46 protein-coding genes, 2 rRNA genes, 1 pseudogene and 2 other annotated features (1 of these 51 running past the window's edge) are annotated in these 57,671 nt (G+C 53.9%); of the genes and pseudogenes, 2 read left to right on the forward strand and 47 right to left on the reverse strand.

Going from position 1 to position 57,671, the window contains the following annotated elements:
- Nucleotides 1-117: 117 nt before the first annotated feature.
- The 38 genes from MKX51_RS23830 to MKX51_RS24015 all read right to left on the reverse strand — a co-directional run bounded on the left by MKX51_RS23830 (nucleotide 118) and on the right by MKX51_RS24015 (nucleotide 43,597).
- Nucleotides 118-3,044, reverse strand: a 23S ribosomal RNA gene (locus MKX51_RS23830).
- 248 nt (nucleotides 3,045-3,292) lie between these two features.
- A 16S ribosomal RNA gene (locus MKX51_RS23835) occupies nucleotides 3,293-4,853 on the reverse strand.
- Together the 16S and 23S rRNA genes form the textbook arrangement of a ribosomal RNA operon.
- A 467-nt stretch (nucleotides 4,854-5,320) precedes the next feature.
- Entirely contained in the window at nucleotides 5,321-6,877 is a 1,557-nt protein-coding gene (locus tag MKX51_RS23840; protein ID WP_340994101.1) for a LysM peptidoglycan-binding domain-containing protein, read from the reverse strand.
- A gap of 214 nt (nucleotides 6,878-7,091) precedes the next feature.
- Nucleotides 7,092-7,973 (reverse strand): branched-chain-amino-acid transaminase, encoded by an 882-nt coding sequence (ilvE, locus tag MKX51_RS23845; protein WP_340994102.1) that lies wholly within the window; start codon nucleotides 7,971-7,973, stop codon nucleotides 7,092-7,094.
- Nucleotides 7,974-7,977: 4 nt separating this feature from the next.
- Nucleotides 7,978-8,865: a prephenate dehydratase gene (gene pheA / locus MKX51_RS23850; protein ID WP_340994103.1), complete on the reverse strand. Its 888-nt coding sequence runs from the start codon at nucleotides 8,863-8,865 to the stop codon at nucleotides 7,978-7,980.
- Nucleotides 8,862-9,842 carry a homoserine kinase gene (gene thrB, locus MKX51_RS23855; RefSeq protein WP_340994104.1) on the reverse strand — a complete coding sequence of 327 codons (981 nt, stop codon included), beginning with the start codon at nucleotides 9,840-9,842 and terminating at the stop codon, nucleotides 8,862-8,864. The genes pheA and thrB overlap by 4 nt, the downstream gene beginning before the upstream one ends.
- Nucleotides 9,843-9,906: 64 nt before the next feature.
- Entirely contained in the window at nucleotides 9,907-11,193 is a 1,287-nt protein-coding gene (locus tag MKX51_RS23860) for a homoserine dehydrogenase (protein ID WP_340994105.1), read from the reverse strand.
- A gap of 8 nt (nucleotides 11,194-11,201) precedes the next feature.
- Nucleotides 11,202-11,639 (reverse strand): ACT domain-containing protein, encoded by a 438-nt coding sequence (locus MKX51_RS23865; protein ID WP_036698990.1) that lies wholly within the window; start codon nucleotides 11,637-11,639, stop codon nucleotides 11,202-11,204.
- Nucleotides 11,640-11,786: 147 nt separating this feature from the next.
- Nucleotides 11,787-12,542 (reverse strand): hypothetical protein, encoded by a 756-nt coding sequence (locus MKX51_RS23870; RefSeq protein ID WP_340994106.1) that lies wholly within the window; start codon nucleotides 12,540-12,542, stop codon nucleotides 11,787-11,789.
- 15 nt (nucleotides 12,543-12,557) lie between these two features.
- The gene (locus MKX51_RS23875; RefSeq protein WP_340994107.1) at nucleotides 12,558-13,304 is read right to left on the reverse strand and encodes a hypothetical protein; all 747 of its coding nucleotides are present in this window, start codon (nucleotides 13,302-13,304) and stop codon (nucleotides 12,558-12,560) included.
- A 5-nt stretch (nucleotides 13,305-13,309) separates the two neighbouring features.
- Nucleotides 13,310-14,488: an SPFH domain-containing protein gene (locus MKX51_RS23880; protein ID WP_340994108.1), complete on the reverse strand. Its 1,179-nt coding sequence runs from the start codon at nucleotides 14,486-14,488 to the stop codon at nucleotides 13,310-13,312.
- Between the two features lie 214 nt (nucleotides 14,489-14,702).
- Nucleotides 14,703-16,010 carry a GTPase ObgE gene (gene obgE, locus MKX51_RS23885; protein WP_340994109.1) on the reverse strand — a complete coding sequence of 436 codons (1,308 nt, stop codon included), beginning with the start codon at nucleotides 16,008-16,010 and terminating at the stop codon, nucleotides 14,703-14,705.
- Between the two features lie 15 nt (nucleotides 16,011-16,025).
- Nucleotides 16,026-16,766, reverse strand: a complete 741-nt coding sequence (locus tag MKX51_RS23890; RefSeq protein WP_076079456.1) for a Spo0B domain-containing protein — start codon at nucleotides 16,764-16,766, stop codon at nucleotides 16,026-16,028.
- A 238-nt stretch (nucleotides 16,767-17,004) separates the two neighbouring features.
- Complete coding sequence (gene rpmA / locus MKX51_RS23895) at nucleotides 17,005-17,316, reverse strand: 50S ribosomal protein L27 (RefSeq protein ID WP_020429282.1); 312 nt, start codon at nucleotides 17,314-17,316, stop codon at nucleotides 17,005-17,007.
- Between the two features lie 17 nt (nucleotides 17,317-17,333).
- Nucleotides 17,334-17,669, reverse strand: coding sequence for a ribosomal-processing cysteine protease Prp (locus tag MKX51_RS23900; RefSeq protein WP_340938673.1), 336 nt, complete (start codon nucleotides 17,667-17,669; stop codon nucleotides 17,334-17,336).
- Nucleotides 17,670-17,681: 12 nt separating this feature from the next.
- Nucleotides 17,682-17,993, reverse strand: a complete 312-nt coding sequence (gene rplU, locus MKX51_RS23905) for a 50S ribosomal protein L21 (protein WP_036698983.1) — start codon at nucleotides 17,991-17,993, stop codon at nucleotides 17,682-17,684.
- 14 nt (nucleotides 17,994-18,007) lie between these two features.
- Nucleotides 18,008-18,093, reverse strand: a sequence feature (ribosomal protein L21 leader region).
- A 101-nt stretch (nucleotides 18,094-18,194) separates the two neighbouring features.
- Nucleotides 18,195-19,436 carry an Rne/Rng family ribonuclease gene (locus MKX51_RS23910; protein ID WP_340994110.1) on the reverse strand — a complete coding sequence of 414 codons (1,242 nt, stop codon included), beginning with the start codon at nucleotides 19,434-19,436 and terminating at the stop codon, nucleotides 18,195-18,197.
- Between the two features lie 34 nt (nucleotides 19,437-19,470).
- Complete coding sequence (locus MKX51_RS23915; protein ID WP_340994111.1) at nucleotides 19,471-20,313, reverse strand: M50 family metallopeptidase; 843 nt, start codon at nucleotides 20,311-20,313, stop codon at nucleotides 19,471-19,473.
- Complete coding sequence (locus MKX51_RS23920) at nucleotides 20,306-21,172, reverse strand: M23 family metallopeptidase (protein WP_340938669.1); 867 nt, start codon at nucleotides 21,170-21,172, stop codon at nucleotides 20,306-20,308. Before MKX51_RS23920 ends, MKX51_RS23915 begins: the two co-directional genes overlap by 8 nt.
- Before the next feature lie 166 nt (nucleotides 21,173-21,338).
- Nucleotides 21,339-22,133: a septum site-determining protein MinD gene (minD, locus tag MKX51_RS23925; RefSeq protein ID WP_076079452.1), complete on the reverse strand. Its 795-nt coding sequence runs from the start codon at nucleotides 22,131-22,133 to the stop codon at nucleotides 21,339-21,341.
- 5 nt (nucleotides 22,134-22,138) lie between these two features.
- Nucleotides 22,139-22,798 (reverse strand): septum site-determining protein MinC, encoded by a 660-nt coding sequence (minC, locus tag MKX51_RS23930; RefSeq protein WP_340994112.1) that lies wholly within the window; start codon nucleotides 22,796-22,798, stop codon nucleotides 22,139-22,141.
- An 81-nt stretch (nucleotides 22,799-22,879) separates the two neighbouring features.
- Entirely contained in the window at nucleotides 22,880-23,410 is a 531-nt protein-coding gene (mreD, locus tag MKX51_RS23935) for a rod shape-determining protein MreD (protein WP_340938668.1), read from the reverse strand.
- A complete protein-coding gene (mreC, locus tag MKX51_RS23940) occupies nucleotides 23,410-24,279 on the reverse strand; it encodes a rod shape-determining protein MreC (protein WP_340938667.1) in 870 nt (289 codons plus the stop codon). Before mreC ends, mreD begins: the two co-directional genes overlap by 1 nt.
- Before the next feature lie 67 nt (nucleotides 24,280-24,346).
- Nucleotides 24,347-25,381 carry a rod shape-determining protein gene (locus tag MKX51_RS23945; protein ID WP_036725912.1) on the reverse strand — a complete coding sequence of 345 codons (1,035 nt, stop codon included), beginning with the start codon at nucleotides 25,379-25,381 and terminating at the stop codon, nucleotides 24,347-24,349.
- 39 nt (nucleotides 25,382-25,420) lie between these two features.
- Complete coding sequence (gene radC, locus MKX51_RS23950; RefSeq protein WP_340994113.1) at nucleotides 25,421-26,110, reverse strand: RadC family protein; 690 nt, start codon at nucleotides 26,108-26,110, stop codon at nucleotides 25,421-25,423.
- A gap of 26 nt (nucleotides 26,111-26,136) precedes the next feature.
- Nucleotides 26,137-26,739, reverse strand: a complete 603-nt coding sequence (locus MKX51_RS23955) for a Maf family protein (RefSeq protein WP_340994114.1) — start codon at nucleotides 26,737-26,739, stop codon at nucleotides 26,137-26,139.
- A 37-nt stretch (nucleotides 26,740-26,776) separates the two neighbouring features.
- Nucleotides 26,777-27,022 carry a DUF4321 domain-containing protein gene (locus MKX51_RS23960; RefSeq protein WP_076079449.1) on the reverse strand — a complete coding sequence of 82 codons (246 nt, stop codon included), beginning with the start codon at nucleotides 27,020-27,022 and terminating at the stop codon, nucleotides 26,777-26,779.
- A gap of 227 nt (nucleotides 27,023-27,249) precedes the next feature.
- Nucleotides 27,250-28,605, reverse strand: coding sequence for an SPOR domain-containing protein (locus MKX51_RS23965; RefSeq protein WP_340994115.1), 1,356 nt, complete (start codon nucleotides 28,603-28,605; stop codon nucleotides 27,250-27,252).
- A gap of 76 nt (nucleotides 28,606-28,681) precedes the next feature.
- Nucleotides 28,682-29,869 (reverse strand): glycosyltransferase, encoded by a 1,188-nt coding sequence (locus tag MKX51_RS23970; RefSeq protein WP_340994116.1) that lies wholly within the window; start codon nucleotides 29,867-29,869, stop codon nucleotides 28,682-28,684.
- Nucleotides 29,870-30,044: 175 nt separating this feature from the next.
- A complete protein-coding gene (locus tag MKX51_RS23975) occupies nucleotides 30,045-31,226 on the reverse strand; it encodes a glycosyltransferase family 4 protein (protein WP_340994117.1) in 1,182 nt (393 codons plus the stop codon).
- A 53-nt stretch (nucleotides 31,227-31,279) separates the two neighbouring features.
- Nucleotides 31,280-32,452 carry a GGDEF domain-containing protein gene (locus MKX51_RS23980; protein WP_340994118.1) on the reverse strand — a complete coding sequence of 391 codons (1,173 nt, stop codon included), beginning with the start codon at nucleotides 32,450-32,452 and terminating at the stop codon, nucleotides 31,280-31,282.
- Between the two features lie 29 nt (nucleotides 32,453-32,481).
- Nucleotides 32,482-33,669: a GGDEF domain-containing protein gene (locus tag MKX51_RS23985; protein ID WP_340994119.1), complete on the reverse strand. Its 1,188-nt coding sequence runs from the start codon at nucleotides 33,667-33,669 to the stop codon at nucleotides 32,482-32,484.
- 174 nt (nucleotides 33,670-33,843) lie between these two features.
- Nucleotides 33,844-35,220 carry a UDP-N-acetylmuramate--L-alanine ligase gene (gene murC, locus MKX51_RS23990; RefSeq protein ID WP_076079445.1) on the reverse strand — a complete coding sequence of 459 codons (1,377 nt, stop codon included), beginning with the start codon at nucleotides 35,218-35,220 and terminating at the stop codon, nucleotides 33,844-33,846.
- Between the two features lie 7 nt (nucleotides 35,221-35,227).
- Complete coding sequence (locus tag MKX51_RS23995; RefSeq protein WP_340994120.1) at nucleotides 35,228-36,604, reverse strand: bifunctional folylpolyglutamate synthase/dihydrofolate synthase; 1,377 nt, start codon at nucleotides 36,602-36,604, stop codon at nucleotides 35,228-35,230.
- A 5-nt stretch (nucleotides 36,605-36,609) separates the two neighbouring features.
- Entirely contained in the window at nucleotides 36,610-39,246 is a 2,637-nt protein-coding gene (locus MKX51_RS24000) for a valine--tRNA ligase (RefSeq protein WP_076079479.1), read from the reverse strand.
- Nucleotides 39,247-39,405: 159 nt separating this feature from the next.
- Nucleotides 39,406-39,690: a binding site (T-box leader), on the reverse strand.
- Between the two features lie 92 nt (nucleotides 39,691-39,782).
- Nucleotides 39,783-40,445: a stalk domain-containing protein gene (locus MKX51_RS24005; RefSeq protein WP_340994121.1), complete on the reverse strand. Its 663-nt coding sequence runs from the start codon at nucleotides 40,443-40,445 to the stop codon at nucleotides 39,783-39,785.
- A gap of 230 nt (nucleotides 40,446-40,675) precedes the next feature.
- Entirely contained in the window at nucleotides 40,676-42,040 is a 1,365-nt protein-coding gene (locus tag MKX51_RS24010; RefSeq protein ID WP_340994122.1) for a LysM peptidoglycan-binding domain-containing protein, read from the reverse strand.
- Between the two features lie 135 nt (nucleotides 42,041-42,175).
- On the reverse strand, nucleotides 42,176-43,597 hold the full coding sequence (locus MKX51_RS24015) for a glycosyltransferase family 4 protein (RefSeq protein WP_340994123.1): 1,422 nt from the start codon (nucleotides 43,595-43,597) through the stop codon (nucleotides 42,176-42,178).
- 195 nt (nucleotides 43,598-43,792) lie between these two features.
- Here MKX51_RS24015 and MKX51_RS24020 point away from each other — a divergent pair, with 195 nt between their 5' ends.
- Complete coding sequence (locus MKX51_RS24020; RefSeq protein ID WP_340938655.1) at nucleotides 43,793-45,034, forward strand: GGDEF domain-containing protein; 1,242 nt, start codon at nucleotides 43,793-43,795, stop codon at nucleotides 45,032-45,034.
- A 452-nt stretch (nucleotides 45,035-45,486) separates the two neighbouring features.
- Here MKX51_RS24020 and ypfJ read toward each other — a convergent pair whose 3' ends face one another.
- Complete coding sequence (gene ypfJ / locus MKX51_RS24025) at nucleotides 45,487-46,347, reverse strand: KPN_02809 family neutral zinc metallopeptidase (protein WP_340994124.1); 861 nt, start codon at nucleotides 46,345-46,347, stop codon at nucleotides 45,487-45,489.
- A 123-nt stretch (nucleotides 46,348-46,470) separates the two neighbouring features.
- Entirely contained in the window at nucleotides 46,471-47,877 is a 1,407-nt protein-coding gene (locus MKX51_RS24030) for a transposase (RefSeq protein WP_340994125.1), read from the reverse strand.
- Nucleotides 47,878-48,215: 338 nt separating this feature from the next.
- Between MKX51_RS24030 and MKX51_RS24035 the strand changes: the two genes are divergently transcribed.
- Nucleotides 48,216-49,010 (forward strand): hypothetical protein, encoded by a 795-nt coding sequence (locus tag MKX51_RS24035; protein ID WP_340994126.1) that lies wholly within the window; start codon nucleotides 48,216-48,218, stop codon nucleotides 49,008-49,010.
- 92 nt (nucleotides 49,011-49,102) lie between these two features.
- Here MKX51_RS24035 and MKX51_RS24040 read toward each other — a convergent pair whose 3' ends face one another.
- The 7 genes and pseudogenes from MKX51_RS24040 to MKX51_RS24070 all read right to left on the reverse strand — a co-directional run.
- On the reverse strand, nucleotides 49,103-49,654 hold the full coding sequence (locus tag MKX51_RS24040) for a hypothetical protein (RefSeq protein WP_209876979.1): 552 nt from the start codon (nucleotides 49,652-49,654) through the stop codon (nucleotides 49,103-49,105).
- 905 nt (nucleotides 49,655-50,559) lie between these two features.
- Nucleotides 50,560-51,285: pseudogene (locus MKX51_RS24045) on the reverse strand (RluA family pseudouridine synthase); the annotation flags it as partial.
- 236 nt (nucleotides 51,286-51,521) lie between these two features.
- The gene (gene hemL / locus MKX51_RS24050) at nucleotides 51,522-52,823 is read right to left on the reverse strand and encodes a glutamate-1-semialdehyde 2,1-aminomutase (protein WP_340994127.1); all 1,302 of its coding nucleotides are present in this window, start codon (nucleotides 52,821-52,823) and stop codon (nucleotides 51,522-51,524) included.
- Between the two features lie 18 nt (nucleotides 52,824-52,841).
- Nucleotides 52,842-53,840 (reverse strand): porphobilinogen synthase, encoded by a 999-nt coding sequence (hemB, locus tag MKX51_RS24055; RefSeq protein WP_340994128.1) that lies wholly within the window; start codon nucleotides 53,838-53,840, stop codon nucleotides 52,842-52,844.
- A 142-nt stretch (nucleotides 53,841-53,982) separates the two neighbouring features.
- On the reverse strand, nucleotides 53,983-55,530 hold the full coding sequence (gene cobA, locus MKX51_RS24060) for a uroporphyrinogen-III C-methyltransferase (protein ID WP_340994129.1): 1,548 nt from the start codon (nucleotides 55,528-55,530) through the stop codon (nucleotides 53,983-53,985).
- A gap of 44 nt (nucleotides 55,531-55,574) precedes the next feature.
- Entirely contained in the window at nucleotides 55,575-56,522 is a 948-nt protein-coding gene (hemC, locus tag MKX51_RS24065; RefSeq protein WP_340994130.1) for a hydroxymethylbilane synthase, read from the reverse strand.
- Between the two features lie 864 nt (nucleotides 56,523-57,386).
- Nucleotides 57,387-57,671, reverse strand: the 3' end of a protein-coding gene (locus MKX51_RS24070) for a precorrin-2 dehydrogenase/sirohydrochlorin ferrochelatase family protein (RefSeq protein ID WP_340994131.1). 363 nt of this gene lie beyond the right edge of the window; 285 of the gene's 648 nt are visible here — the last part of the coding sequence; the start codon falls outside the window, past its right edge — the gene reads right to left on this strand; the stop codon is at nucleotides 57,387-57,389.

Here is a 57,671-nt window from a genome sequence, read left to right on the forward strand (position 1 = left end):
GACATCTGTGAGATCACTCCCGCAAAATATCAATCCTTTGAAAGAACCTGCAGCTTAAAATCTTTCAGGAAATTGATTCCTGAAAACTGAATCCGAAACGAATCTGCGAATTATTTTTTGGATAAGCCCTCGACCGATTAGTATTGGTCAGCTCCATGCATTGCTGCACTTCCACCTCCAACCTATCTACCTCGTCGTCTTCAAGGGGTCTTACATACTGGGAAATCTCATCTTGAGGGGGGCTTCACGCTTAGATGCTTTCAGCGCTTATCCCGTCCGTACGTAGCTACTCAGCCATGCTCCTGGCGGAACAACTGATGCACCAGCGGTACGTCCATCCCGGTCCTCTCGTACTAAGGACAGCTCCTCTCAAATTTCCTGCGCCCACGACAGATAGGGACCGAACTGTCTCACGACGTTCTGAACCCAGCTCGCGTACCGCTTTAATGGGCGAACAGCCCAACCCTTGGGACCTACTTCAGCCCCAGGATGCGATGAGCCGACATCGAGGTGCCAAACCTCCCCGTCGATGTGGACTCTTGGGGGAGATAAGCCTGTTATCCCCAGGGTAGCTTTTATCCGTTGAGCGATGGCCCTTCCATGCGGTACCACCGGATCACTAAGTCCGACTTTCGTCCCTGCTCGACTTGTAGGTCTCGCAGTCAAGCTCCCTTATGCCTTTGCACTCTGCGAATGATTTCCAACCATTCTGAGGGAACCTTTGAACGCCTCCGTTACTCTTTAGGAGGCGACCGCCCCAGTCAAACTGCCCGCCTGACACGGTCCCCGTACCCGATGAGGGCACTAGGTTAGAACCTAGATACGATCAGGGTGGTATCCCAACGGCGCCTCCGCAGAAGCTTGCGCTCCTGCCTCACCGGCTCCCACCTATCCTGTACAGATCGTACCCAAATTCAATATCAAGCTGCAGTAAAGCTCCATGGGGTCTTTCCGTCTTGTCGCGGGTAACCTGCATCTTCACAGGTATTAAAATTTCACCGGATCTCTCGTTGAGACAGCGCCCAAGTCGTTACGCCATTCGTGCGGGTCAGAATTTACCTGACAAGGAATTTCGCTACCTTAGGACCGTTATAGTTACGGCCGCCGTTTACTGGGGCTTCGGTTCACAGCTTCGGGTTACCCCTAACCGCTCCCCTTAACCTTCCAGCACCGGGCAGGCGTCAGCCCGTATACTTCGCCTTGCGGCTTCGCACAGACCTGTGTTTTTGCTAAACAGTCGCTTGGGCCTTTTCACTGCGGCCCCCTCGGGCTATTCACCCTACCGAGGCACCCCTTCTCCCGAAGTTACGGGGTCATTTTGCCGAGTTCCTTAACGAGAGTTCTTCCGCGCGCCTTAGAATTCTCTTCTCGCCTACCTGTGTCGGTTTGCGGTACGGGCACCTTCTCCTGACTAGAGGCTTTTCTTGGCAGTGTGAGATCATGACCTTCGCTACTATAATTTTCGCTCCCCATCACAGCCCAGCCTTACGGTGTGCGGATTTGCCTGCACACCAGCCTCACTGCTTAGACGGACATCCATCAGTCCGCGTCACTACCCTCCTGCGTCACCCCATCGCTCATAGCGGATTACGGTGGTACAGTAATTTCAAACTGTTGTCCTTCGACTACGCCTGTCGGCCTCGCCTTAGGTCCCGACTTACCCTGAGCGGACGAGCCTTCCTCAGGAAACCTTGGGCTTTCGGCGGATCAGATTCTCACTGATCTTTTCGTTACTCATACCGGCATTCTCACTTGTATACTCTCCAGCGCTCCTTACGGTACACCTTCAACGTATATACAACGCTCCCCTACCCCAGATACATACGTATCTAGCCATAGCTTCGGTGGTGTGTTTAGCCCCGTTACATTTTCGGCGCAGAGTCACTCGACCAGTGAGCTATTACGCACTCTTTCAATGGTGGCTGCTTCTAAGCCAACATCCTGGTTGTCTGTGCAACTCCACATCCTTTCCCACTTAACACACACTTGGGGACCTTAGCTGATGGTCTGGGCTGTTTCCCTTTTGACAATGGATCTTAGCACTCACTGTCTGACTCCCGGCAAGAAGTAAATGGCATTCGGAGTTTGACTGAGCTTGGTAACCCTTGCGGGCCCCGCACCCAATCAGTGCTCTACCTCCACCACTCCATTCACCGAGGCTAGCCCTAAAGCTATTTCGGGGAGAACCAGCTATCTCCGAGTTCGATTGGAATTTCTCCGCTACCCCCACCTCATCCCCGCATTTTTCAACATGCGTGGGTTCGGGCCTCCAGTGCGTGTTACCGCACCTTCACCCTGGACAGGGGTAGATCACACGGTTTCGGGTCTACGTCCACATACTTAGTCGCCCTATTCAGACTCGCTTTCGCTGCGGCTCCGGCTTCTCACCTTAACCTTGCATGTTAAACGTAACTCGCCGGTTCATTCTACAAAAGGCACGCCATCACCCATAGAAAGGGCTCTGACTTTTTGTAAGCACACGGTTTCAGGTTCTATTTCACTCCCCTTCCGGGGTGCTTTTCACCTTTCCCTCACGGTACTGTTTCACTATCGGTCGCCAGGTAGTATTTAGCCTTAGCAGATGGTCCTGCTGGATTCATACGGGGTTTCACGTGCCCCGCACTACTCGGGATCCGTCTCGGAGAGAACACAGTTTAGGCTACAGGGCTTTTACCTCTATCGCGGGCCTTTCCAGACCTCTTCGCCTACTCTATTCCTTTGTAACTCCATGTGAGACGTCCCACAACCCCAAGAGGCAAGCCCCTTGGTTTAGGCTGTTCCGCGTTCGCTCGCCGCTACTGACGGAATCACTATTGTTTTCTCTTCCTCAGGGTACTTAGATGTTTCAGTTCCCCTGGTCTGCCTCTGCGTATCCTATGTATTCAGATACGAGTAACTGCGAATTACCACAGCTGGGTTTCCCCATTCGGACACCCCCGGATCAAAGCTTGCTTACAGCTCCCCGAGGCAGTTTCGTTGTTCGCCACGTCCTTCATCGGCTCCTGGCGCCTAGGCATCCTCCGTGTGCTCTTAGTAGCTTAACCAACGTTCCGGCATTTGGCTTGTTTGCACAATCCAAAACCTTCACTTTGTAGCAACTAATAACTATTTCAACTTGCTTACACAAGTTTCAGCTAAAAGATGTTCTAAAACGCAAATTCGTTTCGGTATCCAGTTTTCAAGGATCAAGTTGAGAGCTTAAACTCTCAAAACTGACCAACGAGTGAGTAACTAGCCGACCGGCTAGATTTAAGATTTGAATGTCTTCGTTGCAGAAGACGATTCTCCATAGAAAGGAGGTGATCCAGCCGCACCTTCCGATACGGCTACCTTGTTACGACTTCACCCCAATCATCTACCCCACCTTCGGCGGCTGGCTCCCTTGCGGGTTACCCCACCGACTTCGGGTGTTGTAAACTCTCGTGGTGTGACGGGCGGTGTGTACAAGACCCGGGAACGTATTCACCGCGGCATGCTGATCCGCGATTACTAGCAATTCCGACTTCATGCAGGCGAGTTGCAGCCTGCAATCCGAACTGAGACCGGCTTTGCTGGGATTGGCTCCACCTCGCGGCTTCGCTTCCCGTTGTACCGGCCATTGTAGTACGTGTGTAGCCCAGGTCATAAGGGGCATGATGATTTGACGTCATCCCCACCTTCCTCCGGTTTGTCACCGGCAGTCACTCTAGAGTGCCCAGCTTCACCTGCTGGCAACTAAAGTCAAGGGTTGCGCTCGTTGCGGGACTTAACCCAACATCTCACGACACGAGCTGACGACAACCATGCACCACCTGTCTCAACTTTCCCCGAAGGGCACCTGATGCATCTCTGCTTCGTTAGTTGGATGTCAAGACCTGGTAAGGTTCTTCGCGTTGCTTCGAATTAAACCACATACTCCACTGCTTGTGCGGGTCCCCGTCAATTCCTTTGAGTTTCAGTCTTGCGACCGTACTCCCCAGGCGGAGTGCTTACTGTGTTAACTTCGGCACCAAGGGTATCGAAACCCCTAACACCTAGCACTCATCGTTTACGGCGTGGACTACCAGGGTATCTAATCCTGTTTGCTCCCCACGCTTTCGCGCCTCAGCGTCAGTTACAGCCCAGAAAGTCGCCTTCGCCACTGGTGTTCCTCCACATATCTACGCATTTCACCGCTACACGTGGAATTCCACTTTCCTCTTCTGTACTCAAGTCACCCAGTTTCCAGTGCGACCTCAGGTTGAGCCCAAGGTTTAAACACCAGACTTAAATAACCGCCTGCGCGCGCTTTACGCCCAATAATTCCGGACAACGCTTGCCCCCTACGTATTACCGCGGCTGCTGGCACGTAGTTAGCCGGGGCTTTCTTCTCAGGTACCGTCACTCCGGCAGCAGTTACTCTACCGGACGTTCTTCCCTGGCAACAGAGCTTTACGATCCGAAAACCTTCATCACTCACGCGGCGTTGCTCCGTCAGGCTTGCGCCCATTGCGGAAGATTCCCTACTGCTGCCTCCCGTAGGAGTCTGGGCCGTGTCTCAGTCCCAGTGTGGCCGTTCACCCTCTCAGGTCGGCTACGCATCGTCGCCTTGGTGGGCCGTTACCCCACCAACTAGCTAATGCGCCGCAGGCCCATCCCCAAGCAGCAGATTGCTCCGCCTTTCATTCTCTCCTCAGGAGAAGAAAGAAATTATCCGGTATTAGCTACCGTTTCCGGTAGTTATCCCAGGCTTGAGGGCAGGTTGCCTACGTGTTACTCACCCGTCCGCCGCTAAGTTTGAAAGGAAGCAAGCTCCCTTTCAAACTTCGCTCGACTTGCATGTATTAGGCACGCCGCCAGCGTTCGTCCTGAGCCAGGATCAAACTCTCCAAATTGGTATTTAGAAAGAGCGATTGCTCATTTTGAAACATCTGACGAGAATGGTTACATTCTCTAATTTCGGATCTCACCGAAGTGATCTCCAGATACTCACTCGTTGTTCAGTTTTCAAAGATCAAGCTCGTTGTTAGCGCCGCTCACCGCGTCACCAGCAACTTTTATAATATAACATGTTCTTCTTATGAATGCAACACTTATTTTCGATGAAGCAAAGTGTGTATTCATCAGAGCAACATGTCCAACCTTCTTGCAAGGCACCTGCCTTGCGACTGGATATATAATATAGCATGATATATACCTGCTAACAACCCTTAATTTCTACCATTTTTTGAGATAGTACTATAGACTTTCATAGATATCCTATACAAGCCTCTATACCTGTATAAGCATGCCCAAAAGCACATGCCGGCCCTCATATCTAGCAGGACCTGCATGTGCAACCCTCTCCTTAGGGACTATCCTCTTAATTCGGAATCCAAGGAGTGTGATTTTTCTTATCTGTACTTGAACGTCCGCTTGAGTTCGAACGCGGCTTGGCGTGGGCCTTATCCTTGGCGGCAGAGGTCTGGCTGGAGGTTTTCGCTTTTGCCGCTGCCGGTTTGGATTTCCCTGGTTTTGTATCCTTTGCTGCTGTGGCCTCAGTGCGCCCTTTATCCGGCACTTCCTCCGCTTCCTCCACTACAGGCTCAGGAATCTGAATCTCGGGTACGCGGTTGTGGGCGAAATTCTCCATGCCCGGATAAGCCGGATATGGCGGAATATTCGATACCATAGGCTGTTCATACATCGGTGACACCGCGTTAGGCATGGCATTCATTCCTCCGGCATAAGGAGAGACCATCCCCATCTGCGGCATGCCGTACACCGGATACCCGTTATACATCGGCTGCTCATAAGGATAGGGCTGAATCGACATTGCGCCGCATCCGCAGGAAGGCCACGGAAGATTAACCTGCTCATTCTGGTACTGCGGAGCAAACGCAGCATTGTCACTGACAGGGCTGACTCCTGACATATTCACATTGTCATAATCCGGTGCTGCATTAGGATACCATGCTCCTGGGTATTGTCCAGGCGGACAAGGATTAACCGGCTGAGCATAGAACGGCGGGCATTCCGGCATAAACGCTGCAGGCTGAACATAACTTGGAGCGTTATTCATGTTATTCATGTTATTCATATTGTTCATATTGTTCATATTCATATTGTCCATTGGCTCATATACGGGATACACGGGTGCATAATTCATAAAATAAGGATTCTCGCTGAGGCCGGGATAGCCATCGTTCTTTCCCCACGGCGAGGTTTTACCCTCATCCCAGGCGGCAGGCTGAACCTCTGACTTATGATGCACTTCTTTGGTTTTCTCTTTCTGCGCGGGAACAGAGATTTGCACATACAAGCTTTGTTTCTCATGGACGGCTTCCTGAACCGGTTTGACTTCCGGCGCTTTGTTAGGTGCAGGGTTAGGTGCAGGAACCGCCAACGGGATAGGGACTGCTTCTGCAACAGGTGCAGGAACTGGCGCCGGTGCGGGAGCCGGCTTTTCGATGACACCAGTGTAGGTTTTACCGCCAATCGCCGTTTTATCGACCACTGCCGGAGCGGTGGACTGAGCCTGAATTGGGGTCGTATTAGCTTTTACCGGATCGATGGATTGGGCCTGGATTGGAGCAGTACTGACTTTCTTAGGGATATTCACGACTTCACCCGTCATCAGTGCATTAGGGTTCTTAAGCTGCGGGTTGGCATCAATCATATCCTTGAGTGTAACTCCCCAAGCCTTGGAGAGCTTCCATAAGGTATCGCCCTGCTTGACTGTATGCTTATAGTAGATATCGTTGTTGTCCGGAACAGGCAGAGCTACGGGCGCAGCCGGGATCTTAACCTTGTCTCCTACAGCAAGTACATCTGGATTGGTGATTTGCGGATTGGCCTCGATTATTTTTTGCAGCGGCACTCCATACTTCTGTGATAACGCAAACAGCGAATCACCTTGCTTAACAATGTGTATTTTCACGCAGCATTTACCTCCTAAAAGTATCTATTGATCGGCACTGCACCCCGGTTCAGGGATGATAGCCCTCCAGATTCGGTAGTTGCGGTACAGCCGCCTCCTTCGTTACTACATCTTATGCAGCCCATGGGCGAATGACATCCCTATATGCAAAAAAAATCCTTCCATGCTTGGCATGAAAGGATTTTTCTCTATTCGCTCACGCGAAATTACTGTACTATTCCCAAACCTTATAGCCGTCTTTATCAACCACATTGCGGAATTCTTCCAGCAATTGCAGGGTAATCGGCCCGGCCTGGCCGGAACCGATGACTCTGCCGTCGATCTCACGGGCAGCAATAACTTCAGCCGCTGTTCCGGTGAAGAAGACTTCATCGGCAATATAGACATCATGCATGGTGAACGGCTCTTCCTTCAGCGGCAGTCCCAGCTTCTCACACAGCTCAATGATCGCCAGACGGGTGATTCCCTCCAGGGCGCCCAGGTAACAAGGCGGTGTATAGACTACCCCTCTTTTGATAATGAAGATATTATCGCCGGAGCCTTCGGTTACATACCCTTGAGCGTTCATCATGATCGCTTCATCGGCTTCCGCCAGATTCGACTGAATCTTCACCAGAATATTGTTGAGATAGTTCAGCGATTTGATCTTCGGATTCAGGGCATCCGGGAGATTGCGGCGCTGGGAGACCGATACGGCACGAAGTCCGTTCACATAAGCCTGCTCCGGGTAGATGGCGAGCTGCTCAACAATGATAATTACACTCGCTTTGGGGCAGCGGCGCGGATCAAGACCCAGGTTGCCGGGACCGCGTGATACGATCAGCCGGATGTACCCGTCCCGCATTTCGTTCAGGCGGATTGTCTCGGCCATGGCCTCCAGCATCTCATCATAGGTCAGCGGAATGTCCAGCATAATCGACTTCGCCGAATCATACAGCCTGTCCAGATGCTCCTTGCACTTGAAGATGTTGCCGTTATAAATACGGATACCTTCAAAGATTCCGTCTCCATATAAAAAACCGTGATCGAATACGGACACCATTGCCTTGTCCTTCGTTACATGTTGTCCATCCAGATAGATCCATTGCTCAGCCATGAACTTACTGCACCTCCGCTTTCTCTTCCTCATAGGTGTATGTGGGATAAGACCCCAGAATCCGTACCTGACAGCCCAAGGCTTTGATCTCTTCAATCGCACCCGGGAGCAGTACCGATTCTATCGGTTCCAGCACATCAATATAGAAATAATAAGTACCCAGCTTCTTCTTCGTCGGCCGTGATTCAATACGGGACAAGTTCAGCTTACGCCAGGCAAAAGCAGCCAACACCTGATGCAGCGCACCAGGGAAATCCTCGGGCAGCGTAACAAGAATACTCGTCTTGTCTCCACTGCTCTTCTGCGGAAGCTCCAGCTTCTGCGGACCAACCAGCACGAACCGCGTGTAATTGTTATTATGGTCTGTAATCTGGCGTTCCACAACCTCCAGCCCGTGCGTAGCGGCTCCAAGCGCGGTACCGATGGCAGCCCAGCCTTTACCGGGATTGCCCTTCACAATCTCCACCGCTTCAGAGGTGCTTCCCACAGCTTCCAGCTCAGCCCAGGGCATAGCCTTACGGATGAACTGCGTGCATTGCGCCATAGCCACCGGATGGGACAGAATCTTGACAATCTTCGTATAATCCTTGTCCCCGTTCTCCTTCGTGAATTCCTGCGGACAGCTGATGAGATTCTGTATCGACGGGAAAATCCACTCCGCCTGCATCGGCAGGTTCACTTCATTAATGAGCCAGTCGATATGCAGGCTGACCGAGCCTTCTATCGTGTTCTCAATCGGAATGACACTGTAATCGGTGACTCCGCCAGCCGTGGACAGAAAGACATCGGAGATGAGCTTATGATGCTCCAGATGAGCAGGGTTACCGCCAAATAAATGCAGCAGCGCTTCATGCGAGACGGAGCCCTGAGGCAATAACGCTATCGATTTCATGACTGTAATTCTCCTTTTATCATATCCAAAAATGATTCGTTTTGCATCCCGTTTCTTTCAAGCAGCTCTGCCGTGACGCCCGTATGGCATGGGGACAGCCATACGGTACGGGAAGAAATCCCGTTCTCCTGCATGGTCTCTGTCAAAAACAGCTCCAGCTCCTGCTTCCGCTGCTCACTGCGGTCCACCATACATAACAGGGTCGGGCCTGCACCGCTAAGCGCAATCCCCAGCGCGCCGTGGCCCGGAGCTTCAGCCAGCAGCTTCTCCATTCCCGGCACCAGCGGTGCACGGTAGGGCTGATGCAGCCGGTCCTGCATCGCTGTGCCAATCAGGTCCAGCCGTCCTGCGGCTAACGCTGCAGTGAGCAGCGAGGTATGGCTGATGTTATGAACCGCATCGCTCACTGTTACCTCCGCAGGCAGTGCCTCTCTGGCCTTGACGGTCTCCAGCTCGAATTCAGGAATGACCACCAGGAATTCCAGCTCCTGCGGCGGCTCAATGCGGATGTAATCGGCATGCTCGCCGTCCCATACGGCCGTAATAATTCCGCCGAAGAGCGAGGCCCCGACATTGTCGGGATGCTTCTCGATCGCTGTAGCCATATCGAACAGCTTCCCCGGACTAAGCGGTGAACCTATCATAGCATTAGCCGCAGCCAGCGCGCCAACAATGGCCGAAGCACTGCTGCCAAGCCCGCGGGTTAGCGGGATTTCCGAATACATGGAGATGGACAGCTCCGGAACCTGGACCCCGGCCTCTGCAAATACCATTTGCGCAACCTTGTAGAGCAGATTGCTTTTGTCCCGGGGAAGACCGGCCATCTCATCTCCATACAGATGAAATACGGTTTCAGCCGCTTCCTCCATTTCAATCCAGGCATACAGCGACAGCGCCATGCCCAGCGTATCGAAGCCCGGACCGAGATTGGCGGTGCTGGCAGGGACCTTCACTCTAGACCTTCCGTAAATACTCATGGCGGGTAAATCTCCTTCATTATATTTGCGCGCAAGCCCTGTGTTCCATGGACACCTGCGATATTTAGCCTTCTACACGGTAATGGCTTTTGATACGGTGAATGACATTCAGTTGCTCCAGGTGGCGCAGCACTTTGTTCATGCTGGCTCTGCTGGCGTTATGTGTGACAATGATAATTTCGGCATCAGGATTATTAGGATTGGCCTGCTGCACAACGGAATCCAGACTGACATCATATTCGGCAAACACCTGGGTAATCTTCGCCAGTACACCCGCCTTGTCATCGACATGGAGCAGCAGGAAGTTTTTGTAATAGATATCCTCGTCACTCTTCAGCTTCTTCTGCTTGTACGGCACAATCTGCTTAAGCCCGTTAACCCCCAGCTTCAGGTTCTTGATAACCGCCACCAGATCCGCCACAATCGAGGTTGCCGTAGGCATCGCCCCTGCTCCCGCACCGTAGAACATCGTCTCACCTACAGCTTCACCATATACATATACCGCATTAAAGACGCCGTTCACGGAGGCTATCGGGTGGTTCGTACGGATCATCGTAGGCTGGACGCTAATGCTGAATGCTTCATCCTGGCGTTCGGCAATTCCGAGCAGCTTCATCTCGTACCCCAGCCGTTTGGCAAAAGCCATATCCTCCTTGCTGACGCCGGAAATCCCGCTTACACTGACATCGCTCAGCTCCACATTGGTCCGGAAGCCCAGCGTGCCCAGAATCGCCATCTTGCGGGCTGCATCCAGTCCCTCCACATCGGACGTCGGATCAGACTCGGCATACCCCAGCTCCTGCGCTTCCCGCAGTGCGTCGAGGTAAGATGCGCCTTCCTGGCTCATTTTGCTGAGGATATAGTTGGTCGTCCCGTTCACAATCCCCATAATCTTCATAATCTTATCCGAGGAAAAGCCTTCGATCAGCGTGCGGATAATCGGAATGCCTCCAGCCACACTCGCCTCATAGAACACATCGCACTGCTTCTCCTGCGCCTTAGCCAGAATCTCCGAGCCGTGCAGGGCCATCAGGTCCTTATTGGCTGTTACAATATGCTTGCCGCGCTCCAGTGCCTCCAGGATGTACTCCTTCGTCCCTGCGATCCCGCCCATGACCTCAACAATGACATCAATCTCCGGGTCACGGATAACGGCCCATGGATCATCGGTAATCTTGGACGGGTCCACTTCGATATCACGCGGCTTCTCCGTATTCTTCACGGCAATCCGTTCAATCAGGATCGGCGAGCCCACCTGGCTGCTCAAATCCTCCTGATTTCCTTCTACAATACGGACAACGCCCGTACCCACAGTACCCAGACCCAGCAGACCTACTCTAACCGGCTTCATTCGTATTCTCACCCCTGACCAATAATTAACGCACGCTTCACACCGGGAATTGCCTTGAGACTGTCCAGCAAGTCGCCCAGCTCTTCATTCAGATGGGAGATCTCGACAGAGATCACCACATTGGCCCGCCCCTGCAGCGGGATACTCTGATGGATGGTCAGCACATTCGCCCCGTGAACAGCCACAGAACCGAGCACCTTGGACAGCATGCCTGACTCGTGCTCCAGATCAATCGAGATCGTCACAATGCGCTCGCGCTCCAGCTGATGAATTAAGTGTATCCCATCTTTGTATTTATAAAAAGCACTGCGGCTAAGCCCGACCTGTTCCACGCCCTCGTGTACGGTTTTGGCATCTCCTGCTTCCAGCAGCTGCTTGACCTGCATGGTCTTCAGCACCGCATCGGGCAATATGTCCTCCCGGACCAAATAATAGCGTTCTTTCACGAACGTCCTCACCCCAAAGACTTTTGTATGTACATAGTGGACATTATACGGGATTGAAGGCTTTTATTGCAATAACTTTCTGCAAACAAGCGAAAAAGACTGTCCCCCTATTAGCTAGGAGGAACAGCCTTCACCTGCAGAACCCGGTCAGCTGTAAGCAATGGTCGTCCCGCAGTAATCACAGCTGGTAGATTGGTTGGGAGCTACCGTATTCTGTGCCCCGCAGCCGGGACAACGGAAAGATTTGGGAAGCTGCTGCGGCCTCGGCTGCTGATAGGACGGCTGCCTTGCAGGCTGCGAGAAGGGAGAGGCATCTGCCTGCCCCACCTGGGCCTGCGGCACTGCATCCGCTCCTTCATGGAAGAGAAGCCCGGAGTCCAGCACCCCGTACTTCTGCAGATAGATAAGATCTCTGTTCACATCGCCTTCGCTCTGCCCGGTGCGGTCAGCCAGATTCCCGGTATAGCGGACTCTGCCTACGGTAATCAATTGCACATATTGATTCGCTAGCTGGGCGAACCGGAACCTGGCCTTGGCTGCACTTCTGGCAAATACGGCCGCAGGCAGAAGCGTTATCAATGAGAACATAATTAACATTCCAATTAACGTACCAGTATCAACGGCGACTTCACTGAAGATGGAATTGACGACAATTCCCATCAACTGCACGAAGCCGCCCACAAATACATGGAACAACAGACTATAATTGACGGGCTTGCGGTAATTTTTATAATGGGTGCTCAGCATGCGTACCAGCGCAAGCACGAGCCCCAACGGCATAAACAAATATCCGGCACCGATAGTTACAATATCAAAAGTAGTCCGCTCATACTTAGGCAGACTATCAGAGGGCTGTCCTTCCCGGCCCGGCAGCAGTCCGCCCGGCTGATTCCCTATCCCCATTGCTGTCTATTCCTCCTATTTAAGCGCCGCCAGCTCCAGGTTACGCCGCTGGAGCGTGCCGGCAATACTCTCCGTTAATTCCTCTGTCTCTGTGTCCCAGCGGGCCGGCAGCTCCTTCAGGACAAGCAGCAGCGCCACATGGTCATGCAGCAGAGAGATCTGCTGCCTAATGATGTCTTCCGTGGCATACAATCCCGGTCTCGATACCGGGTCACTGTAGCGGAATTTCTCCTCCAGAGAATCAATCAGTTCTACCAGCCTGCTTGCCTCAGAATGCTTCCAGGTGCCGGCAATCCCTCTGATCTCCTGCAACTCCTGCATGTGAGTACGCAGGCTCCGCGAAGCGTCCGCAGCCCTGCGCTCCCCGGAGGCAGCATTCCAGCCATACCCGGCAGTAGCTGCGAGCACGAGGGCAGCTATAATCAGGATAAGCAGCTGCTCTCCCGCATACCAGAGCGGACTCAGCTCCAGAAGCCAGTCCAGCAGAATAGCCGAAGCAAGTACCGCTGCCAGATAGAAGGCTATAATTACAGCTCCGCTGATGAATACCGGTGAAGTCCGGCCCGCTTCAGGAGCACGGCGCAGCCATAGCATGCAATATACATAAACCACAGTCTCTGCCATACATACAGCAAGCAGAGTCACTACGAAGCGCGGCAGCGATTCCGAGAATCCAAGTGTGAAGAAGGCACCGGCAGTAACTGCCAGCACAGCAGCATAAAGGACAGTAACAAGACCCGTATATGACCTCTGCCTCTGCATTCCGTTCACCCGTTAGCCGCTCTGGTGCCGCACTCTGGACAGAATTTCTGTCCGGGCTTCAGCTCATGCCCGCAGCCTGCGCACTTCAGGATCAGGCCTTCTCCGCAATGCGGACAGAATCTGGCACCAGGGATGACCGCCTTGCCGCAGCTAGGGCATACCTCATTCTCCGCCTCCGGCGGGGGTTGCAGACTGCGGCCGCAGCCGGTACAGAAGCGGGCATCTGCCGGATTAACGGTTCCGCAGCCCGAGCAGGATTTAGAAGCAGTATGAGGTGCTTGCTGACTGCCTGTACTGCCGTCGAGGGACATGTTCCGGGTCATCCGGGTGGCTATCTCAGCCGCAGGTCCGGCCAGCCCGAAGCCCATGCCGAGCCCCAGCCCCGCATTCATCATGCCCGCCCCTATATTGCCAGGATTGCCTGCTGCCTCCTCCATGGCATCGAAGCTTCGTTCCTGCTGGTAGGTGAAGCCGATAATGTCCATCTCCGCTTTTTTGGCCAAGGCTTCCTTGAGGCGTTGGGTTGCCGGATCATCATCAGGAATATTGATCGAATCAATATAGAAGTTATTAAGTTCAATGCCGCTATCCAGGAATGAGGAGGCCAAGCGCCCCTGAATATGCTTGGAGATTTCAACCACGTAGGCGTTGATCTCCAGGATGCTGATTTTTTTGTGCACCAGATAAGAAGAAATGAGTTCATTGATATTAGACATCAGCAGGCCGCGGAAATAACTGATCATCGTATCCTGATCGAAGACCGGCAGCGTGCCTACCAGCTTCAGCAGGAATTTGCGGGGATCTTCGATCCGCACGCCAAACTGCCCGAAGGCCCGGACCGCTACCATGAGCTTGTACTTAGGGTCCTGCAGCTGCAGCGGTGCACTGGTCCCCCACTTCACATTCATGGAGTTCATCTTGTTCACAAACCATATCTCTGCGGTGAACGGAGACTTGCCGCCGAATGGCAGATTCACCACATTCGACAGAATCGGAATATTCGCTGTGCTTAAGGTGTGGCGTCCGGCTGTGAAGGAATCCAGCGCCTCTCCACCCTTGAACAGAATCGCTTCCTGGGATTCATTCACAATCAGCTGTGTCCAGGTCCCCAGCTCCTGGTTCGGATACTTCCAGGCAAAGACACCCGGAGGCCCGTCATATTTGACTACTTCAATAATTGCCATCTGTCCATTCCCTCTTTCCTGACAGGTATGTATGATATACGCAGATTACACCCTTTGGATTCAACTTAACATCACTTATATAATGATTGTAGTAAATTAATCCAGATATATAAAGAAAACTTTTATTAGCAGAAATAGTTTTGCCACCTGTTTAGCAATAAAAAAAGGCCGCATCCCCCTCTCGGAAGATACAGCCGGTAACCTTGCTTCTCTATTAATAGTAGCTGCTGTTCTCTACAAATTCGAATTCAAAATCAGCAATGCGCACGATCGTACCTTCGACAGCACCGCGTCTGCGCAGCTCGGCATCCACACCCATGTGACGCAAAGTACGGGCCAGCCTAAGTATAGCATCATGTGTGCTTAGCTGCATTCTCTTAATCATCCGCTCAATCCGCGGACTGTTGACTACAAAGGCCTCGTTGTCACGGGTAATCGTGAATGAGTTATCCTCTTCCGCTTCCAGCTTATACACCTTGCGCTCTTTGCCGGCCACTTCTTCCACCACCGGAGCCACAGGAATACTGTCAAGAATATCTGTAGCACGGTAGAGCAGCTCCTGAACGCCCTGACGGGTCAGTGAAGAGATCGGCATAATCTCCAGGTCCGGGCGAAGCTCCGCAACACGCTCACGGAAGGAAGCCAGGTTCTCCTCGGAATCAGGCATATCCATCTTGTTCGCCGCCACGATCTGCGGACGGTCAATCAGCGCCGCATTGTACTGCTTCAGCTCATCGTTAATCAGTACCCAGTCTTCAAAAGGATCGCGGCCTTCCGAGCCGGACATATCCACGACATGAATGATGATACGCGTCCGTTCAACGTGGCGCAGGAACTCATGTCCAAGCCCCACCCCTTCACTCGCGCCTTCAATCAGTCCAGGCAGATCCGCCATCACAAAGCTGCGGCCGTCTCCGACATCCACTACACCCAGGTTCGGGGTAATGGTGGTAAAGTGGTACGCTCCGATCTTCGGCTGGGCAGCGGACACGACCGACAGCAGCGTAGATTTGCCCACGCTAGGGAAGCCTACCAGGCCTACGTCCGCCATGACCTTCAGCTCCATTACGATGTAACGCTCCTGACCCTCTTCCCCATTCTCAGCCAGCTCCGGCGCCGTATTGTTCGCCGTCGCAAACCGGGTATTCCCCCGGCCGCCCCGGCCGCCGCGGGCCACTACAACCTGTTGTCCATGACGGGTCATATCGGCAAGGATCTCCTGGGTATCATCATCAATCAGCACCGTACCCGGAGGAATACGCACGATCATATGATCGGCGTTGGCCCCGTGCTGGCTCTTGTTGCGCCCCTTAATTCCCTTATCCGCCTTGAAGTGCCGCTGATAACGGAAATCCATCAGGGTCCGTAAGCCTTCATCCACGCGGAAGATCACATCTCCACCACGGCCGCCATCGCCGCCGGCAGGACCTCCATCCGGTACATACTTCTCCCGGCGAAATGCTACGAGTCCATCTCCGCCGTCTCCGCCTTTTACATAAATCTTAGCCTTATCTACGAACATAAATGTTCACCTTCCTTACATCTCCAGCGGTAACCGCAGTTCCAAATAACCCTTGGCAGGCTGAACCTGCTCCGCCTTCATGATTTTTCCTTGTACTATATTATAAATTTGCCCCTGAAGCAGTTCGGGATTGTCTTGCTCTCCCTCACCTTTGAAAGAGATCAGAATGTCTCTTCCCTCCTGTGAAAAGCTGAGCTCAAGCTTCCGCGTGTCTCCATGCTGTGTTATTCCGCTGTACTGGTACGCTCTAACCGTCTGCATAACTACCGAAGTCAGCTCAGCTCCTACCTCTGGACTCAGCTTGTCCTCCAGCTGGAGCCCTTCCTCTACCTGTATGTCCAGCTCCAGACTGCTTCTGAACGTACGGAAGGATTGCAGATAGAACACCAGGGAAGGTACTCCCAATTTGGCAATACGGCTGTCCAGCGCAATACGCTCCTTTATTCTTTCCACACATTGTACGGATTTATCAGGCTTGCCCAGCTGGATATATCCGTAAAGCACCTGCAGATCATTCATCCAGTCATGACGATGATGATTCAGTGTCCGGTTTGCCGCCTGCTGCAGAGTATTCTCCTGTATACGCAGTTCCTCTTCATATTGACGCCGGTTGTAAACAAAGCTGAATGCAAGCACTGCCGCTACCCAGACTCCGAGCAGCAGGCATGTGAAAAGGGAGGTTTGCCAATACACGAGACCTAAAGGAAACACTGCGGATAACATGACTGCCCAGACCTTACTTTTCCAGGATTTCATTCTTTCTCCCCGTCCCTTGGTTCGCAAAATTGATTCCAATGTAAGCACTGCTTATCTTGCTTCATATTCACCATTTCCCAGTATAACACAGGCTTTCTCCGCAATCACCAGATTCCCCCACAAAGTGTGGCTTAAGCTTCGATACTTACTCAGGTACTTTGCGGGACCCCGAAACAATTTCAAAAAAAGCCCCCGGCACTGATGCCGGAGGCTTCTCATCTTCATAGGTTCCGTAAGCTTACGCTTCCAGTGCCGCTGCTACCGGAGCGACATCCACCGGATACACGCTCACTTTTTTGCGGTCGCGTCCCCAACGTTCGAACTTCACTACGCCGTCCACAAGTGCGAACAGTGTGTCATCTTTACCGATGCCCACGTTCGTGCCCGGGTGGATTTTGGTTCCGCGTTGACGAACCAAGATGTTGCCGCCGGTTACTGCTTGACCGTCAGCCCGTTTCACGCCAAGACGCTTAGAATGGGAATCACGTCCGTTCTTTGTGGAACCAACACCTTTTTTCGATGCGAATAATTGAAGATCCAATTTCAACATGTTGTCAACCTCCTTCTTCAAATGATGACTTCCTGTATCTGAATATATTTCCTGTAGGATTTAGCAATATCCTTGAGCATCAGCACCATGGATTCCAGCAAGAGCTGTACCTTGGCGGAGACTTCGGGATCATTCACGGGAACCAGGGTTCCGCTTAAGAATCCATGATTCATCGAAGTATCCAGAACAACTCCGGTCAGGCTCTCAATCGCATTCACAGTTCCAACGGTAACCGTCGATACACCTGCGCAGACGATATCCTTGCCATTCCTTGCGTATTCCGCATGCCCCTTGACGGCAAAACCGACAATGACACCTTGAGCAGAAGCCCGTGTAATCCGCACGTTAATCATTAACGCACCTTCTTACGCTTGAATCTTCTCGATAGTTACTTTGGTGTACGGTTGACGATGGCCTTGTTTCTTGTGGTAGTTCTTCTTAGGTTTGTATTTGTAAACTACAACCTTATGACCCTTACCATGCTTCTCGACTTTGGCTGTTACAGACGCGCCGCTTACCAGCGGAGTTCCTGCAGTCAAACCACCTTCGTTAGAAACAGCCAAGACACGGTCAAACGTTACGCTTGCGCCGTCTTCAGCTTCCAGCTTCTCAATGAACAAAACATCGCCCTCTTGGACTTTGTATTGTTTACCGCCAGTTTCGATAATTGCATACATTGTACTTGCACCTCCTCATGTCTCAGACTCGCCTAGTCAAGGTGGCAATCCCCGGAGGAATTACGCTTCATCTACCCGATCGGAGCGGTTACAGCATGTGCAGGAATGGAACAACCAAACACATACTTGAAGATATTATCATACATACGGGCCCTAGTCAATATCTCCTTACAAAACATATACAACCTGATCATCTTATCCCTACTCCAGCCATGTCCCAACCTTGCCTGTACCGCCGCAGCACTGGCAGATCACCGGGGCAAATCCGGCGGAATCATGTCTGGCCTTCTTACGGGTCATCTCCAGCAGACCGAGATGGGTCCAGCCGAGAATATGCGTCTTGGTCCGGTCCCTGCTGATAATGCTCTCCAGCTTGTCCGTCACCTGCCTGCGGTGCTCTTCCCGCTCCATATCAATGAAATCAACAATAATAATACCGCCCGTATCCCGGAGCCGGACAAGCCGCCCGATCTCCTCCGCAGCCAGCAGGTTGGTCCGCGTTACCGTATCCTCAAGGTTCGTCCCGCCGGTGTACTGCGCTGTGTTGACGTCAATCACCGTCAAGGCCTCTGTCTCATCCCAGATGAGCGTAGCCCCGCCTTCGAGGATGATCTTACGACTGAAGCTCTTGTGAAGCTGATCCGTCACCCCGTAAGCAGAGAAAATGGACTCCTGCCCCCTGTAGAATCCCACAGGCTTGTACCCTTCAGGAGCCATATCCGACAGGAAGGCTTCCGCCTCCTTAACCGCCTTGGCCGAATCGATCAGCAGCTCATCACGCTGCGGATTGAAGGCATCCCGGATGAACCGCTGGACGATACTCAGATCGCAGTGCAGCAGAGCGGGTGCCTCCACTTCCTTGGAACGCCGCGTAATCATTTCCCACTGCGCCCGCAGAAAAGCCAGATCTCCCTCCACGGCATCCACCGGCTCGTCCTCGGAGACGGTGCGCATAATGAGTCCTTCCTCACCCTGGCGCAGCCGCTCGCCGATGCCTTTGAGCCGGCTGCGCTCCGATTCCCGGCTTATTTTCTTGGAGACCCCGACATATTCGGCAAAAGGCATGTACACCATCCAGCGTCCGGGCAGCGTATAATGCGTGGTTACCCGCGCGCCTTTGCCGCCCCGCGGTTCTTTTCTCACCTGGACGACAATCTCCTGACCGGGCTGCAGCAGCGTCTCAATCGAAGGCTTGACGTCCGGCTGCTTGTCCAGATGGGGATGCAATACATCATCTACGTATAGGAACGCATTCTTTTTCTGTCCGATATCTACAAAAGCCGCCTGCATACCAGGCAGCACATTCATTACCCGGCCTTTATAATAGCTCCCGACCAGACCTTGCTGCTGATCGCGTTCAGCCGCATATTCCACCAGCCTCCCGTTCTCCAGAAGTGCCATGCGGGTAATATGCTGTGTACAGTGAACGATCATTTGTTTCATGGCTTCACCTCTGGTTTGAATCATTTCTCGCTTGTTACTTTCCGAAATACGAAGCAATCAGACGCTGCTCCGGCACAACGGCTACGATGTCTCTGTCGTTATTCATCACATAGATATAATGATAATGGTTACGTTTAAATAGACGCAATATCTCATCCAAAGGTTTCGCGAGCGAGGCAACTATTGGGCGGGCAATACTCTCCGCCAGCAGATACCGCTCATAAATCCGCTCACGGTTCATCAAAAAACCAACAAACCGGTACGGCAAATTACGCTGGTCCGTCCAATTAGAATAGAGCAGAAACGCTCCGATCATCAGCAGGTTAAGGCGGAGGCCGTCCCCGTTCCCAAGCGGAAGCAGGGCGAACCCTATCACAAGCAGGCTGGCCGCAATACTGACTCTGCCGGTCCACAGCAGCGTGTAATAATACGGAAGCAGCAGACTCAGGGCTGCCTGAAGGATTTTGCCGCCGTCCAGCGGAAGCACCGGCAGCAGATTGAACAGAGCGATCATGGCGTTGGCTCCGATAAAATAATCCAGATAGGCGATATTTCCATACTCCACCTGCTTAAGCGCCAGCGCCATCAGAATCATAATTCCGTTCTGCAGCGGACCGGCCAGGGCAATCCCGATCTCACGGACAGCCGTAAGCCGCCCATGATCCTCTATAACCGCAACGCCGCCGAATGGCAGCAGTTGTACCGATCTGACGTTAATTCCGGCCAGCAGGGCCGCACATACATGTCCAAGCTCATGAATGAACACGATCAGAAACAAGGTAAGCAGCTCCAGGAACTGTCCGGTAAGCACGGATACCATGAGAATCAGCACGAAGAGCGGATGCAGTGACAATTCAATGCCGCAGACCCTAATCAAACGATACCACTTCGGCCGGATCAATATAAGTCTTGTCTTTCATAACTGCAAAAAACAGCAACGGGACCCGGGCATCCTCCGTCCCCTGAATCCAGCCTATTTCGTCTCCGCTCTGTACCCAGTCATCCACCGCGAGCCGTGTCCCGCTCAAATGACCGTATTCTGCCGTGATCTCCCCGGTATGGCGGACCGTAATACGGATGCCTCCCCGGGCTTCCTTTGAAACGGCCAGCACACGGCCCGTATCTACACTTTTCACCGTGACACTGGCACTTGAATCGTCTGCCGGTATAATTTCAATGCCATTAAGCGAAGTGGCAAAAGGACGCACAATACTTCCTGCAAGCGGAGCGCTAAGCTCGTGGGCGGCTGTCACCTTCTCCGCCGGTACCTGTTCATCTCCGAAAATCGGAATGAAGGACGGGGCTCCATTGAAATGTTCCTCGTACCACACCTGTGCTGCTGCAAAATCCATATCATTGCTGAGGATGTCTGTAATAAAGTACTGTGCCTTCACGGCCCATGGCTCCTGCACGGCAAAAATGCCCCATACAGCGCCGAAGACAAGCAGACTGGCTACCGTCCGCCGCAGCAGACCAGCACGGAAGCCCTGCCCCGGTCCCCTCCCGTCTTCATCTTCCCAGTGGTTACGCTGCTGCTTCCACATCGTCTCGGGGTCAGGCTCAGGGGAAGAGGCAAATTCATTCCTGTCCCCAGCCCCCCATTCTCTGAAGGAGGGAGGACTGTCAGACAGCCGGAACCGCTCTGGTGCTGGTGCTGCTCCGGCTGCCGGCTTCTCCTCCAGCAGATTCTGTATACGTTTCTTGCGGCGGTTCTTGGACTCTCTCGGGTATTCCATAATGATCCCTCCGGCGGGCTTGTTTTACTTCCATTTTATGAGTGGCGGAAGCCGCTTTAGAACAAGCCCTGTCCAAGTTACTGCACAACAAAAATAAGCCCGCCGGTGATTTCTCAGCAGCGGGCTCTTAACTGAAGATTGCCATGTATAAGTGCGTGGCCGGGATTCAGCCCATTCCAAAAAATTTCTTGAGCTTCTTAAAGGCGCCCGTCTTCTGGTCAAGCTGCATCAGCGGCACCGCATCGCCAAGAATACGCCGGGCAATATTACGGTAGGCGATCGCTGCTAAGGAGTCCGGGTTCATCACAGTAGGCTCCCCGTTGTTCGCCGCCCGGATGACCTGTTCATCATCGGGTACAATCCCGATCAGATCAATATTAAGCACCTGCAGAATATCCTCGATATCAAGCATATCCCCGGACTTGATCAAGCCCTGACGAATCCGGTTGACCACCAGCTTCGGAGATTCTACGGATGACTGCTCCAGGAGACCGATAATCCGGTCCGCATCCCGCACCGCAGCATGTTCCGGAGTGGTGACCACAATGGCTTTGTCAGCACCGGCAATCGCATTGCGGAAGCCGTGCTCAATTCCCGCCGGACAATCGATCAGAACATATTCATACTCCTTCTTAAGCTCCAGAATGATATCCTTGACCTGCTCCGGTGTAACGGCAGTCTTGTCCTTGGTCTGGGCAGCGGGCAGCATGTACAGCTCATCGAAGCGCTTGTCCTTGACCAGCGCCTGATTCAGACGGCAGCGGCCTTCCGCCACATCGACAAGATCATAGATGATCCGGTTCTCCAGCCCCATGACAACATCCAGATTCCGCAGTCCAATGTCGGTATCCACCAGACATACTTTTTTGCCCTGCAAGGCGAGTGCGGTACCAATGTTGGCTGTTGTGGTTGTCTTGCCAACTCCGCCTTTGCCCGAGGTTACGACAATCGCTTCTCCCATGGAGGCTACACCCCTTTAAACACATTTAAATCCTGACGTAACTTCACTATATTATGAATTTTGTCGATTTGCATAGCACCGCCTGATAAGTAGGCAAATTCCATGCTGCTCTCCCGGGTTCCCCATTCATCCGGAGGTCTGCTGATAATCTCAGCAATCCGGAGCTGGGTAGGCGCGAGCAGGGAAGCGGCAATAATGGCCTCCTGGTTACCGTTAATTCCGGCGTGTGCCATCCCTTTGAGTGCTCCAAGAATATAGATATCCCCTGAACAGGTAATGGTCCCTCCCGGATTCACATCCCCGAGGAACAGCAGATTGCCCTCATGATGCAGCACCTGGCCCGAGCGGAGCATTCCGCTCATCATGAACAAGGCTTCCGTATCCTTCTCTTCAGGATCTTCAATAGCTTCAACCGAACGGATTAACAGATTCCCCTGACTCTTGAGGATCTCCAGTACCGCCTCTTTATCTTCTTCAGTAACAGCACGGTTGCCCAGCTTAATATCCACATGCACAATCGGTCCGGTCAGAATATTTTGATGGCTGTGCTCCAGCTTGTAGCGAAGCTCGCTTAAGAGATCGTCAAAGGGACACTTGTCGTCTAGCAGGAATACCAGGCCATCCTTGATGCCCTTAATCCTTACGTGCTTGGATTTAACTGTCATATGCCTGTCCCCCTATCCTCATTCATTCGTGCCGGGCCGGGCAAACTCCTTCTTTGGGTGATAAGAAAATGCTGCTGCAGCTTACGCAGCCTCCTCATCGATAGTCTCTTTCTTCAGCAGCTCCAGCTGGCGCCGGAGCGGAATGTAGAGAAGCAGGCCTGCAGCAAAATGAATGAGCATGGTAGGCAGCATATGATGCAAGAGCGCCCAATTATACGGCTCCTGGCTTAGATTAAACACATTATAGATGGCAAAAAGAATACTGTCCTCCAGCAGGCTGCCCAGCAGCACCACTGTCATCATGAGCGGCAGCGGAGCACGGGGAATCTGGAATATCAGCCCGATCAGGTACGCAGATAAACCCATAGCGAAGGAATGAGCACCCAGTATGCGGCCATAGAAGACCACATCATGCAGCATGCCGAACGACAAACCCAGAATAAGTGCCGAATGCCGGTGATGGTACACCGTTACGAACAGAATGACGATGAAGACGAGATTAGGAATAATCCGCATCTGCCAGCCGTCAGGAATCAGCCAGGGAAGCACTGTACCTTCCACAATAAACAAAAAGAATAACAAAAGTACCAGGACAGGTCTGCGCATCCTCACTATTCTACACGCTCCTCCGTATAGACAACGAAGAGTTCCTTCCAGTCCTGGAATCCTGCCGCCGGCTTGATAATCGCTGTAGAGGTTAATCCGAACTGTCCGATCTTCACTTCTTCCACCGTGCCGATAGGCATACCGCGTGGATATCGTCCGCCAATGCCCGAAGAGATAATGACATCATCCTTGGCAATGGGGTCACCTACGGGAATTTTGTTCATCAGCAGCATTCCGGTCTGCTGGTCATAGCTCTCAATCATTCCAAAGGTTTTGCCTTCCTTGTTAACAGCGGTTGCTGCTATAGGAGGCTGTGAATTGGGGTCGTTGATATCCATCATCGTCATCAGCTTCACGGTAGAGGTGAAGTTACTCACATTGCTTATAACTCCTACAAGCCCCTCTATAGAAGTTACGGACATATTCAGCCTGATGCCATCTTTTGCCCCGAGATCAATAACAAGTGTATTATTGCCCGGTTCTGTCGTTACACTGACCACATTGGAGATAAGATATTCATATTTATATATGTTCTTTTGAGCTTTAGTGAATTGAAGATCCTTTTCATATTGTTCATTCTTGGCTTTAATGAAATTAAATTGTGCCTTATCCCGGGCGTACTGTGCAGCCAGAATCTTAAGCTGCTTGTTCTCTTCGGCCAGCTCTTTCAGATTCCCGATATCTTGGAAGAAGCCCGCTACGTATCCAGCGGGCTTGTAGAACATTTTCTGCACGAATCCGGTCGTATCTCTGAGGAAGTTCTCCGGCCAGGACAGGGTCTTCCTCTGCCCCAGGCTGAAGCCCATCAGAACGATAAACGTAACCAGCGTAATCAGCAATATAAACAGTCGTTTATTGTTAAACAGCTTGAACAATCTCGAGCACCCTCTAATAACCGTATTTCTCCAACCTCAGGGGTTGACGTTCACAGTCCGCATGATCCTAGCGTTTGGAGCGGAGGCCCGAACTGCTGCGGCTCTTGAACAAGTGGATATTCTCCAGCGCCTTGCCTGTGCCGATTGCAACACAGTCCAGCGGATTCTCGGCTACAATCACCGGCATTCCGGTCTCACGCGCCAGCAGCTTGTCCAGGTTGCGCAGAAGTGCGCCGCCGCCTGTAAGCACAATGCCGCGGTCCATAATATCGGCAGCCAGCTCCGGCGGACATTTCTCCAGCGTTACCTTCACGGCTTCAACAATTGCATTCACAGTATCGGACAGAGCTTCGCAGATTTCATCAGAGGTAATGGTCAGCGTCTTCGGCAGACCGGTTACCAGATCGCGTCCGCGGATTTCCATCGTCTCAGCCTTCTCAAGCGGCAGGGCAGAGCCCACATCCATCTTGAGCTGCTCGGAGGTACGTTCACCGATCATAAGGTTATACTGGCGCTTGATGTATTGGATGATAGACTCATCTGCATCATCCCCTGCCACACGTACAGAACGGCTGGTAACAATACCGCCGAGTGAGATTACCGCCACCTCGGTAGTTCCGCCGCCGATATCTACAACCATACTTCCGGTTGGTTCCCATACAGGAAGATCTGCACCGATGGCAGCAGCAAAAGGCTCCTCGATAATGTAAGCTTCCCGCGCGCCGGCCTGCTTCGTAGCATCTTCAACGGCACGCTGTTCAACGGCTGTAATTCCGGATGGCACACAGACCATGACATTCGGATGGCGCTGGAACATCGAGCGCTGCTTCTGGGCCTGGCGGATGAAATATTTGATCATAGTTGCTGTAGTATCGAAATCAGCGATGACCCCGTCCTTCATTGGACGGATGGCACGGATGTTGCCCGGTGTGCGTCCGATCATTTTTTTGGCGGATTCCCCTACTGCTTCTATCGTCTTAGTATCGGTATTAATAGCAACCACGGACGGCTCTCTGACAACGATCCCTTTACCGCGCACGTAGACGAGCGTATTCGCTGTCCCCAAGTCAATTCCTAAGTCTTTCGTAAAACCACCTAACATCTTGTATGCTCCTTTTCCATGTGAATCTAGACAATTGTATTACATGTAGCCTTTCTCTTTCAAACTTACGTAGCTGCTGTCTCCGATCACCAGATGATCCAGCACATCAATGCCGACAATCTCGCCTGCCTGCATCAGCCTGGAAGTCAGTGAGATGTCTTCAGGGCTTGGTGTAGGATCACCGCTCGGATGATTATGTGCGCATATAATTGCTGCGCTGCTGCATTTCATGGCTGCCCGGAACACCTCGCGGGGATGCACAATGGAGGCATTAAGGCTACCCATGGACAATGTTTCCTGCGCAATAACATGATTCTTCGTATTCAGGAACAGACAGATAAAATGCTCCTTCTGCAAATAACGCAGCTGCTCGGTCAGAATCTCCGCCGCGTCCTGGGGACTGCGGATAATGACCGGTCCGGTAAGCCGGGAATTCGCCATCCGTCTTCCCAGCTCTATGCCTGCTTTGAGTTGCACGGCCTTGGCAGGGCCGATGCCGTTAATTGTTGTCAATTCTTCAATGCTCAGATCCGCCAGTCCGCGGAGACCGCCTGCTTGGCTCAAGAGCCGCTGGGCGATAAGAAGGGCTGATTCACGGTGCGCACCTGTGCGCAGCAGGATAGCCAGAAGCTCCGCTTGACTTAATGATTCCGCCCCATAATGCATCATGCGCTCTCGTGGTCGTTCTTCATGGGGGAGGTCACGCAGCATAAATGATTGCGACTCCATCCCTAACCTTCTTTCTTCGGCTACCCTTACCGGTTCAGCACCGAAATGCCAAACCCGGACAACATACCGCTCAGCAGTGACAGCGGCAGACCGACCACGTTAAAATAGCAGCCTTCAATTTCTTCCACCAGGGTGGCGCCCAGTCCTTGTATCGCGTAAGAGCCGGCTTTGTCGGCAGGCTCCCCGGTCGCTATGTAAGCGGAGATTTCCTCTTCGCTCATGGCTCTCATAGTTACAGAGGTTACCCTATGCTCTACCAGGGTACGTCCCTCTGCAGTACCGATGCAGGCCACCCCGGTGTATACCTGATGCGTCCGGCCTTGCAGCATGCCCAGCATTCTGGCGCTGTCCTGCTCATCCGCCGGCTTGCCGAGCACCATGTCGTCAAGCACAACGATCGTATCGCTGCCGATAATAACGGCATCCCGGTCTCCGGCAACAGGAATCACAGCTTCTGCCTTACGCAGAGCCAGATTCCGTACAATAGCTTCAGGACTCCATTCAGGCGGCGTACTCTCATCAGCATCGCTGGACAGCACCTCAAAGGGCAGGCCAAGCGAGGCTAACAGCTCACGCCGCCGCGGCGAACCCGAGGCCAGAATAATATGCCGCGAATTGTCATGCTCCACTGTAATTAACGTCCCTTCCTGATGCTGCCAGCTAAGGCTACAGCCTGCGGTACAGCCATACGGCTGTAATCATCCCGGCAAGACTGAGCAGGCACAGTTTCAAATGGATTGTGATGTCATAGGTTATGATGTCTAAATCGGCTTGCGGCGACCACTTGAGAACAGTCGAAGCTGTAAGAAAAGACAGAGCTTGTACAGGTTCCAGCAGCTTGGCAATCCAGGCTCCGGCCAGCCAGCCCAGAATAAGAAATAACAGCAGTGTTCCTACATTTTTCTTCTTCATTCAAGTCTTCCCTCGCCATTTTTTGACACCCTAATTATTATACGGTGAAACGGAGTGCAATACAAACTCAAAATCCATCCAGGGAATGTTTACCACGTAAGCAGCCTGCGGATCTTATCACAACGCAGGATTACGTCTGGAAATACAGCAATCCCCCGCCGGGCAAATGCCTGGTACGGGGGATCATTTATTTAGTCTATAGTCAGCGGTGCATTACGCCTCAGCTGTCAGCTCATGGCGGACAACAGGCTTTTCTGGCCGGTCAGGAAGCTCATCATGGCCTCCTGCACCTCCCAGAGCAGCCCCTCCGCCTTATTCTTATTGTATTCGTTCAGGGCGGCTATCCCCTGGCTCATGGATTTCTCCAGCCCGTCAGCGATTCTCTGCCCTTCCGGGGTCAGGCCCGGCTCCAGTGCCTTGACTGCCTGGGTCCACTGCATATGGAGATCGCTTACCGCTCCGCCAGCGTTCCCGCTGTCCCCCCCGCCCAGCAGGGAAGCAGACAAGCTGCTGAGCTCGCTTAACAGCTGGCTGCTAAGCTTGAAGTAGCTGTCCACCGCCGCCGCCGTTCCGGTATAGCGGACCTGGTTCACAGCTGGCAGGGCCACTTCTCTCACGTACAGCTCGATGCCCTGCCCCTTAAGGCCATTGCTGAGCAGCTTGGCCTGCTCACGGTCAGGGGACAATCCGGCGTACACACGGTTGCCGTCTGCCGGGTCAAGACCTGCGGCAAGGCCGGCGGTCAGCAGCTCCTGCCGGGCCTGCTCCGCTCCTGCCGGTGTACTGAAAACGCCATATTGCAGCAGATAATAGCTCTGCGGCGCAACCTGAACCGGAATCTGCGTGCTCACCGCTTCTCCCGTCTGCTCAGGAGGCACGCCCGTAATCTCTGCTGCGTTACCGCTGTTTGCCGCCTTTTGCCCCTGAGTGATTCCCGTCTTAACCGCTGCATTGCCCGGAGCTTTAGCAGTCTCCCCCGTCCCTCCTGTGATGAACGACAGGGCTGCGTATCCGAGCAGAATTCCCGTTCCCAGCGCTCCAGCGACGGACAGTGCGAACTTCCACCAATACGAGGGACGGCGGGTATGATAAGAGCCGCCGTAGCTATTCCCTTGAGCTCCGGGTTGATCATGACTGTCTGCAGCGGATTCACGGTTATCTTCATACAGCGGGTAGTACTCATCTGCTGAATGCAGACCTTCTTCATCCGCCCCTCCATAGAAGGAATACTCCTCCGAATCTTCACTCTGTTCCCATAGATGCCTTGCAGAAGCAGGACGGACAACAGAATACAGCCCCAAATCATAGTTATCCTCAGGAGCTTTCGGTTTCCGGCGGCCGGAGCCCGGGGGCTTCAAGTAAGCTGCCTCTACAGGCCGGGGCAGCTCCACCTTCTCCAGATCCACAATATATTCATCGGCCTTGGAATAGGAGGATGTCTTAATTTCCCCGCGCTGCACCTTGTCAGTGTCCTTATTCTCCAGAACCACACCGGTTTCGTTCACTGCCCGGCGCTCTGCCGTCTCTGTCCGCTGTCTGCTCTGGTTCCCGTCGAAGCGGAATGTCATTCTTCCGTTATTCAATACCCTCACCTCGCGATCTTCAGTTCTATACTGAAAGATATGAAAGATGCGAGAGAGATATGCTATTTTAATATATTTACACCAGACTAAGCAGCTTCGCCTTCACACCGTCTGCTGCATAATGCCTGCTCAGTGTCCGGTAGGCCTGATCCGCAATAATAGAGCCAAGCTCCGGCGTCGTCAGCAGCCTGATCAGATGATCGGCAGTGCCAGCCGTTGTTCCGGCCAGCAGAATATTCCGCCCCGGCTCGCAGATCAGCTCCTCCGAGCCCTTCAGGCTGCTGACCACCGGCGTGCGGAGGGCCCAGGCCTCCAGAATGCTGCTCTGAGCGCCGCAGTCCTCGCAGCATGAGGCAACCACAGCTCTGGCTCTGCGGATATAATCTGCTGTCTGTATGGCTTCACTGATAATTGAAATAGAAGAGTCCTTCCGGACGGCAGCTGCGACCTCTGCATGCACCGCTCTGCTAATAATGCAGCAGCGGATATCCGGCACCGCCGCCCGAATCAGCGGATATACCTTCTTGAAGAACAGCAGCGCTGCATTCTTGCCTTCAGTGGAATGCATGTCCCAGTGCAGAACGATAGAGTTCTCCTTGGCAGTATCTCCCGCAGCCGCATAAGGGGGTTCACTCAGATTAATGTACGGCGGAACAACATGCACCTTGCCTGCATCGGCAAAGGATAGCGCCTTAAAGGACAGCGCCTCTTCTTCTGAAGCGGCCAGCAGCAGGCTGGTCTTGTTCATTAACCGGCGCTCTTCGCGGCGGATCAGCGCATCATTCAGCTTGCGGTAGCCTGTACTTATTCCCCGCTTGCCAGCCGCCCGGCTCTGCACCCGTATGCCACCGGCACGGCGGGCGTCGGTGACGATAACAGCCCCGGGAAGCAGCGAGGCGACCAGATCCAGCCCATTGCCGAGCATGGCATACGAGACAAACACATGGCTGTAGGCATGCTGGCTGCACATCTCTGTTATTACCGCCCGCAGCGACTTGTCATTGCCGATCATCGAGGCATCCCTGCGGAGCCTGTTCAGCGGAAACAGCAGGCTTCTGCGGGTGGACGCAGGCCGCTTCACCTGATGCACGGTCAGGGCAGGACTGCGCAGAATCTGTGTCTCGCGGCGGTGGTAGCAATACTCCAGCAGATCGATATCAAACCGCTCCAGCAGCATATTAAGGAAATTCTCTATTCTGATGTCTCCTTCCCGGTCTACCGGTGTGTGACTCCGGGCAGAAAGGAACAGCATTCTCTCTCTCATGGCTATAGCTCCTTGGTTCTATGTAGATGTGTATGATTATGTACGAAACAAAAAAAGCCGGATGACATCCAGCCCAGAAATGTGAAACTTTCGATGTAGATCTATAGTAACGCAATCCCCCTGAGAAGGTTGTCGATTTATGGGGAAAAATAATTATTTTACCCTCCATATCCCTTCAGACCAGACGAAGCAGCTTATCCTTGACACTTTCCGCCTCATAATTCGCCAGCAGAGTCTCGTATGCACGGTCCGCCAGCACTACTCCTCTTTCATGATCCTGAAGCAGCAGTGTCACACTATCGGCAAAGGAAACCGGGTCATCGGCAATCATAATATTCCGCGAATGCTCATAGAGCAGCCCTTCTGCCCCCTTGGAGCTGGATACGACAGGCGTCCTCAGCGCCCAGGCCTCCAGAATTTTCAGCCTTGTCCCGCTGCCTTCCAGGAGCGGAGCTACGACCACCTGCGCCTTGCGTATATAATCTGCCACACTGTCCACATACCCGGTGATGACGATAGAGGAATCCTTCAAGGCCAGTGCCGCTACCTCCGGATGCACATCCCGTCCGACAATATACCACTTAATGTCCGGCACCCTCGCCTTAACCAGAGGATATACCTCACGGTAGAAGTAGAGGGCTGCGTTAATGTTGGGGAAGTAGTTCATATTACCCGGAAGAATAATCCACTGCTCCTTGGACAGCTGACTCTTGGTCCGGTAATCCTCCATGCGTATGAAATTGGGAATGACATGAACCTTCTGCGACCGGCTTGGAGCCAGTGCCTTGAAGGCCAGAGCATCCTCTTCCGAAGTAGTCAGCAGCAGATCAGTCTTGTCCATCAGCTTCAGCTCATCCCTGCGCGTCCATATAGCATTAAGGGAATAGTAGACCTTCGCGATCCCCTTTTTGCCGCCTGCCAGCTGTGCAGACAGTCCGCTCTCGAAATTATGCGCATCGGTAATGATCACAGTGTCAGGCAAGCAGCGCTGTACAATGTTGATGCAGCAGCCCAGCAGGCTGTGCGAAATAAATACATGACCGTAGGAATTCCGGCTGCAGAGCTCCATAATCTTCGCCTTCATGTCCACATCGACATGGCTCATATACGAGCAGTTCCGCCAGGTATAGAGGGAACGAAGAAGCGCTCTGCGGTAGCTGACCGTACGATCTACTTCATACACTGTAAGTGACGGAAGTCCCTCCGGCGTCCCTGTCTTCCGGGGATTGGCATAGGTGATGAGCTCTACCTCATATTTGCCCTGCAGAAGCTTCAGAATGTTGCCTGTTCTCAGCTTGCCCCCGCTATCCTGCGGATATGGATTCTCTGCGGAAATGAATAGCAACGGTTCCTTCATGGCCTCTTCTCCTACTCTCCAATGATCAATTCGCCCTGGACTGCCCGGGACATCTAGGATCTATTACCCAAGTTAGGGTGTTTGACCACGCAGTTCCTTCCACGCTGCTTCGCCTCATATAGTGCGGTGTCACTCAGTTTGTACAAGGTGCTAAGCGGCATGCGTTCACCGGAGAGAATCGTAATCAGACCGATGCTGACTGTATAGGATAGCGGCATGCCTTCGACCGTCGCACCAAGCACAGAGCAGCGCAGCTGTTCCGCTATTCGCTCACCGTCTTCCTCATCCGACCTGTGCAGCAGCACCGCGAATTCCTCGCCCCCGAATCTTCCGAAGAGATCCCCGCTGCCGAGCTGGTGCTCAATCCTGCGGGCGAAATCCTGCAGCACCCGGTCTCCCGTATCATGGCCATAGGTGTCATTAACCTGCTTGAAATGGTCCACATCCAGCAGCATGAATGAGAAGGGCATCTTCTCCTTGGCGGCGGCAGCAATCAGAGGCTGGGCACGCAGCACGAAGGCCCTGCGGTTCAAGACGCCCGTCAGCTCATCATACGTTGTCACACGCTCCAGCTCCGCATAGGACTGCTCCCGGGAGAGCAGCATGAAGCCCGCAGTTCCGAGGAACATCAGCAGGTAGATCCCCGCATAGAAAAAGCTCTGCAGCCACGCCGCTGCAATCGAGCCGGCAGGCGGAAGATAGAAAAGGCCGCTGGCCTTACTGAGCAGAGAGAGGATAGCCACGCCATACAGCATACCCGTAATTTCCTGCAGCGGGGTCTTTCTCGCCTTCCAGGATAACAGATAGGCCGGATAGAGCAGCAGAATGGCACCCGTAAGCGCAGAGGCTGCGATTAGCCCGGGGACATCCGGATGCAGCAGGTTGAGCAGAAGCAGACCTATCGCAGATATCGCGGCCAGCGCGTAATACCGCTGCTTCATTCGTTCGGAATCGGCTTCCAGCTTCTTCAGCAGAGCCAGAATCTCCGCAGTTCCTGCAGCCACGCTCAAGAGAATAAGACTTGGAAGCACGAACGGTAGATCATGAATTCCCTCTAATAATAACAGCTGCAGAATAGCGAGCTGCAGAATTTTGGCTGTCAGGAACAATGGGGTTGTCTTCTCTTTCGGATAACTGGGCCGGTATGCCAGAATAAGCAGAACCGTAAATAGATTGCCGAAAAAAAGACAAGCCAGCAATGTCTTCAAATCCAAGCCGGCTGTCATCATGTCCACCCCTTTGTTTGACGATATGTCTATGTATGATATGTATTCGAGCGTCCGGTTACCCGGGCCCTGACCACACGGTCCCGCCCTTCCTGCTTCGCCTGATAAAGCGCCAGATCACAAAGCTTGTAAAGTGCGTTCAAGCTGGTCTGCTGATCGGGCAGCACAGAGACTATACCAATACTGACTGTATACCCGCAGGGCAGACAATGCACAGAGGCCTCCCCCAGCGTCTCCCGCAGTGCTTCCGCCTGATGGCTGCTGCTAAGCGCATCCTGCCCGTACAGCAGAATGGCGAATTCCTCGCCGCCTACCCTTCCGAGCAAGTCGCCGCCTGCAAGCGTACTCTCAGCAGTGAGGGCGAAATCCTGCAGCACACTGTCGCCGGTGTCATGCCCGTAGGTATCATTCACTTTTTTGAAATGATCCAGATCCAGCAGCAGCAGGGAACAATATTCCCTCTTCTTGGCAGCCAGCGCCAGCTTCAGTTCGGCTTCCAGCAGGAAGGCCCGTCGGCCGAGAATCCCGGTCAGGCTGTCATAGGTGGCGATACGCTTCAGTTTCTTGTAGGAATGCTCATTGGAGAGCAGAATGAAGGCGGCAATGCCTCCAATCAGCATCAGGAACATCCCGAGATAATACAAATACTGCGCCGGGTTAGCCGTCAGCGGTCCCATATCCGGCTCCACCGCCAGCGCAACGAACGACCGGAGTAGCATCACCGCTGCAATCGCATAAAATACGGTGGCGAGTATCTTCTGGAGCGGAGAGCGCTCCGGGCTCGCTGTCAGTCGGCAACCTGGGTAGAGGACAAACAGCATGACCCATAACGAGGTCGTTGCGACCCGTATATTCGGATGGTTGAAGAACAGGGCAACGATAACGAAGCTGAGTATGCTCCCTGCCGTGATTGCCAGATAATAGAGCTTCGCCCGGCGGTCCAGCATACCCATCATCATCAGCAGCGCAGCGATCTCCAGCCCTCCGCCGGCCAGAATGAGCGCATTGCTCAGAGGCACAGCGATTCTATGGGGAAGATAGTCCCAGAGTAGAATGGAGCTCCAGAAGGTCACCTGAATCCACTTGGAGGCAATGAACAGACTGGAGGCAATGTCTTTGGGGAAGTGATAGCGGTAAAACGTAATCATCAGGCCGGAAAATAAATTTCCCAGAATGAACAAGTATAACAGCGACTTAATATCAAGCTGAAAGCTCATCAACACACCACCGAACTATGCGGATATACCTGCTCTATTCCGAACGATATCATTCACAGCTTATATCGGCAATATCATTATTATCTATAACCTCTAACTTCGTATGCAAAAAAACGGCCCTACACTCCTTATTAAAGGAATGTGGAGCCGTTTCTGTAGTCATGCGATGCTATCTTACCGGTTCTTCAGGCTGTCTGCCAGCGCATAACCGACCTTCCAGATATCGCCTGCACCCATGGTGATGACCAGATCACCGGGAGCAATCCGGTTCTGCAGATCTGCCAGCACAGCTTCCTTCGTCGGCAGATGCCGCGCACCGGCGTTGCTGTTCTGTACAATCAGCTCTACCAGCTTGGCGGAGGTGACGCCCTCAATCTGCTTCTCACCCGCAGGGGAGTAGATATCGGTAATAATCACTTCGTCCGCCTCGCTGAACGCGCGGCTGAAAGCATCCAGCAGGAAGAAGGTACGCGTGTAGCGCTGCGGCTGGAACACGGCGATAATGCGTTTGCCGGTTGCCTTGGCGGCGCTGATCGTAGCCTGAATCTCTGTGGGATGATGCGCATAATCATCAATGACGAGAATCTCGTCAACCTCGCCCAGCACCTGGAAGCGCCGTTTGGCGCCGTGGAACTTCACAATCGCAGCCGCAATGGCTTCAAAGGCAATGCCCGATTTCAGGCAGGAAATCACTGCTGCCATAGAGTTATACAGATTGTATTGTCCCGGAATAGAGAGCTCAATCCGGCCTAGCACCTCAGCTCCATGGTTCATCGTATACGATACCTGCCGGTCGCCGAGAACAATATCAGTCGCTGTATAATCAGCCGTCTCTGATTCGATCCCGTAGCTGATCACTGTACCTTTTACCTTAGGCAGCAGGGATTTCAGATTCTCATCATCCGCACATACGATAGCTGTTCCGTCCTCGCGCAGCTGATTCATGAACTGAACATAAGCATCCTTCAGCTTGCCGAAGTCGCCGCCGTAGTTCTCCAGATGGTCAGCTTCAATGTTCGTAACGATTCCCAGCCAAGGGTGGTACTGCAGGAACGAGCCGTCACTCTCATCGGCCTCTGCCACGACGAATTCCCCTTGTCCCGCTTTGGCATTCGTGCCGACATTCATAATCTCCCCGCCGATAATGTAGGTAGGGTCCACGCCGCAGTCTTCCATCACCAGAGCAATCATGGAAGAGGTGGTAGTCTTGCCGTGCGCTCCGGCCACTGCAACGCCCTTGCGTTCATTCAGCAGCCGGGCCAGCATCTGCGAGCGGTGCAGAATCGGAATTTTCAAACGCTCCGCTTCCACCCATTCCACATTATCCGCGGCAAGCGCCGTGGAATAGACGACCAGATCCGCGCCTTTTACCTGCTCCGCCGTATGCCCGATGAAGACCTTGGCACCTTTGGCAATCAATTTCTCCGTTAACTCCTGGGCAGCTACGTCAGAGCCTGTAACTGTATATCCCATCTCCAGCATTACCCGGGCAATCGCGCTCATACCATAGCCGCCGATCCCTATAAAATGCACACGTTCAGTAGTATCCAACAGTTCGTCACCAGCCTTTTTCAGAATCGGGTTGCCGTAAAAGCGTACTGCGCACATCAGAAATCAAATACAGCGTTCCGGACACAACCGCGAGGTCATCGTCCGCTGTGATCGTCTGCAGCTTCTGCAGCGCTTGGCCCCAATTACGTTCTACTATGATTTCCAAGTTTTCCTTGGCATATTTATCCCGCAGACTTTCTGCGATCGCCTGCAGATCTTCCGCGTCCATCTTCTTACGGAAATCAGGTTCGGTCAGGATGAGCGTATCCACTATAGGCAGTATATGCTTGAGATACGACTCGTGATGCTTATTTGCCAGCATCCCCATGAGCAAATTTAATTTACCGTAAGGCTGGAACTGCGGAAGGCTCTTCGCAAGGCTCTCAGCCCCTTCCGGGTTGTGCGCGCCGTCCAGAATAATTCTGGGCGAGGCGCTCACTTCCTCCAGCCTTCCGGCCCAGAATGTGCCCCGGAAGCCCTCCAGCACATCCTCGTCCTCCAGCATGAAGGCCATATACTGCCGCAGCACCTCAAGCGCCATCATCGCCCCGGCCGCATTCTCCAGTTGGTGTTCGCCTTTCATGGCAATATCCAGCTCAAGTCCCCGGAACGGCCCGTTGAAGGTGAAATGCTGGCAGCCGTCTCTCAGCTCAACTCCGCTATAGCTGAAATCTTCTCCGGCTAAATAGAGTGTCGAACGGGTAGCCGCCGCCTTGGCCTTCAATACAGCTACAGCCTCGGGCTGGCTTACACCGCTGACTACAGGAACGCCCGGCTTAATAATCCCGGCTTTCTCGCCGGCAATCAGCGTAAGCGTATCTCCCAGCACATCGGTATGGTCATGTCCCACATTGGTAATGACCGACACAACCGGAGTAACAATATTCGTTACATCCAGCCTTCCCCCAAGCCCCGTCTCCCATACGACAACATCGGGATAACAGACTTCGCCGTAATAGAGAATCGCAAGCGCCGTCGCCACCTCGAACATGGTCGGTGAGCCCAGCTCAGTGCCCGCAATCTCCTCAACCAGCGGACGCAGCTGAATGGCAAGCGCAAGCAGCGTCTCCTCAGGAATATCCGTCCCGTTGTACTGGAACCGGTTCGTGAACTTCGTGATATAAGGAGAGGTAAAGGTCCCTACCGAATATCCGCTCTGAATAAGGGCCGAGGTCAAAAAGGCGCAGGTCGAGCCCTTGCCGTTGGTCCCCGCCACATGAATGAACTTCAGCTTCCGGTGCGGATGTCCCAGCTTCTCCATTAGAAGCTCTATCCGCTCCAGACCCGGCCGGATTCCAAAAGGAATCAGGCTATTGATCCAGTCTACGGCTTCTGTATAAGAACTTAAGGGAGCGGCAGCGCCGCTCCGGGTGATCTCTTCCATGTCTGTTATCCTCTCAGTTCTGCAATACGGGCCAGCACCTTCTCGCGTCTGTCGGAATAATCCGCCTGCTTCGCCCGTTCCTCTTCGATGACTTTCGCCGGAGCTTTGGCCACAAAACCCTGATTACTGAGCTTCTTCTCCACACGCTCCACTTCGCTGTTCAGGGTCTGAACTTCTTTTTCGAGACGAATAATCTCCTGATCGATATCAATCAGACCGGACAGCGGCAGAAGCAGCTCCGCTCCGGTAACCACGGCGGACATCATTTTATCCGGCGTCTGCGGCGCAAGGCCTGCTTCGAAGGAAGAGGTGTTGCAGAAGCGCCCGATGTAGTTGTCGTTGCGGGAAATAATGTCCAGGGTGTCCTGGCTGCCGGCCTTGATAATCAGCTCGACCTTCTTGCTCATCGGCGCATTCACTTCCGCACGGATCCCGCGAACGGCCCGGATAATATCCATCAGCAGGTTCATCTCTGATACTGCCTGCGGATTCTCAAGCGCCGCATCGTACTTCGGCCACTCGGCCAAGGTGATGGATTCGCCCTGATGCGGCAGATGCTGCCAGATCTCCTCCGTAATGAACGGCATGAACGGGTGAATCAGCCGCAGTGTGCGGTCCAGCACGTAAGCCAGAACAGACTGGGTCTTGGCCTTGGCAGCTGCGTCCGCTCCGTATAACGAGAGCTTGGCGAATTCGATATACCAGTCACACAGATCATCCCAGATGAAGTTGTAGAGCAGGCGCCCGGTCTCGCCGAACTCGTACGAGTCAATTAGACGCGTAATATCGCGGGAAGTTTCGTTCAGGCGGTGCAGAATCCAGCGGTCCGCTGTGCCAAGCTCACCTGTAATGTCAATATCTTCAAAGGCTACGCCTTCCAGATTCATCAGTGCGAACCGGGAGGCATTCCAGATCTTGTTGGCAAAATTACGCGCCTGCTCTACCTTTTCCATACGGAACCGCAGATCCTGGCCCGCTGTACTGCCGGTAGTAATCATATAGCGCATGGCGTCAGCGCCGTACTGCTCGATAACATCCAGCGGATCAATACCGTTGCCCAGCGACTTGGACATCTTGCGTCCTTCAGCATCGCGTACGAGTCCGTGCATCAGCACATCGGAGAACGGCTTCTGGCCTGTGAATTCCATAGCTGAGAAAATCATGCGCGCTACCCAGAAGTAGATGATATCGTAGCCGGTAACCAGTACATTGTTCGGATAGTAACGCTGATAGTCGCTGCTGTCCTGATCAGGCCAGCCTAAGGTAGCGAACGGCCAGAGGTTCGAGCTGAACCAGGTATCCAGAACATCCTCATCCTGCTTCAGGTCGGACAGCCCGCTGATGCGGCGCGCTTCTTCTTCATCGTGTGCAACTACAAGCTCCCCGGTAGATTCGGAGTACCAGGCCGGAATACGGTGGCCCCACCACAATTGGCGGGAGATACACCAGTCACGGACATTCTCGATCCAGTTCAGGTACGTCTTCTCGAAGCGGTCCGGCACGAAGTGGACCCCGTCACCGTCCTTCTGTGCAGCGATGGCTGCTTCTGCCAGCGGCTGCATTTTGACGAACCACTGGGTGGACAGATAAGGCTCTACTACGGCCCCGGAACGCTCACTGTGCCCAACCTGGTGTACATGATCCTCAATGGAGATCAGCACGCCTTGCTCCTTCAGGTCGGCTACGATGGCCTTACGGCAGTCGCTGCGGTCCATTCCCTGGTAAGCGCCCGCTTCCTCATTCATCACTCCGCCTTCATCCATTACGTTGATCTGCGGAAGGTTATGGCGGACTCCCATCTCGAAGTCGTTCGGATCATGCGCCGGTGTAATCTTAACCGCACCGCTGCCGAAATCCTTATCTACGTATTCATCAGCAATAACCGGAATCTCACGTAAGGTAACCGGCAGAATCAGCGTCTTCCCGATCAGATCCTTATAGCGCTCATCCTCCGGGTGTACCGCTACCGCTGTATCACCCAGCATCGTCTCGGGCCGCGTGGTAGCCACCGTGATATGGCCGCTGCCATCCTTCAGCGGATAACGCAGATGGTACAGATGCCCGTTCACTTCCTTGTATTCAACCTCAATATCCGACAGCGCTGTACGGGCAGCCGGGTCCCAGTTAATAATCCGCTTGCCGCGGTAGATCAGGCCCTTCTGGTACAGCTCCACAAATACCTTGCTTACCGCCTTCTTCATTCCATCATCAAAGGTAAATCGTTCGCGGGAGTAATCGAGGGACAGGCCCATCTTGGCCCACTGGTCATGAATCGTCTCTGCATACTGGTCTTTCCAGGCCCACACCTGCTCCAGGAACTTCTCGCGTCCCAGGTCATGGCGGGAGATTCCCTGCTGGCGCAGCTTCTGCTCTACCTTGGTCTGTGTAGCAATCCCTGCATGGTCCGTACCCGGCAGCCACAGGGTATCATATCCCTGCATCCGCTTGGTGCGGATCAGCACATCCTGAAGCGTGAAATCCAGCGCATGTCCGATATGCAGCATTCCTGTTACATTCGGCGGCGGAATCACGATGCTGTAAGGCTCCGCATCCGGCCGTTTGCCGGCTTCGAAGAAGCCTTTCTCCATCCAGTACGCATACCATTTCTTCTCTGCCGCTCCCGGATCATATGTAGTCGGCATGTCGCTCTGCTTGTGATTAGCTGAAGCGGTAGCTTCTGCCGCTTTCTGCCCGTTCGGCAGCTCTGCTGCTGCATTGTTGTTATCAGCCATTGTGAACCCTCCACTGTTAAATGTATTGAGTAGCTAGCGGTTTCTGAGAATACAAAAAGGCCCTTCGTCTCAAAGGACGAAAGGCCATTCTTTCGCGGTACCACCTTTGTTTCGCGCCAATAAAAAATAAACCACTGCCTTAAGTTCCCTTACAGGTTCCTGAAGCTTAGCGCGACACTCATGCAGGGTAACGGCTGCAACCGGCCGCATCCTAACCGGTCTTCATGATGAAGACAAGCTCAGAAGGGCAACTCCGGGGCGACTTCGGGGGCTGCATCCTGCGGGAATTCACACCAATGATAATCCCGCTCTCTGAAGGGCTGACCGCCTACTCTTCCCGTTCCCAGTCTTTATGCTAGTTATTACATAGTTCAATAATACATTCAGTGTTATCCCTAGTCAACCAGCATATACACAAAGGGCGCGCAGCAGACGTACATTGCTGCTTACTCCCCGCTCCAGATCACTTGAACCACATTGAAGCCCTGATTGCCGCCCGTTCCGGGGGCGCCATCCAGCGTAACAGAGAATGTGCTTCCGGCATCAATAATCGAGAAGGCTGAGGCGGAGACCTCCTCGGACTTGGAGGTTGCCCCTTTTTGTACAAAATAGTCCTTGTACGTATTGCCGAGCGTCTCCAGACTCTGCTTCGTGCGGTAGCTGAAGGTCGCGGACGGCTTACCGGTTGCCGAGCCTTCGATCAGATCAAATATCTTCGCGTCCGCCGGAAGCGGGAAGTCCGCCGGCAGGCTCTTCGGCCGCTTCACAGCATCTGCTGGTGTTCCTGCGGACGAGCCGCCGGAGGAGACAGCCGGAGCAGCCGCATCACCGATGATGACCCGGCTGGTTGCAGCATCGTAAGTAACAGCAGTGTTCAGCGCTTCGCCGATGGAGCGTACAGGCAGATAAGTGATCCCGTTGTAGGTAATCGGGGCGAGGGTTTTGCCGTTGCCGTCTTTGGGCGTGTACACCTGGCCGTTCACGACGATCCCGATTTTGTTGTTCAGGAGCGCCTTGATCTCCTGCAGATTACTGGCGGCGTAGACACCGGCCGAGACTGTGAGCGTCAAGCTTAGTGCGGCCGCAGTGGCTGCCACTTTTCTCTTCATGTGATATATCATCCTTCCAGAAGTGATGTACCAGCGCATAGCTGCCTGAATGTGTAATGTATGTAGGCCGGTAGTGACTATTACCCCGACCTAGGCGGTTTATAAACCAGGAGCGGAGACACGTGTAAACATGCCCCCAACAAAAGCCGGTTCACAAAAAACAGGAACAGCCCCATGCATAAGGCAAGGGCTGTTCCTGTTAAGCCTGAATTCTCCGCACACCATCAATCTCAAGGAATGTATAATACCTGTCCCTCTTCTACAATCTGACCGGACAGCCGGTTATACATAGTCAGCTCCCGGGTGCTTAGCTGGTATTTCTCGGCTATGGTATCCAGCGTCTCTTCCCGCTGCACGATGCAGAGCCGTACCTTGCGGAACAGCTCTGTCCCGCCCATCCCGCCGATGAACCGGCTCTTCCACGCTGTATCATTGCCTGCCTCAGGAACAGCCTGCGCTACAGAGTCTATATTGCCAGAGAGCAGTTCCTCCTGCTCTCGGTTGGCGCGGCTTGCGCTGAGCAGCGAGGAGAAGGTGAGCGGCTCCTGCTCGGCGGCTCCCGGTTCTTTTTTGCTGCCAAGGGCAACCTTGAGATCCTGCTTCTCCTCCTGGGGAGACAGAGATTCCGCAGACAGGAAGACTTCATTGTCTGTGGCCTGGATCTCCTCTGCCGCCTCCCCTTCTTCGTTCCCGGCAAACAGCGCAGCAGCATCGTTGGCAGCGGAGGTAAGCACCGGCTCCGGCTGCGATACGGCATGAAGCTTCGCATTGCCCCAATGGTCCACAGTGTTCAAGGCGGCGGTGCCTGTCTGAAGCGTGGTGTCCTCCTGAAGCGAGCCGTTCACAGCCGCCGGTGCCGTCTTCTCTCTGGAGGTGAGGAAATGAGCGGAGGCCTTATCAGCCGACGGCTTGCTGCCTGCCGAAGAAGCCGTATCCAGACTATGGGTCCTTACTCTGGGTTCCTTGTCCTTCAGGGGTGTGGAGAGATAGGCCGCGGGCTGGCTGTAAGAAGTATCTTCTGCGTACAACGGCTCAGCTGCTGCCTCAGCCGGAACAGCGGAGTTCTGATCTTCCGCAGAGCCCTCTGCCGTGCCTTCGCCATAGGTCCAGAGCGAATTCTCATACAGGGTGTCATTCTCCGGATTGCGGATTTGCTCCTCAGCGGCCCTGCTGTCTCCTGCTTCCGGCGAATACGCTACCGTGTATTCCTCCTGCTGCCAGGCCGGCTGTACATCTGTACTTCCGATTCCGCGCAGCGAGAGCACTCCGGTAATGTTGACGGTTCGCATCGTCAACAGATCAATATCGAAATTCTCGATCTCCACCCCTATGTCATCAAGTGAGCTGACCCGGGTCAGCGGAACAGTGATTTCAACAGGAATTGCATGCTCCAGACGCTGTGTAAGGTCATCCTCCCCCCGGTAGAGTCCGGTGAGCAGCAGCTGTCCGTGCAGCTCGGCCCGGTCCTCCCGCTGGATGACCTGGATGTCGGGAACCAGCTCGACTTCCTCCAGCTCTGCTATTCCCGGAAGCTCTTCCGAAAGGTGAATGCGTTCATAAATATCAAACCGCAAGCCATGGGACTGGTCAAACACGGGAAATGTCCTCCTTCTTGGCATAATCTATCCCTGAGACAAGCCCAGAGTATAAGCCCAAAATGTTACTCCCCTCATGTATATGCTTCAATCAGGCAGGCATGACAACTTTGCCGCTTCAATTGCGGACAGCGCCTATCCCAGGGGAGGAAGGGCCGTACGTGCATCAGGAATAGAGTAGTGCTGCGGAAGCTTGACACGCATCGTTACGGCAAGCGGATTCCCCGGATCACCCTCGTTAAGCACATCTGCCGGATGAAAAGCTGCCGGCAGCGCACCCGCGCCCGGTTCTTCCTCAAACCGGAGGTGATCCGGAATTCCCGGCCGGCCTGCCCGCAGATTGACCGCTCTCTGGTATACATGCAGCGTACCCGCAGCCATGACATCCAGCGAACGGGTCTGCTCTGCCCAGTGCTTAGCCTGGAGGCCGGTGCGTCTTCTCAGCTCCTCATCCCCCAGCAGCTGCTCCATCTGCAGGGCGAGCTGAGCGGCATCTCCGGGAGGAACAATCCAGCCCGTCTCTCCCTGCCGGACCATCTCCGGCATGCCTGCGGTTCCGGCGACAATCGGCGCGATTCCGGCAAGCTGCGCTTCTGTAACCGAGAAAGGCTGCGTATCCTGGAGGGAGGGCTGCACATAGATGTCGGCAGCCCGGAGTGCAGCCGGAATATTGTTCAGCTTCCCGGTGAAATGGACCTTCCCCGCGATACCCAGCAGACGGGCCTGCTCCATGAGCTCCTCCAGGAGGCTGCCGATTCCGGCCACCGCACAGATCCATTGCTGACAGCGCTGCTCCAGAATGCCTAGCGCCTCTATCAGCACATGGACGCCTTTGATATATTCAAGACGTCCGGCATACATGATGACAGGAATTCCTTCTGCAAATTGAAGCGGCGGCGTCTCTGCGGCCCTGGCTGCATATTGATGTAGGTCCAGCCCGTACGGCAAGGTATGAATACGGTCCGGGCTGACCCCCAGGCTCTGCGTAAGCTGTCCGATCCACTCCGAAGAGACCAGAATCTGGTCAGCCGCCTGGGCACCCAGTGTCTCAAGCCTGCGGAAATAGCTCCAGATCGGCCGCTGCTCATAGGCCTCCCGGGTCAGTCCGGGCTCAAGCCCCTTGTACTCATAGTAGGTCTCCTTGGTCAATGCCCCATGAACACTTGCGACCAGCGGAACAGGACGGCGCATGATCCGCCGTATTGCATATGAGGCTATAGGGTCCTGGGCATGAATGACATCATATTCCTCCAGCCCCAGCACAGCGGCGCCGCCCTCGAATACGTAACGACCCAGCTCAAAGCTGAAGATGCCATGCTCCAGATGCAGCGAGGGGAACCGGCCGATATCAAGCTGGGGCAGCAGCAGCGAATAGAACGCTTTTTTATCAAAAGACTCCGTCCGGTTGAGCAAATACAATGTATTGTTCTCCGCATGGCTGCCCATCAGTGTAACGGAATGGCCCTGCTCGCCCAGCTTGTCGGCCAGCTGCTTCATATATGTCCAAATTCCGCCCATATTGGTGAGGCCCCAGTAGGTGACCAGCAATATCTTCATGCATTCCTCTCCCCGGCTATAGATGTATTTAGGTGCAGGAGCAGTCTGCTCCACCCTAATCAGAATAGTATATGTAGGCTGCGGGCAGGCGGAAAGGGATATATGATCATTCCCTGCAAATTTCAAAAATATCTTTTAATCAAGAATCATCTTTTCGGGTATAATCGGTATAAATCCTGAAAGGAAATTTCCGACATGTCAAAAGCGAGGGTATTTGACCTTTTTCTATTTGTCGCATCCCTGGCTATAGCCTTCATTCCCGCGCATGCTGTAGTCCTGGACGCTACCTATATAAAAGCATTACTGCTATACACTATCTTCTCCAGCATCTACTTCCAATTGCGGATTGTGACCCGGAGCGGGAACTCAACAATCGATTATGCCATCAGCTATACCTCCTCCTTCGGGATTTTTGCCGGTCCGCTGGGCACGCTCCTGTTCGAGACCGTATACCGGTTCATCGTATATTTCTATAAAAAGAAAACAAAAACCGCCGATCCCGGCGAGTTCCTGGATACCTTCTACAATATCGGTTCGTTCACACTGGGCGGCTCTGCTGCGTACTATCTGTATACGGCGCTCTCTCCCCTGGCGGACAAGCTTCCGCTCGGATACTGGCTGCTGTTCCTGCTCGTGGTCTGCGTCACCACCCTGCTGTCCTCCACCTTCCTGGTGCTGACCTTTGCCTTGTCGGGAGATATCAAGACACGCCGGGAAGCGCGAAATCTGCTATTCCGAAGCCGGAATCTGCTGGACTTCAGCAAGGTGGCTCTTAGTAACGCTCTGCTGCTGCGGCTGCTGCAAATGGAGAAATGGGAGATGCTGATCGCCCTGTTCCTGCTCAACTATGTAGTCAGCATCTCGTTCTATTCCAAATCGCAGAGTGCCCAGCACAAGTATGAACGCGACAAATTCGAGCAGATGGCTTACCGCGACTTCCTGACCGGCACCTACAACCGGGCGCATATGGACAAGATGATGAAGGAGCTGAACCAGAGCGGGGAGTATATCGGGATTGTAGTGGCGGACATCGACCGGTTCAAAAAAATCAATGACAGCTACAACCACGCCGTTGGTGACCGGGTCATTGTTCATTTTGCCAAGACGCTGCAGATGCACCTGCAGGAGCAGGATGTTCTGTTCCGCAGCGGCGGCGAAGAGTTCACCCTCTTCCTAAGGGACAAGACCTTCGAGGAGTGCAGGACGCAGATTCAGGAGATTCTGGACAGCCTTCACGGTCACACTGTAAGTGCAGAATTCGAGGAGCAGATCATCCGCGTGCCCTATTCGGCATCCTTCGGACTCTTTTACTACAAGGCAGACCCGGACCAGAAGACCTCTATGGAAAAAGGGTACGTCTACGCCGACCAGCTCCTGCTGGAGTCCAAGAAGCTTGGCCGCAACCGTCTCTCTTACCGGAATGATGTGCAGCCTTGAGACACGTTTCCGCGCAGGGGGACGGCCTGTGCGCAGGCGCGGCAGCACATTGCTCCGAATGTATGCTGTTTTTGGCATACATTTGCCCCGCTCACCCTCGCAGTTGCACATTGTATGTTGTTTTTGGCATACATTCGGACCGTTCGCCTGCGTGACAGCACATTGTATGCTGTTTTTGGCATACATCCGGCCCGGGCGCCTGAACGGCAGCATAATGTATGCTGTTTTTGGCATACATTCGGCCCGTTCGCCTGCGTGGAGCACAATGTATGCTGTTTTTGGCATACATTCGGACCGTTCGCGTGCGCGGCAGCACAATGTATGCTGTTTTTGGCATACATCCCAGCTTCCCGGCGGAGCAGAAACGGCTCCTCATGATAAATCCCGAATAAGACCAAGAGCCGCTCTCCGTGAAACGGAAGTGCGGCTCTTGGTGTTCCTGATGCAGGCGGCTACAGCTCGGCAGCCTTGAAGGTATCTCCGCCAGCAATCGTGCCGGAGTTGAAGCCCTTATAGAACCAGCGCTTGCGCTGTTCAGACGTTCCGTGCGTGAAGCTGTCGGGCACCACATATCCCTGCGCCCGTTTCTGGATCGTATCATCCCCGACTGCGCTCGCTGCCGTCAGAGCCTCATCCAAGTCTCCCTCCTCCAGCAGATTCTGTCCCTGGACATGATGCGCCCACACTCCGGCATAATAATCGGCCTGCAGCTCAAAGCGCACCTGAACCTTGTTGAACTCGGTCTCACTGAGGCGCTGGCGCTCCGAATTCAGCTGCTCGGAAGCGCCCAGCAGCGTCTGCACATGATGGCCCACCTCGTGGGCAATCACATACGCCATGGCGAAGTCGCCCGGCGCATTGAACTGCTGCTGCAGCTCATCATAGAAGCTGAGGTCGATATACAGCTTGGCATCTCCCGGACAATAGAACGGGCCTACGGCCGAGCTGGCGGTTCCGCAGGCAGAGTTCACGCTGCCGCTGTAGAGCACAAGCGTCGGGTCCTGATAAGTCATCCCCTGCTCCTTGAAGATATCGGACCAGACATCCTCGGTATCGGCCAGCACGACAGATACGAACTCGGATAACTCCTTTTCCTGGGCGCTCTGTTCATAAGGGACACTTGAGTTCGTACCCGAACCGGTTGAAGTCAGATTGCCCATAATATCGCCGATATTCCCTCCGCTCAGCAGCGTAACAATCACTATAATCACGATCCCGCTGATTCCGCCGCCAATCAGCTTGCCTCCGCCTCCGCCGCCGCGGCCTCTGCGGTCTTCCACATTGGAACTGCCTCTTCTGCCCTGCCATTTCATGGCCTTCCCCCCAGTTATGAATACTCGCGAATGCAGATATCTTTGTACTTATGAGTCAATTTCATAATTCAATTTGTTAAATAGCAAGATTAGGCCAAAATCTAAGGTCACATTTTTAAAAAATCAGGCGATTTGCTGGGAATTCCTCAACTGCTGGTTCAATTTGTCTAACGCAAACTTACTCAAATTGTACGCGAGCGTACTGAGCTGGAAATCGACACTTGCCCGGACACCGCGGTGGCGTGTGCGCTTCATCCCGAAATACTCTTTGAGATAGGCAAATACACGCTCCACGGCCGTACGCTTCTTGTACAGTGTTGTAAAACTTTCGCTCCCTCTGGCGGGATAGGTGTGTAAACGCAAATCCGTTTGGATTCGAATTTTAAACACTTTTTGGCATTCGGTACCGGAAAGCGCACAGCCTTTGCATTCACTAGGCCGGGTGTACTTCAGGGTCTCATATTTGGCATCAAAACTGTCGTAACGGTACGCATGCCCTTGAGCGCACACCGGCGTGTAATCCAGATTCATTCCCGCAGGCGAGTCTTTGTGGTGAATCAGGGAAATCGCAGGATAGGCGCCGAGCGAATGAATCAACTGGTAGATCGCCGCGCAATCGTACCCCTTGTCGCCCAAGATATGCTTGACCTTTAGCATCGGAAACTTCAGGAGCAGGCCTTTGAGAAGGACGACCGCCATACGCTGGTCATTCGGATTTGCCGAACTAAAGAGGCCGCTGAGGATATACTGGCTGTCCGTGTCGACCAGCAGATTCGCCTTGAACCCGTAATAGCTGGTCATTCGGCCCTTCGTATTTTTCTTGTCACAACGCGCAGCATGCCGGGGCAACGCGGTCAGTAGTTCATCGTACGGGTACGGCAACATCGCTTCAATGGTTTTCTGGAACGGTCCGAGACTTTGTTCATAGGCTTCCATTTCCTCGCGCCGACGTTCCTTTTCCGCCAGGGATGGACGGCCGGGCTTGCTATATCTGGGTTTCTTCAGCGGCTCGTTCGCCACCTTAGGCTCAGGCTCGGGATGTTCGAGCTGAATTTGCTCGGCCACCGAAGCTTCGCCTTTCTTTTGCCCCCGGCGAGCCGCACGACGCTTGGAGGCCGATTCGCTAAATTGGCAATCCCAAGCCTCGACCATGGAGGAATCCACAGCCAGATGGGTTCCGCTCACAAAGCCTTCTTCTAGGGCAGACGTGACTAGGCGATCCTGAAGTTGTTCCAGCATTCCCGTTTGCTCCAGCGCATGAATCAAACGGGAATAGGAGGCCTGACTTGGAATGTTATCCGAGCCGGTGAACCGGCACTGGACTCGAAATTCGATGCTATGATTCAGTCGCCGGACCAGGGCAGAGACAAACTCGATGTTCTCCATTTTTGCAATCAGCAGCGAGTAGATCATGGCAGGTACGTTTAATTTTTCAGGCCGTCCGCGATGGTTCTTTTTCCCTAGTGCGAACAGAACTGGAGCTAAATGTAAGTGTTCAAAGATTTGGCTGTATTTATCTTCTGGACTCATTTGGAGCAATTCCTCGAAGGAAAACAGTTCTTCTTGTCGAATAGAATAGATGGGGATTACCTCTTTTCTTCTCGGGTGTTGGTTTCGTCGCCTATAACTTCGAGAATTTGGGGAGGTACTCCTTTTTCTATGCTCAAAAAAACCAGGTATAGCAAGGGTTTTGAATTATGAAATTGTCTCCTTATTAGTGTTATACCCATAATTGCAGGGGTGCCACTCGCTCAAGACGGACTGGAGATTTTACCAGTAACAAAAATAATGTATCCTTGAGCTTGATGGACTATCTCTATGGATAAACTATAATTTTACAATAATATGCATGTCAGGAAGGTGATGAAATGGGACTAACCAACGAAATATTAAATTCATTTAATCTTTGCGGGGATATTATTCCATTAACTGGTGGGCAGAATACAGCAGTAAGAGTTGGGAATGCGGTATTAAAGCCTGTGGATGACATAAATCAATGTGAATGGTTACTTCATATTGTTAGCAATTTAAATCCGCAGGGCTATAGGTTATCAAAGCCTGTTCAAAGTAAATGCGGTACTTTTGTGTACAGAGGATGGGCTTGCACTCAGTATGAAATAGGTAAAGATGCGCAGGGACGAATAGAAGACAAACTTCAGGTATCTAGACTGTTCCACCGGGATCTATCTAAAGTTGATTTTCACGACTTCCCTTATACTGAGAGTCCTTGGTCAAAGGGTCACCGTATAGCCTGGCAAATAGATGAATTATCAAGGGACCTGCCAAGAGAGGCGCAAGAAATGATTAGTCCTATACTCGGGATGGTCAGCCTGAAGGAGCAATACAGTATGCAGATTGTTCACGGCGATTTGTCAGGTAATATTCTTTTTGACAAGGCTATGAGTCCTTTAGTCATTGATTTTTCTCCTACGATTGCCCCAGTAGAATATGCGGAAGCCATTTTAGTGTGTGATTGTATAGCATGGCAGGGAAGCAAGGTTTCAGAGATAGACCTGCTGCCAAATGATAAACTGTACAGGGAGATGATACTACGAGCTATTATTTTCCGTTTAACGGTTTCTGCAATTTTTTTAAAGGGTGATTTTGCTGAATTTTCCAAAGAGTATGAGGCATTCAAGCCTATAATTGAGTATATCAAGTAGGGGGTATTCACTGAGCAACATAGCCTACATCCTAATCAAAAAAACCTCCCCAGTCTCAGCCGGGAAGGAATCATGGAACCGGAATCCGCTTATTATTTTGCAGCTTTGGCTGCGCTTAGAATGGCTTTCAGGTAACCTTGGGTATCCACCAGAGTTGCACCGCTTACCGCATCAACGACTTGCTCTTTGCTCTTGTTAGTCAGTGTAGCTTCAAGGGATTTTATCGTTTTGCCTGTTGCGAATTTCTCGATAGCCGCCAGGTTCTTGTCATAGGCTACTGTCGATTTGGCTTCTTCCGTCATGTGCTCACTGTAGTATTTGGCGTTGGTCTTCTTGGAGGCCAGCACCATATTCGGATCTTTGTAATTCTTGCCGAAGTCCTTGTCCGAGTTCGGTACGCCAGTGGCTACATCGCTACCCAGGAACTGATAATCATCCAGCGAAGCCGCAACGATTACGCCATTCTGGACTACAGCAACCGCTACAGTGAAGCATTTGGTGCCATGGGCAGCCGCTTCCACCCGGCCTACCTTAAGCGGTGCGCTCGCTGCCGAAGTGACATTGTTCAGGGCGCCGCTGTTCCCTACCCCGACAAGTGCCAATGAGATGCCGGCCACGAGCATTAACTTAGTAACTTTTTTCACAAATATTCCCCCAGTTCATCAAATAGACTGCGCTTACATACTATTTTTATCAATATATTGGAAGGCCGTCAGTTACAAATGTTACTGGGAATCTGCAAATATATGGATGAAGCACGGGAATGCATCAGAGGGAACGCGGGCTCACCGGCAACTTGACTGGTGGAGGTTTCCTTGAACAACAAGAACAAGATCACCCAGCGGGTAAACGATGCTAATGTCTCCCTCACCGGCCGCTTTTAAGGAGCAGTATTGTTGCACTTTTGGCAGGATTTCTCTATACCTTTCAATGCTTGTAGTACATTGTTGCATTATTTGCACAAATTTCGGTGTTTAGAGCAAGTTAGCGCTGAATTTGTTGCAGTTTGTGCAGGATTTCAGCATAGAACGCTTCTTTGGGGCAGTATTGTTGCATTTTTTTGCAGGATTCCTCTTAAATGGTTACTTCCTGTGATGTATGGGGCCCTTTAGCCAGGCCGCAATCCTCCAGAGTTCAGAGAAATGCGGCCCGGCTGGGCATGGCTTACATTGACTTATCTTAGCTTCACAGAGCCGATTGGTATAATGGCCTACTCCTGATCTGTGCCGCCGATTTGCTCGCGCAGGCGGCGCAGATCCTCCGGCCAGGGATCGGCTACTTCGATCTTGCTGCGGGTCCAGGGGTGGGCGAAAATCAGCTTCTCGCCATGCAGCGCCTGGCGGTCGGAACTCCCCTGCTTCGCCTTGACTCCCGGCTTGGAAGGTGGAGCCGGCGGCTGCTTGCCTTGGACTTGCAGACCAGGGATGAGGCCTGCCTTCTCCTGCTCTTCGAACCAGGCCGTAATGGCAGACTTCACCTGACCGGGCTCCGAACGAAGGGGCTGCTTCTCCTTAAGGCTGTTGCCGGACGGAATACCAGCGGTGTGCCAGGCCGATCCGCCGTAGAGGTCATCCCCGAAGAGCGGATGCCCCGCATGGCTGAGGTGGACACGAATCTGGTGCGTGCGGCCCGTCTCCAGCTGCAGCTTCACTACGGTTCCGCCGGGCAGGGCTTCACGCCCCACAATCCGTGTTACCGCCGCTTGCCCTCCAGGGGATACCCGTCTGCGCGCCGCATGATGACGGTCACGGCCGATGGGGGCATCGATCACCGTAAGCTCAGGCGGCACTGTGCCTTCAACAATCGCCGCATACAGGCGGGATACGTTCTTCTCACGCATCTCTTCATCCAGCACAAGCTGGGCGTATTCGTTCTTCGCATACAACACGGGTCCGGTGGTATCCTTGTCCAGCCGGTGGATATGACGGACGGCAATGCCGCCGCCGGAGGCCGCATAATGCGCGGCTACAAGATGATCCAGCGTTACCCCCGTGCCGCTGCCGTCCGGGTGAACTGCCAGACCCGCAGGCTTGTGGACCACGAGGCAGAAGTCGTCCTCGAACAGCACCTCAACCGCAGCCTCCTGCCACACCGGCTCTATTCCCGCTTCCCTATGAGGGAACAGGGCCAGCCGCAGCCGGTCGCCCCTCCACTGGATGCCGTCCTCGCGGCGCAGCCGGGCGTGCAGCTTCTCCGGCATGCCGGCTGCGCCCAGCAGCCAGGCATCGATGGCTGCCGCTCTGTCGGCAGCCCCCGTAATGACCCGGCCAGGCATGGCTTCCAGCCATTCCCCGCGCCGGGTCCACTTGCCCCCGCCCGCGAAGCCGGCGGCGGTACCCGCAGCAGCCGCACCGACTGCGCCCGGGCCGGGACTGCCGCCGGTGGCAGCGGTCCCGGCTGTAAGATCCGGCGCTCCGCTGCGGCGGGCTGCCGCAGGGTCTGCGCCTGCATGGCGGGCACGGCCCTCCGTATCTGCGCGTTGCCCGCCGGACCGGTCCTCCGGTCCAGCCGTCATAGCGATTTCAGGGCCTGGTAATGGCCCGCAATCGTATCGTCAATATCCTGCTCGCTATGCGCAGCGGATACGAACATTCCCTCGAACTGGGAGGGTGGAACGCTGATGCCCTGATCCAGCATTTTGCCGAAATAACGCTTGAACAGCTCCAGGTTACTGGTCTTGGCCGTCTCAAAGTTAATGACCGGCTCCTCCGTGAAGAATGGACATACCATCGAGCCCACACGGTTAATCGTCAGCGGAATTCCCGTCTCCTGCGCATTGCGCTGAAGTCCGGCTTCCAGTCTCGCGCCAAGCGACTCCAGACGGGTGTAGACCTCAGGGGTCAGCAGCGCAAGCGTGCTGTAGCCCGCCGCCATCGCCAGCGGATTCCCGCTGAGTGTGCCTGCCTGATAGATCGGGCCGGACGGGGCGATCTGCTCCATGATCTCTCTTTTGCCACCGTAGGCCCCTACAGGCAGACCGCCGCCGATCACCTTGCCGAAGCAGGTCAGATCCGGGTCTATCCCGAACAGCCCCTGCGCACATCCCCGGTCCACACGGAAGCCGGTCATCACCTCGTCAAAAATCAGCAAAGCCCCGTACCCCGTAGTCACCTTACGGAGACCTTCCAGGAATCCAGGAAGCGGAGGCACAACGCCCATATTTCCGGCGATCGGCTCCACGATGATAGCGGCAATCTCGTTGCCGTAGCGCTCAAACGCGATTTTGACCCCGTCCAGGTCATTATAAGGTACCGTGATCGTATTCACCGCTACCCCTTCCGGCACGCCCGGACTATCCGGCAGCCCCAAGGTCGCCACCCCGGAACCGGCCTTAATCAGCAGGCTGTCGGCATGGCCGTGATAGGAGCCTTCGAATTTGAGGATTTTGCTGCGTCCGGTGTAGCCGCGGGCCAGTCTGATCGCGCTCATCGTCGCTTCCGTTCCCGAGTTCACCATGCGGACAATGTCCACCGAGGCCACGCGTTCTACCACGGTTTTGGCCATAGCGGTCTCTAGCAGGGTCGGCGCGCCGAAGCTTGTCCCTCTGGCCGCAGTCTCCTGCAGCGCCTTCACCACCTCAGGATGGGCATGTCCCATAATCAGCGGTCCCCACGAGCAGACGTAGTCAATGAAGCTGTTGCCGTCAATATCGTAGATCCGTGAGCCTTCGCCCCTCTCCACATAGACCGGGGTCAATCCTACGGACTTGAATGCCCGGACCGGGCTGTTCACCCCGCCGGGAATATATTGTTTTGCCTCTTCAAAAGCCATGCGGGAAGCCTCTTCCCGGCGGTTCAACGGCAGATTGCCCATGCTTGTTCCCTCCTGATCCTAGCCGCGCAGCCAGCGGGCTGCGTCCTTGGCGAAATAGGTAATAATTACATCTGCTCCGGCGCGCTTCATGCCTGTCAGCATCTCCAGCACAACTGCCTGCTCATCGATCCAGCCCTGCTGCGCAGCCGCCTTGACCATCGAGTACTCACCGCTGACGTTGTAGGCTACAAGCGGCAGATCGAACTGGTCGCGGATGGTGCGGAGTACATCCAGATAAGCCAGCGCAGGCTTCACCATCAGCATGTCCGCGCCTTCCAGCACATCGGAATCCGCTTCGCGAACCGCTTCCCGCAGGTTGGCCGGGTCCATCTGGTACGTCTTGCGGTTGCCGAACTGGGGAGCGGAATCCGCTGCTTCGCGGAACGGGCCGTAGAAGGCGGAGGCGTATTTTACCGAATAGGACATGATCGGCACCTGCTCGAAGCCATTCGCATCGAGTCCGGCACGGATCGCCTGCACGAATCCGTCCATCATGTTGGACGGCGCGATAATATCCGCCCCTGCCCGGGCCTGCGAGACCGCCGTGCGGGTCAGCAGCTCAAGCGAAGCATCGTTAATTACATCCCCGTGCACCACACCGTCCACCGTATGGGTATGCACCATGCCGCAGTGGCCGTGGTCGGTGAATTCACACAGGCAGGTATCGGCGACAACCAGCAGGTCGGGATACCATTTTTTGATCAGACGCGTGGCTTCCTGCACAATGCCATCGTCTGCGAAGCCCGACGAGCCAACCGCATCCTTCGTCTCGGGAATTCCGAACAGCAGTACCGCCGGAATGCCGAGGGAAGCAATCTCATCCACCTCCGCCTTCAGCGTATCCAGCGAGAAATGATAGACGCCGGGCATCGAGCTGATCTCATTCTTTACACCCGTTCCATAGGTTACAAAAATCGGCTGGATGAAATCCAGCACATGGAGTACGGTCTCGCGCACCATGCCGCGAATACCGGCCGACCCGCGCAAACGGCGGTGTCTGGTTATTGGAAAGCTCATTGCTGCAAACCCCCTGTTCAGTAAGTATATACACACATCTATTCGTCTTAAGCAGTATTGAGATGTTAAAGTTATCGCTGCTAGTAAGCCAGACCCGATTGCAATGCTCAAAGGCAGCGCTGACAGATCCGGCAGGAACAGGCTATCTCAGCCTCGTCGATTCATTCCAGCGGCACAGCTCCTGCACCAGTCCTTCGATGGTGGCTTCTTCCGGGAGCAGTCCCGGCGTGAGGCCCGCTTCGACTGCGGTCTGCTCGGTAACCGGGCCGATGCAGGCAATCTTGACACCCGCCAGCAGCGCCAGCGGATCTTCCAGACCCATCCGCTTCAGGATGCCAAGGAAGTTGCGCACTGTGGACGAGCTGGTGAAGGTCACCGCATGAATGCGCTTCTCCTCCAGCAGCTTCACCAGCTCAATATCATCCTCGCCGGTGATAACCGTCTCATACGTATCCACCTCGGTCACTTCCAGCCCCAGCTCCCTCAGCTTGCCGGGCAGCCACTCGCGCGCCAGATCGCCGCGGGGAAGCAGCACCTTCTGCCCCGGCTGCAGCTGTGAGCCGAAGGCTTCAATCAGCCCTTCGGCCTGAAAGCGGCCGGGCAATTCTTCAGAGATCAGCCCGCGCTCTGCGAGCGCCGCAGCCGTCCCCGGTCCCACTGCGCACAGCCGCGCCCCGTGCAGGGCGCGAATATCCAGCTTCTGCTGCGTCAGATGACGCATGAAGAAGTCCACGCCGTTCGGACTGGTGAAGAACACCCAGTCGTACGCCGCAAGCCCGCCAAGTGCCGCAGCGATCTCCGCCTGCTTGCCCGCATCCCGCTGCATCACCGTCTCAATGACCGGGAACTCATACGGCTCGCCGCCCAGCTCCTCGATCCGGTCCACCAGTTCGCTTGCCTGCGCACGCGCCCGCGTCACTACAATGCGCTTGCCGAACAGCGGCAGCGCCTCCACCCACATCAGGTGCTCCCGCTGGAGCACAACGTCACCGACCACAATAACCGCCGGCGGCTGGAAATCCGCTGCCGTAACCTTCGCCTCAATATCGGCCAGCGTGCCGGTCAGCGTCTCCTGATCCGCACGGGTCCCCCAGCGCACCAGCGCCACCGGGGTTTCCGGCGGACGGCCGTGCTTCATCAGCTGGGCGCTGATATAGCCGATTTTGGCGACACCCATCAGGAATACCAGCGTGCCTGTCGCATTCGTTACTTTATCCCATTGAATGGAATGATCCAGCTTATCCGGGCTCTCATGGCCGGTAATAATCGACAGGGAAGACGATGCCTCCCGGTGGGTCACCGGAATCCCGGCATATGCCGGAACGCTGATGGCCGAGGTAATGCCCGGCACAATCTCATAGTAGATGCCATTCCTGCGCAGCAGCTCCGCTTCTTCACCCACCCGGCCAAAAATCACGGGGTCCCCGCCCTTCAGACGCACCACCGTTTTGCCCTCCAGAGCGAGATCGACCAGCAGCTGATTAATATCCTCCTGCTTCATCGTATGACGGTCTGAAAGCTTGCCTACGTATATTTTCTCGCCGCCGGGCTTCATCCATTTCAGCAGCCTTGGACTGGCCAGCCTGTCATAGACCAGCACATCGGCCTTGCGGATACACTCCAGCCCCTTGACTGTAATCAGCTTCGCATCCCCCGGACCTGCACCTACCAGATATACCTTCCCCGCCATCTCCGTCATCCCCTTATCCCTCTACACATGCGATTCCTTACCCCTTATTCCCTTACATCCGCCAAAATCTTCTCCGCACCTCTGGCCGCCAGCTTCCGCGCGACCTCCGCACCCAGCTCCACCGGATCATTGCCGGTGCAGGTCTCCTTCAGAATGACTGTGCCGTCCGGTGTTCCGACCATTCCGGTTAACGTTATGGACGGACCCGCTGCTGCCACGGCCTCTGATTCAAGTACTGCATAGGCGCCAATGGGGACCTGGCACCCCCCGTTCAGAGCACCGAGGAAGGTCCGCTCCGCTGTCACCGTGAGTGCCGTGCGCTCATCATTATACAGCGCCAGCAGCTTGCGCAGCTCCTCATCGTCCTCACGGCACTCAATACCGAGTGCTCCTTGGCCTACAGCGGGCAGGCAGACCTCAGGCGGCAAATATGCCGTAATCCGGTCCTGCCAGCCCATCCGCGACAGCCCCGCTGCTGCCAGCAGAATCGCGTCATATTCGCCGCTCTCCAGCTTCTTCAGCCGCGAATCAATATTGCCGCGTACCGGCTCAATAAGCAGATCCGGCCGGAGTGCAGCCAGTTGGCTGGAGCGCCGCAGACTGCTTGTGCCTACGCGCGCGCCTTGCGGCAGACCCTCCAGGCCCGCTCCGCTATTAGAGATCAGAACGTCGCGCGGATCTTCACGCTTCGGCACCGCACCGTTCATCAAGCCTTCCGGCAATTCGGAAGGCATATCCTTCATGCTATGTACTGCCATATCAATATCCTTCGCCAGCATCGCCTGTTCAATTTCCTTGACGAACAGACCTTTGCCGCCCACTTTGGACAGGGTCACATCGAGAATCCGGTCACCCTTGGTCACAATCTTATGCACCTCAAAAGTAAAATCAAACCCATGCTCCCCGCTAAGCCGCTCCAGATCGGCAATTACATGCCCCGTCTGCGTTAAAGCCAGCGCACTTTGTCTGCTGCCCACGATAATCTTCCGCATGCCCACTCCCCCTGTTCAAGTCAGTCCCTTATTCCATCCGCCGCCGCCGTACCTAACCCCTGAATTTGCTCGCTTGAGCTGATTCGGCCGAATTCAGGTGTATTTATACACCTCATTTGCTCCACTGAGCGACTTTCGCCGAATTCAGGTGTATTTATACACCTCATTTGCTCGATTGAGCTGATTCGGCCGTATTCAAGGGTACTTATACACTTCATTTGCTCGACTGAGCTGTTTCGGCCGAATTCAGGTGTATTTATACACCTCATTTGCTCGCTTGAGCCGCTTCGGCCGTATTCAGGTGTATTTATACACCTCATTTGCTCGCTTGAGCCGCTTCGGCCGTATTCAGGTGTATTTATACACCTAATTTGCTCAAATGAGCTGATTCGGCCGAATTCAAGGGTACTTATACACTTCATTTGCTCAACTGAGCCGCTTCGGCCGAATTCAGGTGTATTTATACACCTCATTTGCTCGATTGAGCCGTTTCGGCCGAATTCAAGGGTATTTATACACTTCATTTGCTCGACTGAGCTGATTCGGCCGAATTCAGGTGTATTTATACACTTCATTTGCTCGACTGAGCGACTTTCGCCGAATTCAGGTGTATTTATACACCTAATTTGCTCGATTGAGCCGATTTGGCGGAATTCAAGTGTATTTATACACCTAATTTGCTCAACAGAGCTGTTTCGGCCGAATTCAAGGGTATTTATACACTTCATTTGCTCCACTGAGCGACTTTCGCCGAATTCAGGTGTATTTATACACTTCATTTGCTCGCTTGAGCCGCTTCGGCCGAATTCAAGGGCATTTTTGCCCTTGCTTTGCTCAGCTCGGTGGCCTAGCCACTTAAGCACCTTATTCCTCCCGGTTGCACGCCACCCAAGCCTCAATCTGCTCACGTGTCCATGGTATAAAGGTGCCCTGCCGCAGCTCATTCAACACATCCAGCTTCCCTAGCCGCCGCAAGAGCCGCGACCGGTTCTCTGCCGCTGGCTCCAGCTGCTTGATGGCCGTCCGCAGCTCATGCAGGAAATCCAGATACGGCTCGTATTCCTCGCCGAGCAGCCCCGCAATCTGCTGCGTAATCCCCGCAGCCGCAGACGGTCCCGCCCCGGAGGTCGAGACCGCAACCGTGAGGCG

It is taken from the genome of Paenibacillus sp. FSL M7-0420, from assembly GCF_038002345.1.
GTDB lineage: Bacteria > Bacillota > Bacilli > Paenibacillales > Paenibacillaceae > Paenibacillus_AQ.

Bases quoted from the DNA above. Each gene is read 5' to 3' on its own strand.
- MKX51_RS24000 (WP_076079479.1), bottom strand. From the start codon at position 39,246: ATGCCGACTACATATGATCCGGGAGCGGCAGAGAAGAAATGGTATGCG.
- hemC (WP_340994130.1), bottom strand. From the start codon at position 56,522: ATGCGGAAGATTATCGTGGGCAGCAGACAAAGTGCGCTGGCTTTAACG.
- MKX51_RS23890 (WP_076079456.1), bottom strand. From the start codon at position 16,766: ATGAAATCCTGGAAAAGTAAGGTCTGGGCAGTCATGTTATCCGCAGTG.
- MKX51_RS23995 (WP_340994120.1), bottom strand. From the start codon at position 36,604: ATGGAAGAGATCACCCGGAGCGGCGCTGCCGCTCCCTTAAGTTCTTAT.
- minD (WP_076079452.1), bottom strand. From the start codon at position 22,133: ATGGGAGAAGCGATTGTCGTAACCTCGGGCAAAGGCGGAGTTGGCAAG.
- MKX51_RS24005 (WP_340994121.1), bottom strand. From the start codon at position 40,445: ATGAAGAGAAAAGTGGCAGCCACTGCGGCCGCACTAAGCTTGACGCTC.
- ypfJ (WP_340994124.1), bottom strand. From the start codon at position 46,347: ATGAAATGGCAGGGCAGAAGAGGCAGTTCCAATGTGGAAGACCGCAGA.
- MKX51_RS24020 (WP_340938655.1), top strand. From the start codon at position 43,793: ATGTCAAAAGCGAGGGTATTTGACCTTTTTCTATTTGTCGCATCCCTG.
- obgE (WP_340994109.1), bottom strand. From the start codon at position 16,010: ATGTTCGTAGATAAGGCTAAGATTTATGTAAAAGGCGGAGACGGCGGA.
- MKX51_RS23920 (WP_340938669.1), bottom strand. From the start codon at position 21,172: ATGGAATACCCGAGAGAGTCCAAGAACCGCCGCAAGAAACGTATACAG.
- MKX51_RS23910 (WP_340994110.1), bottom strand. From the start codon at position 19,436: ATGAAACAAATGATCGTTCACTGTACACAGCATATTACCCGCATGGCA.
- cobA (WP_340994129.1), bottom strand. From the start codon at position 55,530: ATGGCGGGGAAGGTATATCTGGTAGGTGCAGGTCCGGGGGATGCGAAG.
- MKX51_RS23985 (WP_340994119.1), bottom strand. From the start codon at position 33,669: ATGAGCTTTCAGCTTGATATTAAGTCGCTGTTATACTTGTTCATTCTG.
- hemL (WP_340994127.1), bottom strand. From the start codon at position 52,823: ATGGGCAATCTGCCGTTGAACCGCCGGGAAGAGGCTTCCCGCATGGCT.
- MKX51_RS24030 (WP_340994125.1), bottom strand. From the start codon at position 47,877: ATGAGTCCAGAAGATAAATACAGCCAAATCTTTGAACACTTACATTTA.
- MKX51_RS23875 (WP_340994107.1), bottom strand. From the start codon at position 13,304: ATGCAGAGGCAGAGGTCATATACGGGTCTTGTTACTGTCCTTTATGCT.
- MKX51_RS23860 (WP_340994105.1), bottom strand. From the start codon at position 11,193: ATGAAGCCGGTTAGAGTAGGTCTGCTGGGTCTGGGTACTGTGGGTACG.
- minC (WP_340994112.1), bottom strand. From the start codon at position 22,798: ATGACAGTTAAATCCAAGCACGTAAGGATTAAGGGCATCAAGGATGGC.
- pheA (WP_340994103.1), bottom strand. From the start codon at position 8,865: ATGAAATCGATAGCGTTATTGCCTCAGGGCTCCGTCTCGCATGAAGCG.
- MKX51_RS23975 (WP_340994117.1), bottom strand. From the start codon at position 31,226: ATGAAGGAACCGTTGCTATTCATTTCCGCAGAGAATCCATATCCGCAG.
- rplU (WP_036698983.1), bottom strand. From the start codon at position 17,993: ATGTATGCAATTATCGAAACTGGCGGTAAACAATACAAAGTCCAAGAG.
- thrB (WP_340994104.1), bottom strand. From the start codon at position 9,842: ATGAGTATTTACGGAAGGTCTAGAGTGAAGGTCCCTGCCAGCACCGCC.
- radC (WP_340994113.1), bottom strand. From the start codon at position 26,110: ATGGAGTCGCAATCATTTATGCTGCGTGACCTCCCCCATGAAGAACGA.
- hemB (WP_340994128.1), bottom strand. From the start codon at position 53,840: ATGAGCTTTCCAATAACCAGACACCGCCGTTTGCGCGGGTCGGCCGGT.
- MKX51_RS23900 (WP_340938673.1), bottom strand. From the start codon at position 17,669: ATGATTAACGTGCGGATTACACGGGCTTCTGCTCAAGGTGTCATTGTC.
- MKX51_RS24015 (WP_340994123.1), bottom strand. From the start codon at position 43,597: ATGAAGATATTGCTGGTCACCTACTGGGGCCTCACCAATATGGGCGGA.
- MKX51_RS24035 (WP_340994126.1), top strand. From the start codon at position 48,216: ATGGGACTAACCAACGAAATATTAAATTCATTTAATCTTTGCGGGGAT.
- MKX51_RS23980 (WP_340994118.1), bottom strand. From the start codon at position 32,452: ATGACAGCCGGCTTGGATTTGAAGACATTGCTGGCTTGTCTTTTTTTC.
- MKX51_RS23970 (WP_340994116.1), bottom strand. From the start codon at position 29,869: ATGAGAGAGAGAATGCTGTTCCTTTCTGCCCGGAGTCACACACCGGTA.
- rpmA (WP_020429282.1), bottom strand. From the start codon at position 17,316: ATGTTGAAATTGGATCTTCAATTATTCGCATCGAAAAAAGGTGTTGGT.
- MKX51_RS23880 (WP_340994108.1), bottom strand. From the start codon at position 14,488: ATGGCAATTATTGAAGTAGTCAAATATGACGGGCCTCCGGGTGTCTTT.
- MKX51_RS23960 (WP_076079449.1), bottom strand. From the start codon at position 27,022: ATGAAGAAGAAAAATGTAGGAACACTGCTGTTATTTCTTATTCTGGGC.
- MKX51_RS23870 (WP_340994106.1), bottom strand. From the start codon at position 12,542: ATGGGGATAGGGAATCAGCCGGGCGGACTGCTGCCGGGCCGGGAAGGA.
- MKX51_RS23945 (WP_036725912.1), bottom strand. From the start codon at position 25,381: ATGTTAGGTGGTTTTACGAAAGACTTAGGAATTGACTTGGGGACAGCG.
- ilvE (WP_340994102.1), bottom strand. From the start codon at position 7,973: ATGGCTGAGCAATGGATCTATCTGGATGGACAACATGTAACGAAGGAC.